Below are 57,537 nucleotides of genomic sequence, written 5' to 3'. Positions count from 1 at the left end.
TGTACTCAATACCGATCTCTTTATTGACGCTGGTCTCCGCTTTCAGGTCGCTATTTCCCATCAGATAGCAGGCGGAACTACTGGCGTAACAGCCTTGACCATTGCTGTAGAGAATATAGTTCGGGTTCAACTGGTAGAGGTTAGGCGCCTTGTAAGCGCGGGCAATGCCCAGCTTAAGCGTCCAGTCATCCGTCAGTTCCTGGGACAGATTCAGCGACGGGCTCCAGTTATTACCGACGATGCTGTGGTGATCGAAGCGCAGAGCGGGTGTCAGCATGGTACTGTCCGTTAGCGCCATATTATCTTCGGTAAACAGCGAGAAAATCTCAGCGCTGGAGTACGGGCTACGATCGGTAGCCGATACACCGTCGATCGCCCCGTAAGAGAGCGCCTGGGCTGTCGACACGCCGTCTTTCATCCGCTGCTGGTTCCATTCGGTGCCCAGCGTCAGATTCTGATCGACCCCCAGCGTAAACGGAATATTCACTTCGCTATGTAGCAGAACATCGGCCAGATCGATATCTGAAAACTCGCTACTGGAGAAGATCCCTTCCGTACCGCCCGCCAGCCCTTCATTCATTCGCGAGTTGCGGGTGTGTTCGTACTGGGCATAGCTGTTGCTGGTCACGCCATTATCCCAGCCGCCGGTCCATGTTACGCCGTAAGTTTGCCGGTAGAGACGGTTAGTCTCTTTCCCGTACATACTCTTCACCAGCGTACTGGTATTGGTGTTTTGTGTGTCGCCGGCATAGAGGTTGCCCTGGCGGCTGTAGCCGGCCTCAAACTCCAGGGCCTGCATCGGGGCGAATTCCCAGCGCAGCTTACTGTGAATATCTTTGTTCACTACCCCTTCACGTCCGGCTGGATAAGAGCCCGCGTAGGAACCGGTACGCTCAGCTTCATGCCCGGCGTTAATGTCCTGAGCATCGGCCTGGGTTTTACTCAGATTACCCCAGAGATTGAAGCTAACACTGTCTGACAGCGGACCATTGAGGCTAAAGTTGGTACGTTTCGTCGACCCTTCTTTACGGTGCTGCGGAGCATTCACATAGGTATTCCACGCCCCATGCCATTCAGGCGTGGTCGGTTTGGTTACGATGTTGACGACCCCGCCCATCGCGCCATTACCATAGCGCGCCGCCGCCGGGCCGCGGATCACATCGATATGATCGATCATCTCTGCCGGCACCCAGTTGGTATCGCCACGGGAATCACGATCGCCGCGCCAGCCATATCGTACCGAGTTACGGCTGGTGACCGGTTTTCCATCGACCAGCACCAGCGTATTCTCTGGCCCCATGCCACGGATATCAATTTGCCGGTTGTTGCCGCGCTGACCGCTAGTGGAGTTACCGGTCAGGTTGACCCCGGGTTGCGTGCGAATTAACTCCGACACATCGCGGGCGGGGGGATGTTTGCGAATCTCCTCTGCGGTAATGGTCGACACGCCCGGCGCCTGCAGGTTCTGCCTGGCAGCGGTCACCACCATCGTTTCCTCCTGGTTTTCGGCCGTTGGGGTGCTCTCGTCACGAGTCGATTGTTCAGTAATATTCTCTGCCGCCTGCAGCTGCACGCTACAGGCGAGCAAAGGAATGACGATCCCCAGCGGGAAGTGAGACGTGTATTTCATAGAATATGCCCTGTTTTCTGTTGCTGTCGGGCATAACGCATTCCCCAATTGAAAAAACAAGGGGATAAAATACTCGCCTCAGCGCCTCGCCAGATTTTGGCGTAGGTCAGCCCCTTCCCGATAGTCATGGGAATAAGAAAACAGCATGAGGCATAATAAAATTAAGTGCCCTGTTTCATCATTAGAGAAAAAGCGCTTCGCGCTATTCTTTGATAGCGTAATCCAGACAGCGAATAATAAGAGTAATGTGCTGTGCTACGGTAATAAAAATGAGATTCATTATCAAGGTGATAATAATCAATATCGGATAAAAATAAAATAAATACTAATAATCAAAAGGTTAATACAAAACAGATGAGGAAGCATAAAATAAAAATATTATCATTACTTTCTATTTATCATTAAAAAAACACATTTCCGCCATATTATCTCCATAGTTAAAGTAAAGATAAAAGCACATTAATAGTAAGCGATAAAATGGGAGAAAATGATTTGTCAGCATCGTTATGTTTTTTACGCCCTTGGCGTGCCCGGCTAACGGCGGCCGTTCTGCTAAAATAAACACATCCCCCTGCGGAGTGTTCCTCCATGAACGCCAACTTGCTATCACGCCTGTTTATCGCCTGGCTCACCTGCCTCGCGACGCTGTTATTCGCCCCTATCCTGCTTGCGGCGGAGGCGGAAAAAGCGCCGCCGGTGGCAACCGAAGACAACACGCTGTCGATCCATATCGACGACATGCTGCAGCCGTGGAAAGGCGATCTGCCTGGCATGCTTGATCGGCGCACCATCCGGGTATTAACCACCTACAGCAAGACCTTCTTTTTTATTGATAAGGGAACCCAACGCGGAGCGACGCACGACATTTTCATGGCGCTGGAAAACGATCTGAATAAACAGCTGGCGAAAGATAAAAAGCTGAAACAGCGCCACCTGAAGCTGCATATCGTTTTCGTGCCGGTCAGCCGGGATAATCTCTTCACCGCGCTCAACGAAGGTAAAGGGGATATCGTCGCCGCCAACCTGACCATCACTTCGTCGCGGGAAGCCCAGGCCGCTTTCGCTCAGCCGCTCTACAGCGGCGTCAAAGAGTTGCTGATCTCCGGCCCGGCGTCGCCAAAGGTCGATAGCCTGGAGCAGCTTTCCGGTCAAACGGTCTTTGTTCGCCGCTCCTCCAGCTATTACGACAGTCTGCAAGCGCTGAACGCCCGATTTGCCAGTGAGTCAAGACCGCCGGTTACCCTGGAAGCGGCGCCGGAAGCGCTGGAGGATGAAGATCTGCTGGAAATGCTCAACGCCGGGCTGGTACCGTTGATCGTCGTCGATCAGCATAAAGCTGTTTTCTGGAAACAGGTGTTTCCGAAAATCCAGGTCCATGACAACGTGGTGCTGCGCGACGGCGGCAACATTGCGTGGGCGGTACGCCAGGACAGTCCGCAGCTGCTGGCGCTGCTGAACAACTTCGTGAAAAAGAATCGTCAGGGCACCACGCTGGGCAATACTCTCCTGCTGCGTTACCTGAAAAACGCTAAATATGTCAAAAATGCCGCAGCGAGTCAGGAACGGCGCAAGTTCCTCGCCATGGTGGACGTCTTCCGTAAATATGGCGATCGCTACGATGTCGACTGGCTGCTGATGGCGGCCCAGGGATACCAGGAGTCGCGGCTGAACCAGTCGGTTCGAAGCCACGTCGGCGCCGTCGGGGTGATGCAGGTGATGCCCAGCACCGGAAGAGAGCTGAAGGTGGGCGATATTAAACAGCTGGATCCCAACATTCATGCTGGCGTGAAATATATGCGCTGGATGATAGATCGATACTATGCTGATGAGCCCATGACCCGGCTGGATAAAGCGCTATTTACCTTTGCTTCCTACAACGCCGGTCCAGCGCGTATCGCCCGCCTGCGCACCATGACCAAACAGCGCGGGTTTGATCCAAACGTCTGGTTCGGTAATGTCGAAAATCTGGCGGCAGAAAAAATCGGAGCGGAAACGGTGACCTACGTCAGCAATATCTATAAGTATTACATCGCCTATCGGCTGATCGTCGATGATATGGCCCGCAAACAGAAAGCGACGGCCGCGCCGCGGCAGAGGCCAGCGACACAGCCCGCCGCACCGCAGCCAGGCGTGGCGACGCCCGCAACCGCTCAGGTGCCCGCAGCCTGAAGCGCTCGCGATCCGCGATCAGTGGTCAAAACGACTCCTGAGGCGGCGGTGGAATAATCATAAAAAAAGCCCCGTCGAAACCGGGGCTTTCTGTTTTAACTACGCGGATATTGCGTCTAAGGCAAGCCTTAGAACGGGATATCGTCGTCGAAGTCCATCGGCGGTTCGTTGGAAGGCGCTGCCGGAGCCTGCTGCTGCGGACGGGACTGCGCGCCGCCGCTGAACTGGTTGCCGCCCTGCGGCTGCTGAGGCTGACCCCAACCGCCCTGCTGCTGGCCGCCGCCTGCCGGTGCGCCGCCGCCCTGACGGCCGCCCAGCATCTGCATGGTGCCGCCAACGTTCACCACCACTTCAGTGGTGTATTTGTCCTGACCGGATTGATCGGTCCACTTGCGGGTACGCAGCTGGCCTTCAATGTACACCTGAGAGCCTTTACGCAGGTACTCACCAGCGACTTCCGCCAGTTTGCCGAACAGCACAACGCGGTGCCATTCAGTCTGCTCTTTCATTTCGCCGGTCTGCTTGTCACGCCAGGATTCGGAAGTTGCCAGCGTGAAGTTGGCGACTGCGCCGCCACTTGGCATGTAGCGTACTTCCGGGTCCTGCCCCAGATTACCGACGAGAATCACCTTGTTTACGCCTCTGCTGGCCATGATCGAATCTCCTGAATAATACGTTTTGTATAAGTGTAAACCGGGAATTCTAACACCACAAAGGGACAATTTGATAGCTGCTAAGCCAATTCCAGAAAACATGCCGCCGCTATGCAAATTTTCACACGCTTCCCGCAGCGCCATTCCAATACTGTATATCCAGACAGGTTAAATTGTGTCATAATTAGCCGTTTCTGCCGTTTGTCCTTCAAGCAAACCAGGCAATCCGTGTATCTACCTACCGGGAAAGGTGAATGGATAAGATCGAAGTTCGGGGCGCCCGCACCCATAATCTCAAAAACATCAACCTCGTTATCCCGCGCGACAAACTCATTGTCGTCACCGGGCTTTCCGGGTCTGGCAAATCTTCACTGGCTTTCGACACCCTGTATGCCGAAGGCCAGCGTCGCTACGTCGAATCGCTCTCCGCCTATGCGCGACAGTTCCTGTCGCTGATGGAGAAGCCGGACGTCGACCATATCGAAGGGCTGTCGCCGGCGATTTCCATCGAACAGAAATCAACCTCTCACAACCCCCGCTCGACGGTGGGTACTATTACCGAAATTCACGACTACCTGCGTCTGCTGTACGCCCGCGTCGGCGAGCCGCGCTGTCCGGACCACGACGTGCCGCTGGCGGCGCAGACCGTCAGCCAGATGGTCGATAACGTCCTCGCCCAGCCGGAAGGCCTGCGTCTGATGCTGCTGGCGCCCATTATTAAAGAGCGTAAGGGCGAGCACACCAAAACCCTGGAAAACCTCGCCAGCCAGGGCTATATCCGCGCACGGATCGACGGCGAAGTCTGCGATCTCTCGGATCCGCCGAAGCTGGAGCTGCAGAAGAAACACACCATCGAGGTGGTGATCGACCGCTTCAAGGTCCGCGACGATCTGGCGCAACGTCTGGCCGAGTCGTTTGAAACCGCGCTGGAGCTCTCCGGCGGTACCGCCATCGTGGCCAATATGGATGATGAGAAAGCGGAAGAACTGCTTTTTTCCGCCAACTTCGCCTGCCCGATCTGCGGCTACAGCATGCGCGAGCTGGAGCCGCGCCTGTTCTCCTTCAACAACCCGGCGGGCGCCTGCCCGACCTGCGACGGCCTCGGCGTGCAGCAATATTTCGACCCCGATCGCGTGGTGCAAAATCCGGAGCTGTCGCTGGCGGGCGGCGCCATCCGCGGCTGGGATCGGCGTAACTTCTACTACTTCCAGATGCTGAAGTCGCTGGCGGAGCACTACAAGTTCGACGTCGAAGCGCCGTGGGGCACTCTCAGCGCCAGCGTGCAGAAAGTGGTCCTGTACGGTTCCGGTAAAGAGAATATTGAATTCAAATACATGAACGACCGCGGCGACACCTCGGTACGCCGCCATCCGTTCGAAGGCGTGCTGCATAACATGGAGCGCCGCTACAAAGAGACGGAATCCAGCGCGGTGCGCGAAGAGCTGGCGAAGTTCATCAGCAATCGCCCGTGCGCCAGCTGCGACGGTACGCGTCTGCGCCGCGAGGCGCGCCACGTGTTTGTGGAAAACACCCCGCTGCCGACCATTTCCGATATGAGCATCGGTCACGCGATGGACTTCTTCAACAATCTGAAACTCTCCGGCCAGCGGGCGAAAATCGCCGAAAAAGTGCTGAAAGAGATTGGCGATCGCCTGAAGTTCCTCGTCAACGTCGGCCTCAACTACCTGACGCTCTCCCGTTCGGCGGAAACGCTCTCCGGCGGCGAGGCCCAGCGTATCCGTCTGGCGAGCCAGATTGGCGCCGGACTGGTTGGCGTGATGTACGTCCTGGATGAGCCCTCCATCGGCCTGCACCAGCGCGATAACGAGCGACTGCTCGGGACCCTGATTCACCTGCGTAATTTGGGCAACACGGTGATCGTCGTTGAGCATGACGAAGACGCCATTCGCGCCGCCGACCATGTGATCGATATCGGCCCTGGGGCCGGGGTCCACGGCGGCCAGGTGGTGGCGGAAGGGCCGCTGGAGGCCATTATGGCCGTCCCGGAATCCCTGACCGGCCAGTTCATGAGCGGCAAGCGCAAAATTGAAGTGCCGAAGCAGCGCGTGCCCGCCGATCCGGAGAAAGTCCTCAAACTGACCGGCGCGCGCGGCAACAACCTGAAAGACGTGACGCTGACTCTGCCGGTGGGCCTGTTTACCTGCATTACCGGCGTCTCCGGCTCGGGTAAATCAACGCTGATCAACGATACCCTGTTCCCGATTGCCCAGCGTCAGCTTAACGGGGCGACCATCGCCGAACCGGCGCCGTATCGCGATATTCAGGGGCTGGAGCACTTCGATAAAGTCATCGATATCGACCAGAGCCCGATCGGCCGTACGCCGCGCTCCAACCCCGCGACCTATACCGGGGTGTTTACGCCGGTGCGCGAGCTCTTCGCCGGGGTGCCGGAATCACGTTCCCGCGGCTATACGCCGGGTCGTTTCAGTTTTAACGTCCGTGGCGGTCGCTGCGAAGCCTGCCAGGGCGACGGAGTGATCAAGGTCGAAATGCACTTCCTGCCGGATATCTACGTACCGTGCGACCAGTGCAAAGGTAAGCGTTATAACCGCGAAACGCTGGAGATTAAGTACAAAGGCAAAACCATCCACGAAGTGCTGGATATGACCATTGAAGAAGCGCGCGAGTTCTTTGATGCCGTACCGGCGCTGGCGCGTAAGCTGCAAACCCTGATGGATGTCGGCCTGACCTATATCCGTCTCGGCCAGTCGGCGACAACGCTGTCCGGCGGCGAGGCGCAGCGCGTGAAGCTGGCGCGCGAGCTGTCCAAGCGCGGTACCGGCCAGACGCTGTATATCCTCGATGAGCCGACCACCGGTCTGCACTTCGCCGATATCCAGCAGCTGCTGGAAGTGTTGCACCAGCTGCGCGATCAGGGCAATACCATCGTGGTGATTGAGCACAACCTCGACGTGATAAAAACTGCCGACTGGATTGTCGATCTCGGCCCGGAAGGCGGCAGCGGCGGCGGCGAAATTCTGGTTTCCGGTACGCCGGAAACCGTCGCTGAGTGCGAAGCCTCGCACACCGCGCGCTTCCTGAAGCCGATGCTGAAATAATTAGCGGGAAAGCTGCTGCCGGACCGGCTCCGGCAGCATTTTCACCGCCTGCTGGTAAGACGCATCGACCAGGTAGTAGATTTGCGAATCCGGCAGCGAGCCATCCAGAAAGACGGTGCTCCAGTGCGCTTTATTGAGATGCTTGCTGGGCCGGACGTCGCGATGCTGCTGCCGCAGGAGCTCCGCCAGCTCCGGACTCGCCTTCAACGCAACCGCCGGCCGCTGGTCTTCGACCTCCTTCACCATGGCAAACAGCACGTCCGAGACCTTAATTTGCGTGGCTTTCCAGTCGCTGTGGACGCTCTGCTCTGCTCCCGGCTTCGCCATGCAGTACTGCAATAACTCCGAAATTGTCATCTTTTATTCCCCCATGAGCGTCGCAACGATGTGCCGCGAACCGCCGTGTATCCGATGCTCCCCCAGCCAGATGCCCTGCCAGGTCCCCAGCCTGACGCGTCCGTCCTCGACCGGCAGCATCAGCGACACGCCAAGCATCGATGATTTGATGTGCGACGGCATATCGTCAGGGCCTTCATAATCATGTTCGTACGGCGCATTGTCCGGCACGGCGTTAAGAAAATACTGCTCCATGTCATACCGGACGGTGGGATCGCAGTTTTCGTTGAGCGTCAGGGAAGCGGAAGTATGCTGGAGCAGGAGGTGTAGCAGGCCGACCTTCACCCCGGACAGCCCGCGGATCTGGCCGAGGATTTCGTCGGTGACCAGATGAAAACCACGGGATTTAGGCCCAAGCGTCAGGGTTTGCTGATACCACATCATCGACTCCTTTTTGCGAATGAATCCCTCTAAGTGTGCAGCAATACGTGAAAAGGTAAAACCTTCCACCCCGGATTTTGCATAAAAAAACGGCAGCGTCACCGCTGCCGTTTATCCCGTTCAGGCGCCCATCAGTATTCGGAATTGACGATCACTTCTTCGCCCAGCGCGCCGGCCATCGGCAGCGGCTTGTAGGAGGAGTTGGCGGCGCGCAGCACGCGGATCCCGCGGGCGCCCGCCTCGCGGGCAGCGGTAATGTCGTTATCCGAGTCGCCATAGAAAACCTTTATCTGCTTCGCCTGCAGCCACTGGGTCTTGGTGTTCTGACCCGGCTTATCGCCAGCGAAAATTACCGGGTTCATATTGGCGGCCGGGATGAGGAAATCATCCTGCAGGGTTTTAGAAACGGTTTCTGTTTTGGTCTGGCTGCGGCCGGTGACGAACCAGATGCTGTCGCCACGCTTCACATGCATGGCAATCAGCTGGCGCGCCACCTCTTTTGGCATGCTGAATTCGTCCCAGCCGTTGTTCATTTTTTCCCAGAACTGCGGGTTTTTCAGGTAATCCTCACTGCCGGGGGAGAAGGTTTTTTGCCCGCGCCAGAAACCGGGACTGGAGAAGAGGACGGTATCATCGATATCAAAACCGACGGCCATCGGCGGGCGCCCCAGCAGGCTGTTCTCAATTTGCGCCACCGAAACCCAGTGGATCGGCGCCTGCTCGGCCAGCTGGGCCACGTTGGTACCGACCCACAGCGGCTGCGGCGTGGAGGCGCGCGCCACGACGGCGCTGTTCAGCGTGAACAGGAGAGAGGCCGCCGCAAGGGCGAGAGTAAGTTTGCGCATATTTATCCCTAAATCTATCAATCATTATTGTTTTCAATAATGTGCATGCTTAGTAACGTCCCGACCTTACCCGCAGGCGACAGGGATGAAAAGCCTTTTTCGCGCTGATGTCATAGAAAAAGAGGATGATCACAATCAGAGGGGGTTGCCTCTGCCCGTTGACCGGCAGAGACAACCTGCTGGAGAGCGGCTTACATTACCGCGGCAAAGGCTTTCGCTACCTGCTGAACATTACGTGAGTTTAACCCCGCCACGCACATACGTCCGCTGGCAATCAGGTAGACGCCAAACTCGTCGCGCAGGCGATCCACCTGCGCCGCGCTGAAGCCGGTGTAGCTGAACATCCCGCGCTGCTTGAGCAGATAATCCACTTTGCTGCCCGGAGCAACCTGCTGCAGCGCGTCGACCAGCGCCTGACGCATGGTCAGGATATGCGCGCGCATGGCGTCCACTTCCGCCTGCCAGGTGGCTTTCAGCCCGGCATCGTTCAGCACCGTCGCCACCACCTGCGCGCCAAAGCTCGGCGGGCTGGAGTAGTTGCGGCGCACGGTGGCCTTCAGCTGGCCCAGCACGCGGCCTGCGGTTTCACTGTCTTCACAGACCACCGACAGGCCGCCGACGCGCTCCCCGTACAGGGAGAAAATTTTGGAGAAAGAGTTGCTGACCAGCATCGGCATCCCGGCGCTGGCGATGGCGCGAATGGCGTAGGCATCCTCTTCCAGCCCTGCGCCAAAGCCCTGGTAGGCAATGTCGAGGAACGGGATCAGCTGACGCGCTTTCAGGATCTCCACCACACGATCCCACTGTTCCGGCGTCAGGTCGGCGCCGGTCGGGTTGTGGCAGCAGGGGTGCAGCAGCACAATGTCGCGCGCCGGCAGCGTTTGCAGCGTCGCCAGCAGCGCTTCAAAGCGCACGCCGTTGGTGGCTTTATCAAACCAGGGGTAAGTACTTACTTCGAAGCCAGCCCCTTCAAATATGGCGATGTGGTTTTCCCAGGTCGGGTCACTGACCCAGACATGAGACTCAGGAAAGTAGCGTTTGAGGAAGTCGGCCCCGACCTTCAGCGCGCCCGAACCGCCGACCGTCTGAATGGAGGCGATGCGGTTTTGCTTAAGCGCGCTATGCTCTGCGCCAAACAGCAGCGGGGCAATCACCTGGCGGTAGCCGCTCAGCCCTTCCATCGGCAGATACAGCGAGGCGCCGTGCGGCTCGGCGTTCAGGCGCGCTTCCGCTTCCGCCACCGCCTGCAGCTGCGGGATAATGCCGTCATCGTTGTAATACAGCCCGATACTCAGGTTGACTTTGTCGCTTCGCGGGTCTTCTTTGAAGCGTTCCATCAGAGAAAGAATTGGGTCGCCGGCGTAGGCGTCAACTTTTTGAAACACGCGATGTATCTCCAGGTTTACATAGGGCAGGTTCTTACACAATAAACCGGATATGACGGCAGGTCGAGAGGATGTTGAGGGGAAAGTGACTGCGCAGCGGTATAAACCGCTTTTTTGTCTGCGGCTATACCGATTGCGTACCGGACCAGCGTCTGAGCTATCCGGTACGAACGAGGCTTAGTCGAGGTATTTCATGGCGACGCGGGAGGTCAGTCGCGTAATAAGTTCGTAAGCGCTCACTTTAGTTATCTCGGCGATACGCTCTACCGGGAGTCCCTCTCCCCACAGCACCACCGCGTCGCCGGCTTTATCCTCGGCCTGCGGGCCGAGGTCAACACAGATCATATCCATCGCCACCCGGCCGACAATCGGCACTTCGCGGCCATTGACCAGCACTGGGGTGCCCGACGGCGCGGCGCGCGGATAACCGTCGCCATAGCCCATCGCGACCACGCCGAGCCGAGTGTCGCGTTCGCTGACCCAGGTGCCGCCGTAGCCGACGGGCTCCCCTGCTTTATGCTCGCGCACGGCAATCAGGCTGGACGTCAGGGTCATCACCGGCTGACAGTCAAAATCTTTCCCGGTGGAGCGATCGTCCAGCGGCGACACGCCATACAGGATAATGCCCGGACGCACCCAGTCATAATGCGACTGCGGCCACAGCAGGATGCCACCCGAGGCGGCAATAGAGCGCCATCCCGGCTTGCCTTCGGTAAAGGTGGTGAAGATATCCAGCTGCCGTTCGGTGGCGCCGCAGGTCGGCTCATCGGCGCGGGCGAAGTGGCTCACCACGTTGACCGGCTGGCGGACGTTTTTGCACTGGCTCAGACGCTGATAAAACGCCTCAGCTTCCTCCGGGCGCACCCCTAAGCGATGCATACCGGTATCCAGTTTCATCCACACGGTCACCGGCTCGGGGAGGTCGGCTTGCTCCAGCGCCGCCAGCTGTTCGGGGCTATGCACCGCCGTATGCAGACGCTGAGCGGCGATCACCGCCAGGTCTTCCGCCGCAAAAAAGCCTTCCAGCAGGAGGATCGGCTGGGCGATCCCCCCCGCTCGCAGGCGCAGCGCCTCTTCCAGGCGGGCGACGCCAAAAGCGTCGGCGTCGGTCAGCGTTCGCGCGGTCTCAACAAGACCGTGTCCGTAGGCGTTCGCTTTCACCACCGCAACCAGTTTGCTGGCAGGCGCCAGTTCACGCAGACGTTGCAGGTTGTGTCGCAGAGCGCGGCGGTTGATAACTACAGTTGCCGCTTGCATTTGAATTCCTTAATTAAAGAAGGAGGAAGGATTATTCATCATCATACTGAGGGCCAGCATAATTATCGAAACGCGACCACTGGCCGTTGAAGGTCAGTCGCACGGTGCCGATCGGGCCGTTACGTTGTTTACCAATGATAATTTCCGCGATGCCCTTCAGATCGCTGTTCTCGTGATAGACCTCATCACGGTAAATGAACATGATTAAGTCGGCATCCTGTTCGATAGAACCGGACTCACGCAGGTCAGAGTTGACCGGGCGTTTATCGGCACGTTGCTCCAGCGAGCGGTTCAGCTGCGACAGCGCCACCACCGGCACCTGCAGCTCTTTGGCCAGCGCCTTCAGCGAGCGGGAGATTTCGGCGATCTCGAGGGTACGGTTGTCGGAGAGCGACGGCACGCGCATCAGCTGCAGGTAGTCGATCATAATCAGCCCGATGCCGCCGTGCTCGCGAGCGATACGCCGCGCGCGGGAACGCACTTCCGTCGGCGTCAGGCCGGAGGAGTCATCGATATAGATGTTACGTTTTTCCAGCAGAATGCCCATGGTGCCGGAGATCCGCGCCCAGTCCTCATCGTCCAGCTGACCGGTACGAATGCGGGTCTGATCGACGCGCGACAGCGAGGCCAGAGAACGCATCATAATCTGTTCCGAGGGCATCTCGAGACTGAAGATGAGTACCGGCTTGTCCTGCAGCATCGCTGCGTTTTCCACGAGGTTCATGGCGAAGGTCGTTTTACCCATCGACGGACGGGCGGCGACGATAATCAGATCCGACGGCTGCAGGCCGGCGGTCTTTTTGTTGAGGTCGTCGTAGCCGGTGTTGACCCCGGTAACGCCGTCGTGGGGCTGCTGGAACAGCTGTTCGATACGGGCGACGGTGGCGTCGAGGACATCGGCGATGTTTTTCGGCCCTTCGTCTTTATTGGCCCGGCTTTCAGCGATTTTAAAGACGCGGGACTCGGCGAGGTCGAGCAGATCTTCGCTGGTTCGCCCCTGCGGGTCGAAGCCGGCCTCGGCGATTTCATTGGCCACCGAGATCATCTCGCGCACGACCGCGCGTTCGCGCACGATGTCGGCATAGGCGCTGATGTTTGCCGCGCTGGGGGTATTTTTGGACAGTTCAGCCAGATAGGCGAAGCCGCCCACGCTGTCCAGCTGTCCCTGACGCTCCAGCGACTCCGCGAGGGTGATCAGGTCAATCGGGCTGCCCGACTCCTGCAGGCGCGCCATCTCGGTAAAGATATGACGATGCGGACGGGTATAAAAGTCGTCGGCAACGACGCGTTCGGCGACGTCGTCCCAGCGCTCGTTATCCAGCATTAAACCGCCCAACACCGACTGCTCCGCTTCAATCGAGTGCGGCGGGACTTTCAGCCCGGCGAGCTGCGGATCGCGTTCGCGGGTTTCTGTCTGTGGTTTGTTGAAGGGTTTATTTCCTGCCATAGCCTAACGTTTCACCGATACGGAAAAGAGCGTGACAGTATAGCGAGAAAGCCATTGCCGCTAAAGAACCCATTCAGCGTGACTGGCCTGAGGCGGGTAAGAAAATCCGTCGCCGCCGCCGCAGGCTGTTAAGCTTACTGGATAATCTCAGAACAACACAGGAGCGAACATGGCAACACGCATCGAATTTTCAAAACACGGGGGGCCGGAGGTGCTTCAGGCGGTTGAATTCACGCCCCGCGATCCCGCTGAGCATGAAATTCAGGTCGAAAACAAAGCCATCGGTATCAATTATATCGACACCTATGTTCGTGGCGGCCTCTATCCGCCGCCCTCGCTGCCGAGCGGCCTCGGCACCGAAGCGGCCGGCGTCGTCAGTAAAGTTGGCCATGGGGTATCGCACATTAAGGTAGGCGATCGGGTGGTGTACGCCCAGTCGGCGCTCGGCGCCTACAGCACGGTGCACAATGTGCTGGCCGACAAAGCGGCGGTCCTCCCGGACGCCATCTCTTTCGAACAGGCCGCCGCGTCGTTCCTCAAGGGATTAACGGTCTGGTATCTGCTGCGTAAAACCTATGAAATTAAGCCTGATGAGATGTTCCTGTTTCACGCGGCCGCCGGCGGCGTGGGGCTGATAGCCTGTCAGTGGGCGAAAGCGCTGGGGGCGAAACTTATCGGCACCGTCGGCAGCGCGCAGAAGGCGCAGCGCGCCAAAGCGGCGGGCGCCTGGCAGGTGATTAACTATCGCGAAGAACCTATCGCGGAGCGGCTCAAAGCGCTCACCGACGGTAAGAAAGTCGCCGTGGTCTATGACTCGGTAGGGAAAGATACCTGGGAAGCCTCTCTGGACTGTCTGCAACGCCGCGGCCTGATGGTCAGCTTTGGCAACTCCTCCGGCCCGGTAACCGGCGTTAATCTGGGGATCCTGAACCAGAAAGGTTCTCTGTACGTCACCCGCCCATCGCTGCAGGGCTATATCACCAACCGGGAAGAGCTGGCGGAAGCCTGCAGTGAGCTGTTTTCGCTGATCGCCAGCGGCGTGATTAAAGTGGACGTGCCCGAGAGTCAGACCTATCCGCTGACCGAAGCGCGACGGGCGCATGAAGTTCTGGAGAGCCGGGTGACACAGGGGTCGAGTCTGCTGCTGCCGTAAGCGGACAAAGGGACAAAAGTTTAGGGCTTCCACCTGGGAAGCCCTTACTTTTTTTTAGTTCGGCTGTATGTAGGGTACAGCGCGATGAATTCGTTAACGCGCTAATAGTGACAGATTTGCGCAGTAATGCCTACGCGGTTCTGTGCAAAATTGTTCAGGTTGTGACATACCCCTCAATACCTTAGTAACGCCAACGGTTATTGTCGCGAAAAGCGTTTCCGTCCGGGGTTTTCAGTGCCCGAATAACCCACACCACCACCACCGCCAACAGCAGCCACGGCAGCAATTTAATCATTAAAGCAAACAAACCGCCGACGAACATCAGCGCCGTAGCCACCACGATGGCGGCGATAATCCCCAACAGCGATACGCCGGTGACCAGCAGCATGACAAAAAATCCGATGACAAATAACAGTTCCAGCATGGCTCTCTCCCCACAGTCATTAATATGTCGCTCTGCAGGTATTACAAAAAACATGCCAACAATAAATAATTGAATTTAAAAGAAAACGCCCCGCAATGGTGTGCGGGGCGTGGTCAATTTCACCAGGTTTTGGTGAGAAACTAACGCTTATCGGCCACCAGCTTCAGGGCCTGCTCCAGCACCGCAATGTCGGCGCCGGCTTTATGCGCATTCTCGCTCAGGTAGCGACGCCACTGGCGGGCGCCCGGGATACCTTGAAACAGTCCCAGCATATGACGGGTGATATGGCCCAGATAAGTACCCTTGCTGAGCTCGCGCTCAATATACGGGTACATGGCCCGCACGACGGCCACGGGATCGGCATCCGCGCCGGCGACGCCGAAAATCTCCCGGTCGACCGAAGCCAGAATGCCCGGATTCTGATAGGCCTCACGCCCGACCATCACCCCATCCATATGCTCAAGCTGTGCTCTGACTTCATCCAGCGATTTGATGCCGCCGTTAATCGCCATCGTCAGATGGGGGAAGTCGCGCTTCAGCTGCCAGACGCGGGGGTAATCCAGCGGCGGGATCTCGCGGTTCTCTTTCGGGCTCAGACCGGAGAGCCAGGCTTTGCGGGCGTGAATAATAAACATCTCACATTCGCCCTTGCCGGAGACCGTCTCAATGAAATCGCAAAGGAATTCATAGCTATCCTGGTCGTCGATGCCGATACGGGTCTTCACCGTGACCGGGATCGACACCACATCGCGCATCGCTTTGATACAGTCGGCCACCAGCTGGGCATTCCCCATCAGACAGGCGCCAAACATCCCGTTCTGCACCCGATCGGAGGGGCAGCCGACGTTGAGATTGATCTCATCATAGCCGCGCGCCTCGGCCAGCTTCGCGCACTGCGCCAGGGCCTGCGGATCGCTGCCGCCGAGCTGCAGAGCAACCGGGTGTTCTTCTTCGCTATAGGCCAGATAGTCCCCTTTGCCGTGAATAATCGCCCCGGTGGTCACCATTTCGGTATACAGCAGCGTATGCCGCGACAGCAGCCGCAGGAAGTAGCGGCAATGCCGGTCAGTCCAGTCGAGCATCGGCGCGATGGAGAAGCGGTGAGCAGGAAAAACAGGTGACGTTGATTCAGGCATCATGGCGAATAAATAAGCATCCGGGTAAAAAGGGGCGCTACTATAGCATAAAGATAAACCACAGGCGCGTAGTGCGCCGCGCTTCGCCCCTTCCCGGTGTCGATTACTTTATCCGCGGTTTGCCGTCATGTGGGCCAAAGAACTGCGGCGGATGATCAACCCAGCGATCCTGGCGCGTCGCGGCATAGCCGGGATTGAGCGGGTAGTAAATTCGGTTGTACTTTTTGTTGGCCTCACCCACCACCAACAGACGAACCTCCTGCTCGGTGTTATTGAGAAAGGTGTGGCAAACACCGGTGCCGGCGGGGAAACCCACGCTATCGCCCGGCTCCAGCTTCCAGAGATAGCCATTTATCCACACTTCCGGATAGCCCTCCAGCACATAGATGAACTCTTCCTCATCGCTCTCCGCGTGCGGGTAAGAGGTGCGCCGCCCGGGCGGCAGTCTCTCGTGGTGGATCCCCAGCCGGTTGAGGCGTAAACCGCGCCCCAGCGGCGCGCCAATGGAAAAACGCTCCGGGCTGTCGGGATAAGTGGCATCGTCGGGCCCTTCCAGTTCGCGCCAGTGGCGAATGCAATCAGGTCGTTTCATCGTTTTCTCCCGAAAATGAGACACTTCAGATATAGCATACCCTGGGTCAGGCGTGTTGCGATTAAATCGGGCATACGGTTTTAACGACCGGCTAAGGCGCAGCCTCCACGAGCGTCAGCGGCCAGCGCCAGGGAGTGGACTGGCGCCGACAATCTGAAGTATGACCCGCATCACCCGTCGGGTCTCGGCGTTTTCCGCGGAACGTGATAAAGTAACAGATTCAATTTCACGCAACCTGAGGATGCTCATGGATAAGTCCCCTTCGCAAGAGATGTTAGTGCATGCTGAAAAGCTGTGTGCGCAACGCGGCGTACGCCTGACCCCACAGCGTCTGGAAGTGTTGCGCCTGATGAGCCTGCAGCAAGGGGCAATCAGCGCCTACGACCTGCTGGATCTGCTGCGTGAGAAAGAGCCGCAGGCAAAGCCGCCGACGGTCTACCGCGCGCTGGAGTTTTTACTCGAGCAAGGTTTTGTCCACAAGGTGGAATCGACCAACAGCTATGTGCTGTGTCATCTCTTTGACCAGCCAACCCACAGCTCGGCCATGTTTATCTGCGACCGCTGCGGCGTGGTGAAGGAAGAGGCGGCTGAAGGGGTGGAAGATATCATGCACACGCTGGCGGCCAGAATGGGCTTCGCCCTGCGCCACAACGTGATTGAAGCTCATGGCCTTTGCGCGAGCTGCGTGGAAGTGGAAGCCTGCAGCACGCCGGGACACTGCCAGCACGATCATACGATTCAGCTCAAAAAGAAAGCCCGCTGAGCGGCAGCCGCAGCGGGAAAAAGGGTTAACGGCGCGTCCCTGCGCCATTTAGACAGGCACTAACACAAATGCTTCATTCTTCGGATCACGGAACGCTACCAGCGATAGTCGTTCTTATGCTCCCAGTCTGAGACTTCTTTCTCAGCCTGATCTTTCTCATAGCCGTAACGCTCCTGAATTTTGCCGACCAGCTGGTCGCGCTTCCCTTCGATTACGGTCATATCGTCATCGGTAAGTTTGCCCCACTGTTCCTTGGCTTTACCTTTCAACTGTTTCCAGTTACCGCCGATTTCGTCTTTATTCATGATAACGTCCTCATCATTCGGTGGGTTTACAGCCCGTTTTGTGCCGGACATGGTATTAACTATAGATGAGAATGCTGGCGCCGATTCGTTATTCGGAATTTTTAACCATAGCCTTCATTGGAAACGCTGAAGGTGGTTTTCCCGGCACGCGCTACGCTCGCCGGGCTACTGAGTCGCTCCGGCAAACCTGGCGCGACCGGAGGACGTTCACCGATAATGGCGAGCTAGAGAAAGGGCTAACTAAACCAGGTGCCGCGTCGCCAGTGGCGGCGCCAGATCAGCGCCAGCGACAGGCCTCGCAGCGCGAGAAACACCGCCAGCGCCAGCCACAGGCCGTGATTGCCGAGCGCCGGGACCGTAAGCAGCGTCACGGCGAAGCCGGCCGCGGCGACCGCCATACTGTTCCGCATCTCCGCGCCGCGCGTCGCGCCGATAAACATGCCGTCCAGCAGATAGCACCAGACCCCGACCACCGGCAGGATGGTCTGCCAGATCAGATAGCGATCGGCCAGCTGCTGCAGAGAAGGCAGTGAGGTTAACAGCGCGATGATGTACTCCCCCGCCAGGCTGTAAACCAGGGCAAACGCCAGCGCCACCATACCGGACTGCCGGCAGGCCGCCCGCCACACCTCCAGCAGCTGGCTGCCGTCGCGCGCGCCGTAGGCCTGGCCGGAGTGGGCCTCCACGGCATAGGCAAAGCCATCCAGCGCGTAGGCGGTAAAGGTCAGCATGGTCATTAGTACGGCGTTGACCGCCACGATATCGCTGCCCAGACGGGCGCCGTAGACGGTCAGCGCGCCAAAGCACAGCTGCAGCAGCAGGGAGCGCAGCATGATGTCGCGATTCAACGCCAGCAGACGGCGCATGTCGCCGCGCCAGGCGTTTTTCAGCATCGCCAGCGACACGCCGCGCAGCGTTAGCACCCGCTTCGCCATCATCAGGCCGATAATGAGAGTGGCGTACTCCGCGGTGACCGTGGCCAGCGCCGCCCCCTGGACGTTCATCCGCAGGCCCATCACCAGCCACAGGTCGAGCACAATATTCAACAGATTACCGACCACCAGCAAAATCACCGGCGCCCGGGCATACTGGACCCCCAGCAGCCAGCCGAGCAGCACAAGGTTGGCCAGCGACGCGGGAGCGCTGAGCCAGCGGATATCGAGAAACCGTCTCGCCTGCTCGAGAACCGCCTCGCTGCCGCCGACGATATGCAGGGCGAGGTTAATCAACGGCAGGCGAAACAGGATAATCAACACCCCGGCGCCCAGCGCCAGAGCCAGCGGCTGCACCAGCGCCCGTGCCAGTCGCAGCGGATCTTTGGCCCCCCAGGCCTGAGCGGTCAACCCGGTGGTACTCATGCGAAGAAACAGCAGCAGCATAAACAGGAAACTGGTGGCCGTCGCTCCGACCGCGACGCCGCCGAGGTATACCGGGCTGTCAAGGTGGCCGATCACCGCGGTATCCACCAGCCCCAGCAGCGGGACGGTGATATTGGAGAAAATCATGGGGAGTGCAAGGCGCCACAGCGCTTTATCGGCAGCGTTGAGCAGCATGTTCGGAGACCTGATTGAGGACAAACGTCGCAGCGTCATGCATCAGATGACGCTGCGCGGGGGCAGGCGTTACAGCCATTCTCCATTACGGATCACGCCAACGGCCAGACCCTCAATGGTAAAACTCTGCTGACGCAGATCGACAACGATAGGGGTAAATTCGCTGTTTTCTGGCAACAGTTCGACGACGTTGCCCTGCTTTTTCAGGCGCTTCACCGTCACTTCATCGTCAATGCGCGCTACCACCACCTGGCCGTTACGCACATCCTGGGTTTTGTGGACCGCCAGCAGATCGCCATCCAGAATACCGATGTCTTTCATCGACATCCCGCTGACGCGCAGCAGAAAATCGGCGTTGGGCTTGAACATCGACGGGTCGACCTGATAGTGGCCTTCAATATGCTGCTGCGCCAGCAGCGGCTCACCGGCGGCGACGCGGCCGATCAGCGGCAGGCCGTGCTCTTCTTCCGTCAGCAGGCGGATACCGCGCGAGGCGCCGGAGACGATCTCGATTGCGCCTTTACGCGCCAGCGCTTTCAGGTGTTCTTCCGCCGCGTTTGGGGAACGGAACCCCAAGCGCTGAGCAATCTCCGCACGCGTCGGCGGCATGCCCGTCTGGCTGATATGATCCCGAATGAGATCAAACACCTCTTGCTGCCTGGTCGTTAACGCTTTCATTCCGCCCCCTGGGTGTATATACAGTTATGCTGTGAGTATATACAGCTAACGGTGATTTTGGAACCACATGGCACACAAAAATCGGCAGATTGTTTATATTTTGCGAGGGTTAGCGAAGAACGTTAGTGATAATGGCTCCACAGCAGCGTTCCCCAGGTGATCAGCGCGATGATTATCGCCAGCAGGACCGCCGCCGACCCCATGTCTTTGGCGCGCCCTGAAAGCTCGTGATAATCCGAGCCAATACGGTCCACGACCGCCTCAATCGCGCTGTTGAGAATTTCGACTATCATCACTAGCAGGACCGAGCCAATCAGCAATACGCGGGTGATGGCGTCGACGTCCAGCCAGCAGGCTATCGCGACGGCCACGATGGCGGCGACACCTTCCTGACGAAACGCGGCCTCGTTGATCCACGCCGCGCGAAATCCTTTCCAGGAGTAACCTGCCGCCTTAATGATTCGGGTTAACCCGGTGGTATTATTGGCCATCACAAAACCTTTTTATGTAAATGACGTCGATGAGTGTACGCGTTTGCCGCGCGGTAACGGAAATTTTGCCCGCTTTCTGTTATTCTTGCCGCGCATTTGCATGATTAACCAGAGGCTTCACATCGTTTATGTCCGGCTGGCAACGAATTTACTATAAATTACTGAATTTACCATTACGGGTGCTGGTAAAAAGCAAGTCTATTCCGGCAGAGCCTGCTCAGGAATTAGGACTCGATACCTCGCGTCCGGTCATGTACGTCCTGCCCTATAACTCCAAGGCGGACCTGCTGACGCTGCGCGCCCAATGTCTGGCGCATGATTTACCTGACCCGCTTGAACCGCTGGAAATCGACGGCGCCCTGCTGCCGCGCTACGTATTCATCCACGGCGGGCCGCGCGTATTCACCTACTACACGCCAAAAGAAGAGTCCATCAAGCTGTTCCACGACTACCTCGATCTGCACCGCAACCATCCGGATCTCGATGTGCAAATGGTACCGGTGTCGGTGATGTTCGGCCGCTCGCCGGGTCGTGAGAAAGGGGAAGTTAATCCGCCGCTGCGGATGCTTAACGGCATTCAGAAATTTTTCGCCGTCTCCTGGCTCGGCCGCGACAGCTTCGTGCGCTTCTCGCCTTCCGTATCGCTGCGCCGCATGGCGGATGAGCACGGTACCGATAAGATCATCGCCCAGAAACTGGCTCGCGTCGCGCGGATGCATTTTGCCCGCCAGCGCCTGGCCGCCGTCGGCCCGCGTCTGCCGGCCCGCCAGGATCTGTTTAACAAGCTGCTGGCGTCGAAGGCCATTGCCCGGGCGGTGGAAGACGAAGCGCGCAGCAAGAAAATTTCCCACGAGAAGGCCCAGCAGAACGCGATTGCGCTGATGGAAGAGATTGCCGCGAACTTCTCTTACGAGATGATCCGCCTGACCGACCGCATTCTCGGCTTCACCTGGAACCGCCTGTACCAGGGCATCAACGTGCATAACGCCGAGCGCGTACGCCAGCTGGCGCACGACGGCCATGAGATTGTCTATGTCCCCTGCCACCGCAGCCACATGGACTATCTGCTGCTCTCTTACGTCCTGTACCACCAGGGGCTGGTGCCTCCGCATATCGCGGCGGGTATCAACCTTAACTTCTGGCCAGCCGGGCCAATCTTCCGCCGCCTCGGCGCGTTCTTTATTCGCCGCACCTTTAAGGGCAATAAGCTCTACTCCACGGTGTTCCGCGAGTACCTTGGCGAACTGTTCAGCCGCGGCTATTCCGTAGAGTATTTCGTCGAAGGCGGCCGCTCCCGTACCGGCCGTCTGCTCGATCCGAAGACCGGTACGCTGTCGATGACCATCCAGGCGATGCTGCGCGGCGGCACCCGGCCGATCACCCTGGTGCCAATTTACATCGGCTACGAGCACGTGATGGAGGTAGGGACCTATGCCAAAGAGCTGCGCGGCGCCACCAAAGAGAAAGAGAGTCTGCCGCAGATGGTGCGCGGCTTAAGCAAGCTGCGCAATCTTGGCCAGGGCTACGTTAACTTCGGCGAACCGCTGCCGCTGATGACCTATCTGAACCACCATGTGCCGGAGTGGCGGGAAGCGATTGACCCGATCGAAGCGGTCCGCCCTTCCTGGCTGACGCCGACGGTGAATAACATCGCCGCTGACCTGATGGTACGCATCAACAACGCCGGCGCGGCCAACGCCATGAACCTCTGCTGTACGGCGCTGCTGGCCTCCCGCCAGCGTTCGCTGACCCGTGAGCAGCTCACCCAGCAGCTGGAGTGTTACCTCGCGCTGCTGCGCAATGTGCCCTATTCGCCGGATGCCACCGCGCCGTCCGCTTCGGCCAGCGAGCTTATCGACCACGCGCTGCAGATGAACAAGTTCGAAGTCGAGAAAGACACCATTGGCGACATCATCATTCTGCCGCGCGAGCAGGCGGTGCTGATGACCTACTATCGCAACAACATCGCCCATATGCTGGTGATGCCGTCGCTGTTAGCCGCCCTGGTGACTCAGCATCGTCATCTCAGCCGCGCCGAAGTGCTGCGCCATGTGGAAACGCTCTATCCGTTCCTCAAAGCCGAGCTGTTCCTGCGCTGGGAGAAAGCGGAGCTGGCCGGAGTGATGGATGCGCTGATTGCCGAGATGCTGCGTCAGGAGCTGATCGTCATCGATGGCGATGTGATGAGCCTCAACCCGTCGCACTCTCGCTCTCTGCAGCTGTTGGCCGCAGGCGCCCGCGAGACGCTGCAGCGCTACGCCATTACCTTCTGGCTGCTGAGCGCTAACCCGTCTATCAACCGCAGCTCGCTGGAGAAAGAGAGCCGTACCGTGGCTCAGCGCCTGTCGGTGCTGCATGGCATCAACGCGCCGGAGTTCTTCGATAAAGCGGTGTTCAGTACCCTGGTGCTGACCCTGCGCGATGAAGGCTATATCAGCGATACGGGCGATGCCGAGCCGGAAGAGACCCTGAAGGTCTATCGGATGCTGGCGGATTTGATTACGTCGGATGTACGTCTGACGATCGAAAGCGTCACGCAGGACGACGCGTAACGCGGCGTTTGCTGTCCTCCTCGCCCCCCGGCAAACCGGGGGGATGGGGACAGGGATTTTACAGGTAGCTCATCGCCAGGCCGAGGAACAGCACCAGCCCGACGTAGTTATTGTTCATAAACGCTTTAAAGCAGTTATCGCGGTCGCGATTGAAGATAAGCTTCTGCTGCCAGCCAAACAGACCCGCCGCCACGAACAGCGACCAGTAGTATTCCCAGCCCAACCCGTTCAGCCAGCCTACCGCGCCCATCAGCGCCAGCACGGCCACCTGCAGGATACCGATAATCAGACGATCGTTTTCGCCGAACAGGATCGCCGTCGATTTAATGCCGATCTTGACGTCGTCATCGCGATCCACCATCGCATACTGGGTATCGTAGGCCACCGCCCACAGAATGTTGGCGAGGAACATCAGCCAGCAGCTCAGCGGCAGCGATTCGCTGACGGCCGAGAAGGCCATCGGGATCGACCAGCCAAAGGCCGCCCCCAGCACCACCTGCGGCAGATGGGTGTAGCGCTTCATAAACGGATAGACCCACGCCAGCGCCAGCGCCGCCACCGACAGCAAAATCGTCATGGTGTTGAGGGTGAGCACCAGCAGGAAGGAGAGCAGCACCAGAACGATAAACAGCGTTCGCGCCTCTTTCTCGGTGACGTCGCCGCTCGGCAGCGGACGGCGGGCGGTACGCTTTACGTGACCATCAAATTTTCGATCGGCATAGTCATTCACCACGCAGCCGGCGGCGCGCATCAGCCAGACGCCGGCGACGAATACCGCCAGGATCCACAGCGGCGGGACGCCCGGCGAGGCCACCCACAGCGCCCACAGCGTCGGCCACAGCAGCAGCAAGGCGCCGATCGGTTTGTCAGTGCGCATCAGGCGATGAAACGCCAACAGCTTATTCTGCGACAGACTCCACTCCATTTTTTCTTCCTCTTAGTACAACGGCGACGCAGGCAAAAACAGCTCGGTCAGCAGCAGGGGTTTGCCACTCAGCCGCAGACGGGAACGACGCCCCCACAGCGCTGCATCGCGACCAATTTCAATAAAATCGCGGGTTAACGTCGACGACGTGAACAGGTATCGGCCCAGCGGGGTCTGCCCGAGCTGCTGTAGCGCCAGCTCCGGCCCACACAGCGTCGACTCCGGCACCACCGTGCGTCCGGCCAGCCAGGGCTCGCCATCGGCATTGAGTATAATCTCCCGCAGCCAGTAGCGCGGCTCGTCGGGCAACAGCGCCGCTTCGTCAGCCAGCGCCTCACGCCCGATATACCCTTCGTTAACCAGGGTGACGGTGACCTGCTTTCCTTGTTGCTCAAAACGCTGGGTCATTGAGTCCTCCAGCAGCAGCCAGTCACTCAGGGGCGGCGCCAGGGGCGGCATAACGGCAAAATAGCGCAGCGCACGCAGTCGCGTAAGCGCAGGATGGGACATGCCTGATTCTCCGGTACATAACGTGAGAGCATTGTATCGCAGAATAGGCGGTTGGTGGCGGGCAAACGTCAATATACGATCATTCACGCAACAGCCATGCAACAGACCGCCGCGCGTGCAAAAAAAGGTGCATCCCGGAGGATGCACCTAAAGGCTGTGCCTAAACATCAGCATTGTGGGGAGACGATTACCCCTTGCCTTTTACACTGCTGATAAAGGTGGAACGAGCGGATTTGGAGCCGAGGCGCTCAGCTTCGTTCATCAATTTCAGGGCTTTGTCGATGTCACCTTGTTTCACCGCCTGCTTAATACCGTTGTTGAAGTAGGTCTCGGTATCGCTGAGCATCGGTTCGCTTTTGGCGGCCGGCGCCGCAGCGGCTGCGGCGGCTGGCGCAGCTACCGGCGCCGCGGTGTTACCGACGGTGACCGGGCCCGGGCCGGAGGAGCCGAACAGCGGCCCCACCAGCACGCTGGAGGTGCTGTTGGTTTTCACTTTCAGCTTCAGCACGCCATCGGTGGTATGTTTGGCGATCGGATCCGGGATGTCCGGCGCCGCATTGCCTGCGCCTTTGGCATAGGCCTTCGCCGGATCCAGCAGGGTGGTGGTCTGCTGGAGATCTTTCTCAGTGGTAAACACCAGCACATAGAGCTTCTGCTGGCCCAGCGCCGGGGTCAGGCGCATCACACCGCCCAGGCGATCGGCAGTCATCACGCCCGGCTGCTGATAGGTAAAGTAGTTGCTGGGAAAGAACGCCGCTGGCGTCATGTTCTGGTCGAGAATCAGCACGTTCGGCGCAAAAATCTGCTTATGTTTGTTCAGTTCGCTGTCGAGGGTCAGGGTCAGCTCACCGATATTGGCCGGCACGCTCCAGGCGGCGACCGGTCCGACGATCCCTGGAACATCCAGGCGTTGACCGCCGGTGGTTAAATCTACGCTCTGCGTCTTCGATTGATCGGCAGGCGTCCAGATCAGCTGCTGCAGCGCGCTGGCTGGAATAGACGGCGCGGCGCTGGTGTTCTGCGGTACAAAGTTAACATCGGCAAGGCTCATCCCCGGCACGCATGCCAACATCCCTGCGGATAAACACAGAGCGACGAGAGTTTTCTTCATTTTCATTCTTCTCACCTTGGATAGCATCGGTTTAGCGGTAGCCAGGCAATAGCGCGCTAACCCTGAATAGTCAGGAGGGGCCGATGCCCCTCCCAGGTTACACCCGTCCTGCGGACGGTATTACCACCACACTTCCATCTGGGCACCGAAGGTAACTTCGCTGTCGTCACCGCGGCTGGAGGTGAAAGCGCCGCTTCCGCTGCTGTCTTTCGTCTGCAGACCAGAGGTGTTGCTGTAGCCCCAGTTTTCATCCCACTTCGCGTAGGTTGCGAAGATACGGATAGCCGGACGAGACCAGACGCTGTTGCCTGCCTGCCACTGTTGAGCCAGAGTAATTTTGTACTGGTTGTTGTTTTCGCTGGTACGCTGAGATTTCACGTTGTCGTAACCGATTTCCAGCTGGGTGCTCATGATCGGCGTCCATTTGTACATCGGACGAACACCCACGGTGTACCAGGTGGAGCCGTTTTTGCTGTCCAGATCCACGTCCTGGTACATCGCAACGTACATCAGGCCCCAGTCATCGTTGAAGTCCATCGCGCCGTGATCCAGAACGCGGATCATGCTGCCGTTGTTATCGATGCTGGTTCCCTGAGAGTGGCCGCTGTTCCAGGAGGTCATTGCGTCAGTGGCGTACTGAACCACAAACTTGTTGAAGCCGCCCCAGATGGACTGAGTATGTTCACCGGTCCACATCCAGCCGTCTTTCGACGCGCCGTCTTCCAGGCGATAGTCATCTTGCGGGTTCGCACGGCCGTAATCGACGCCTAACTCCAGCACGCCGCCCGGGTTGGTTTCCAGGCCCGCCAGACGGATGTCAAAGACGTCGTTGGCAGTTTTCGCAGCATATTTCTTGGTGTCATCGCTGGAGAAAGTATAAGAGCCGCCGCTTTCTGAGTTACGGGTAGCGGCCAGAGAGAGCTTACCGAAGCCAAGGTCAACGTTTTCCAGACCTGCACCCGGGCCGGAGATATCCCAGTAGTAGAAGTCGATCATGTGAACGTCATGACGCTGATAGAAGCGTTTACCCGCCCACAGCGTGGAGCCCGGCAGCCAGTCGATCAGGTTTTTACCCTGGATGTTGGCTTCACGGAACGCCGGAGAGGTGCTTTCCCAGTCATCTTCCTGATTCACGGAATAGGCAACGTTAGTATCGAAATAAAAACTCTTATCTCCTTCCTTCCACAGCTCCTGGCCCAGCTTCAGTTCCGCATAGGTTTCACATTCGTTACCAAGACGGTATTTACTTTGAGCGCCGGTCGCTTTGAAGCACTGTTGCTCGCCGCCGCTGCCGGTCCAGCCAATGCCGGAACGCGCGTAGCCATGGAAATCGACAGCCAGCGCCTGAGCAGACATAACGCCTGCCGCGACGGCGACCGCCAGTGGAAGTTTGCGCAGAGTAATCATCATTCTATCTCCTGAGATCATTGCTTTTCTTTGCACGCTTCGCCGGTGTACCGCCAGCCGGGTTCGCGCCTTTTTTTAATGGGAAGCCTTACACGCCCGGCTCTTTATGCAGCCGACGACAAGCGGTGCCATCCTCACGGAATAAATGGCAACGTTCTGGCGGCAAACCGATAGCGAATGTGGCTCCCTCTTCTACCAACACCACGTCGTTCTGGCGGTAGACCAGGTTTTGACGGATGGCGGGGATCTGGATATGAATTTGCGTTTCGTGACCTAACTGCTCGACAACCTGAACCTCGCCTTCGAGGGTCACATCGGCGATATCGCTGGGCAGTAAATGCTCCGGGCGGATACCTAAGGACATGTTGGCGCCCGCCTGAACGTTGGCGCTGTCCACCGGTAGCCAGATTTGCTGACGGTTGGGCAGTTCAACCTGCACCTGATCGATAGCCGTCGCGGTGACTTTGACCGGCAGGAAGTTCATCTTCGGTGAACCGATAAAGCCGGCGACGAAGCGGTCAGCCGGATAGTGATAGAGTTCCAGCGGTTTCCCGACCTGCGCCACACGGCCGGCGTCGAGGACCACGATCTTGTCCGCGAGGGTCATCGCTTCCACTTGATCGTGGGTCACATAGATCATGGTGCGGCCCAGTCGCTTATGCAGACGGGAGATTTCGATACGCATCTGAACACGCAGGGCGGCATCGAGGTTGGAGAGCGGCTCATCCAGCAGGAAGACGCTCGGCTCAGCCACCAGCGTACGGCCAATCGCCACACGCTGGCGCTGACCGCCGGAGAGGGCTTTCGGTTTACGCTCCAGCAGATGGGCCAGCTGCAGCACTTCCGCCACCTGGGTCACCCGCTGGTTAATCAGATCTTTTTTCGCGCCGGCCAGCTTCAGGCCAAACGACATATTTTCCGCAACGGAAAGGTGGGGATAGAGCGCATAAGACTGGAATACCATCCCAACGCCGCGTTCTGCCGGTGGGATCTCGTTCATGCGGGTGTCACCGATAAACAGGTCCCCGCTGGTAATAGTTTCTAACCCGGCAATCATACGCAGCAGGGTAGATTTGCCGCAGCCCGATGGCCCGACAAACACGACGAATTCCCCTTCGTGGATATCGAGATTGATATCTTTCGATACCACCACGTCACCCCAGGCTTTCGTTACATTTCGCAGCTGTACGCTCGCCATGCCCTTCTCCCTTCGTTACAACCTGTCACTAACAGTCACATTCAAGATGGGTCGACTATGCGGCATTCATTAGCCGGGCAAATCCTCCACCCCCCGGCTTTTTTATGGGGGAGGAGATGGGAGGATGAGAGATTGGCTCTCGCCGCGGGGGATGGCGGGCAGCGGGTGATTTCGTGATGGAGGCGACAAAATTAGGCGCTTTTTTCTGTGCTCCAGGACGCAATACGGCCGTTTTTGCAATGGAGATCACACAACCAGCGGGTGGGGCGTAGACCTGGGGAGGATGGAAAGGGGTTGTTAAAAAAGGAAACTCATCATCGTTAAGCCACCGAAGTGTATCCACGAGTACAACACCAAAAAGGACGGGTATATGAAAATCAAAACTGGCGCTCGCATCCTCGCGCTGTCGGCACTGACCACGATGATGTTTTCCGCCTCTGCCCTCGCGAAAATTGAAGAAGGTAAGCTGGTTATCTGGATTAACGGCGACAAAGGCTACAACGGCCTCGCTGAAGTGGGTAAAAAGTTTGAAAAAGACACCGGCATTAAAGTTTCTGTAGAACACCCGGACAAGCTGGAAGAGAAATTCCCGCAGGTTGCGGCGACCGGCGACGGCCCGGACATCATCTTCTGGGCGCATGACCGTTTCGGCGGCTACGCGCAGTCCGGCCTGCTGGCGGAAATCACCCCGGACAAAGCGTTCCAGGACAAACTCTATCCGTTCACCTGGGATGCCGTTCGCTATAACGGCAAACTGATCGCCTACCCGATCGCGGTGGAAGCGCTGTCCCTGATTTACAACAAAGACCTGGTGCCGAACCCGCCGAAGACCTGGGAAGAGATCCCGGCGCTGGATAAAGAACTGAAAGCGAAAGGTAAGAGCGCGCTGATGTTCAACCTGCAGGAACCGTACTTCACCTGGCCGCTGATCGCTGCCGACGGCGGATACGCGTTCAAGTTTGAAAACGGCAAGTACGATGTGAAAGACGTCGGCGTGGACAGCGCAGGCGCGAAAGCGGGCCTGACCTTCCTGGTTGACCTGATCAAGAACAAGCACATGAATGCCGATACCGATTACTCCATCGCGGAAGCGGCCTTCAACAAAGGTGAAACCGCGATGACCATCAACGGTCCGTGGGCGTGGTCTAACATCGATAAGAGCAAGGTTAACTACGGCGTGACCCTGCTGCCGACTTTTAAAGGCAAACCATCGAAACCGTTCGTTGGCGTGCTGAGCGCGGGGATCAACGCCGCCAGCCCGAACAAAGAGCTGGCGAAAGAGTTCCTCGAAAACTACCTGATGACCGATCAGGGTCTGGAATCCGTTAACAACGACAAACCGCTGGGTGCGGTGGCGCTGAAATCCTTCCAGGAAAAACTGGAAAAAGATCCGCGCATCGCTGCCACCATGGCGAACGCCCAGAAAGGCGAAATTATGCCTAACATCCCGCAGATGTCTGCCTTCTGGTATGCCGTTCGTACCGCGGTTATCAACGCCGCCAGCGGTCGTCAGACTGTCGATGCTGCGCTGAAGGATGCCCAGAGCCGTATCACTAAGTAATGCTGTAGCGTACGTGCCGGATGGCGGCATGAATGCCTTATCCGGCCTACACAATCCGTAGGCCGGATAAGCGCAGCGCCATCAGGCACTGACGCCGACAGATGTTTAACGCTGTAGAGGATGATCCCCATGGATGCCGTTAAAAAGAGACACTGGTGGCAAAGTCCGCAACTCACATGGTCTGTGATTGGCTTACTGTGCCTGCTGGTGGGTTACCTTGTTGTTTTGATGTACGCCCAGGGGGAGTACCTGTTCGCCATCATGACGCTGATTTTAAGCTCAGTTGGCCTGTATATTTTCGCTAATCGCAAGGCCTATGCCTGGCGCTATGTCTATCCCGGCCTCGCCGGCATGGGCCTGTTTGTCCTGTTTCCGCTGATCTGTACTATCGCTATCGCGTTCACCAACTACAGCAGCACCAACCAGCTGACCTTTGAGCGCGCGCAGCAGGTGCTGATGGATCGCTCCTTCCAGGCCGGCAAAGCCTATAACTTCACGCTGATCCCGGCAGGCGACGAGTGGAAGCTGGCCTTGACCGATGGCGAGAGCGGTAAAAACTACCTTTCCGATGCCTTTAAATTCGGCGGCGAGCAGAAGCTGGCGTTAAAAGAAACTGACGCCCTGCCGGAAGGCGAGCGCGCCAACCTGCGCGTCATTACCCAGAACCGCACCGCGCTGAACCAGCTGACCGCCGTACTGCCTGATGACAGCAAAGTGATCATGAGCTCGCTGCGCCAGTTCTCCGGCACCCAACCGCTGTATACGCTTGGCGAAAACGGCGAGCTGACCAACAATCAAACCCACGTCAAATACCGCCCGAACAACGACGTTGGTTTCTACCAGGCAATCAACGCCGATGGTAGCTGGGGCACAGAAAAGCTGAGCCCGGGCTACACCGTGACTATTGGCTGGGATAACTTTACCCGCGTCTTCCACGATGAAGGCATCCAGAAACCGTTCTTCGCGATCTTCGTCTGGACGGTGGTGTTCTCGGTTCTGACCGTGGTGCTGACCGTCGCGGTGGGGATGATCCTCGCCTGCCTGGTGCAGTGGGAAGCGTTGAAAGGCAAAGCGATTTACCGTGTCCTGCTGATTCTGCCGTATGCCGTACCGTCATTTATTTCGATTCTGATTTTCAAAGGCCTGTTCAACCAGAGCTTTGGTGAAATCAACATGATGCTCAGCGCGCTGTTCGGCATTAAACCGGCGTGGTTTAGCGACCCGACCACCGCGCGCACCATGATCATCATCGTCAACACCTGGCTGGGCTACCCGTACATGATGATCCTGTGCATGGGGCTGCTGAAGGCGATTCCGGATGATCTGTACGAAGCGTCGGCAATGGATGGCGCCGGCCCGTTCCAGAACTTCTTTAAAATTACCTTCCCGCTGCTGATTAAGCCGCTGACGCCGCTGATGATCGCCAGCTTCGCCTTTAACTTTAACAACTTCGTCCTGATTCAACTGTTGACCAACGGCGGTCCGGACCGTCTCGGCACCACCACCCCGGCCGGTTATACCGACCTGCTGGTGAGCTACACCTACCGTATCGCCTTTGAAGGCGGCGGCGGTCAGGACTTCGGCCTGGCGGCGGCTATCGCAACGCTTATCTTCCTGCTGGTTGGCGCGTTAGCGATTGTGAACCTGAAAGCCACACGCATGAAGTTTGATTAAGGGAGATAACGATAATGGCTATGGTCCAACCCAAATCGCAGAAGCTACGTTTATTTACCACGCATCTCCTGCTACTGATTTTTATCGCCGCGATTATGTTTCCGCTGCTGATGGTTATCGCTATCTCGCTGCGCGAAGGCAACTTCGCCACCGGCAGCCTGATCCCGGATACCATCTCCTGGGAACACTGGCGTCTGGCGTTAGGCTTCAGCGTCGAACACGCGGATGGCCGCGTCACGCCGCCGCCGTTCCCGGTCCTGCTGTGGCTGTGGAACTCGATTAAGGTCGCCGGGATTACCGCGATCGGTATCGTCGCCCTCTCCACCACCTGTGCCTACGCTTTTGCCCGTATGCGCTTCCCGGGGAAAGCGACCCTGCTGAAAGGGATGTTGATTTTCCAGATGTTCCCGGCGGTGCTGTCGCTGGTTGCCCTGTACGCGTTGTTTGACCGCCTGGGCCAGTACATCCCGTTCGTCGGCCTCAACACCCACGGCGGCGTGATCTTTGCCTACATGGGCGGTATCGCCCTGCACGTCTGGACGATTAAAGGCTACTTCGAAACCATCGATGGCTCGCTGGAAGAAGCGGCGGCGCTGGATGGCGCGACCCCATGGCAGGCGTTCCGCCTCGTGCTGCTGCCGCTGTCGGTGCCGATTCTGGCGGTGGTCTTTATTCTGTCGTTCATCGCCGCCATCACCGAAGTGCCGGTCGCCTCGCTGCTGCTGCGCGATGTGAACAGCTATACCCTGGCGGTAGGCATGCAACAGTATCTCAACCCGCAGAACTATCTGTGGGGCGATTTTGCCGCCGCGGCGGTACTCTCCGCCATCCCAATCACGGTAGTGTTCCTGCTGGCGCAGCGCTGGCTGGTGAACGGCCTGACGGCGGGTGGGGTGAAAGGTTAAGTTTTTTTTGTAACACCGGCCCCAAATTTCAGATGGGGGCCGACGGTCTAGCCGCAATACACGACCCCAACCGGGTATTGTCGCCGTCGCCCTCAGCTGAAAAAGTAAGGCCAATGCCACTGCTATCCTCAACTGGACCCTACATAAATTCTATTTGTGACTGTTGGTCAGCGGCCCTGGAGGCCGCTTTTTTTTTATTCGCGTTTCAGGCGATTGGAGTTACACAGCCAGAGCGTAATCACCAGGATCAGGATCGCGGCGGAGTATATGAGCACCGCCATCGGCGATTCATGATCGATGATGATCAAACGCACAATCGCGGTGATGCCGATATAGACGAAATAGCGCAGCGGGAAGTGGAACCCCGACTGAAAATACTTGACGATCAGCGCGATAAATTCGAAGTAGAGAAAGTAGACCACCAGTCCTTCCACCAGCCGGTACTTACTGGTCGGCTCCGGGGTAAAGAGGACATCGGCCAGATGCAGCGTCTCTTTACCGAGGAAGACAATCAGGATAATCCCCAGGCACAGCAGCCCCAGATTCAAAACCGTTTGCATCGCAGTGGCGATGAAATTCACCAGTGGGCGATAAACCGACGACATATTCACACCTCATAATCAGTCCTTGTTGCGTCCGGTATAGCGCAAAAGTGTGATCCAGATCTACAGTTACCCCTCACCGCGTGGGCTTTCCACGTTTGCGCCCTCAGGACAGGATTTCGGCAAAAGAGAAAAATGCTCTCCTTAACGGCGTGTGATCGACATAACTGAATCCCCTTTTTTGTATAAAACTATCCCTGCACAGTCATTGTTAATCAATAACTTAATTTACATACAGACCTGCATGTTTAGATAAGGCTAAAAATAAAATTTTTCTCCAGACATTAATAAATAAAGGGTTATTTGAGAAAGTTTTTTTCTGCCGATTCCCTTAGCATATTTCCTCATCATCTTACGTCCAGGAATCATAATAATGTCTGACCAAGCATCCTCACTTTTTATTCGCTGGCTACAGCGAGAAGTCGCACCAGCATTAGGTTGTACGGAACCTGTTGCTATTTCATTTACCACCGCTTACGCCGCGAAACATTTAGCGACACCCTGCGAAAAAATTAGCGGTTTTATTTCTGCCAATCTGTACAAAAACGCCACGGGCGTCACGATTCCCGGCACGACAGTTAATGGCGTCGCGCTGGCCGCCGCCATCGGCGCCTTTGGTGGCGATGCCGATAAGGGATTACAGACCCTGGCAGGCATTACTTCACAGCATGTGGAACAGGCACAAGCGCTGGTGGATGCCGGCCACGTTACTATTGACGTCCAGGATACGCCTGACTTTATTCATCTCGATCTCACCCTCAGCGCCGGTGACCAGACCTGTCGCGTCGTGGTAAAAGGCACGCATACCAATGTGGTCGAGTTATATATTAATGGCGAACAGCAGCCATTACACGCCGGGGAAAATAGCGCCACAGCGCAGACTGAACTGCCAACTTTCTCTCTCCAGGAAGCGTATGACTTTATTATCTCCACCCCGGTTGAGAATATTACGTTTATTCTGGAAGCCGCCCGCCTCAATAGCGCACTGGCTGCAGAAGGCAAATCGAAAAAGTATGGGTTGAATATTAACGGAACATTCTCTGAAGCCGTTAAAAATGGTTTGTTAAGTAATGACTTAATGAGCGAGGTCATTATCAACACCGTCGCAGCTTCCGATGCGCGTATGGGCGGAGCCCCGGTGGTCGCCATGTCGAACTTCGGCTCTGGCAACCAGGGGATCGCAGCGACCATGCCGGTAGTTACCGTCGCCGAGCATCTGAATGCCGATCAAGAGACGCTCGCTCGCGCGCTGGCGCTCTCGCATCTGACGGCCATTTCCATCCATTCGCGCTATACCCGCCTGTCCGCACTGTGCGCGGCCTCCACCGCCGCCATGGGCGCCGCCGCCGGTATGGCATGGCTGTTTACCCGCAATATCGAAACCATCAACACCGCCATCATCAATATGATTAGCGATGTTACCGGCATGATTTGCGATGGCGCTTCCAACAGCTGCGCGATGAAGGTCTCCTCGGTGGTTTCCAGCGCCTTTAAATCTGTGTTGATGGCGATGCAAAACCGCTGCGCCAGCGCCAACGACGGCATTGTCTGCGCCGACGTCGAACAGTCGATTAATAACCTGTGCCGCCTCGTGATTAAGCCTATGGCGCAAACCGATAAAGAGATCATTCGCATTATGGTCAGCAAATAAGACCAGCCCTTTTGTACCCTACGCAATAATGATTTATTGCCTGCACCAACAGGTATTTTACGATGAATAAAAAAGTCATATTACGCGGCGCCAGCGCCATTATGCCCCTGTGCATCGGGGACTTTCCTTTCTCGTTCATTGTTGGCGCATTAAGCGTCAGCGCCGGCATGAGCGTCTGGCAAAGTACCGCGTGGTCGGCGATTGTGATTGCCGGTTCGGCGCAAATGCTGGCACTGAATATGTTAAAAACCGGGGCCACGCTCGGCGTGATTATTTTCACCACATTAATTATTAATCTTCGCCATGTGCTGTATAGCGCCTCTATTTCCGGCACCGTGCGCGAAGCCTCATTCTTTAAAAAATGCTTTATGTCCTATGCGCTCACCGACGAGGTGTATGCCACTACCGTCAAAGAGATGGAAGGAAATAAAAAGGAAAAATATCTGTTTTATGGTTCGGCGATGGTCACCTTCTGGGCGATTTGGGTGCTGGCCGATTTTCTTGGCGCGCTGGTCGGCGCCTCGTTTCCCCACATTGAGAAATACGGTCTCGATTTCGCCATGGTCGCCGCCTTTATCGCCATCGTGGTGCCGCAAATTAAAAGCCAGGCCTGCACCGTCGCCGCGGTAGTGGCCGCCGTTTCCGGCGTGCTGTTAGTGGTCCTGCCCTACTCGCTGGGTATCGTCGTCGCCTCCGTGCTCGGCGTCCTTGCCGGCCTGTGCGTCGACCTGGCGGAAGAGCGCAAGCAGATGGCAACAACCGAATCCGACATGCCGTTAGTGGAGGCGCTGGAAAATGAGTAATAGCTATTTTATCGCCCTGACGCTGGGCATGGCCGCGGTCACTTTTCTTATTCGTTTCTCGTTTATCGGCCTGGCCGGCAAGATCCAGATGTCTGAGCGGGTGACCAAAACATTGCGCTTCGTGCCGGTCACCGTCCTGCCGGCCATCATCACCATTCAGATCCTGAGCGTGAATTCCAGCATGGAGTTCGACTTAAAAAATCCGAAGGTGATCGCCGCCATTATCTGTACGCTCGCCAGCTTCCGTTTAGGTCTGGTGTGGGTGGTGGTGAGCGGCGTCGGCTCGCTGGTGCTGTTGAATTATTTTCTGTAACTGTTTGAAGGGGTAACCACATGATTATTACTACCGCTGACGCGCCCGCCGCGATTGGTCCGTACGTTCAGGGCGTCAATCTCGGCGCGATGACCCTCACCTCCGGCCAGCTGCCCATTAATCCGCAGGACGGCACCATGCCCGACGACATTGCCGAACAGACGCGCCAGTCGCTGGAGAACGTGAAAGCCATCGTCGAAGCCGCCAGCCTCACCGTTGGTCAGATCGTCAAAACCACGGTGTTTGTGAAAGACCTGGCGGATTTTGCCGCCATTAATGCCGCCTACGAGGCCTTCTTTACCGAACATCAGGCGGCCTTTCCGGCGCGCTCCTGCGTGGAAGTGGCCAGGTTACCGAAAGACGCTGGCGTCGAAATCGAAGCGATCGCTTTCGCCCGTTAATCCCTCCGGCTGGAGGAAGAACCTCCAGCCCCTTCCCCACCGATTTTTGTCGTTCCACGTTGTTCATATTACAGGCACTATAGCCACTGAACGACCCGAGGAACGCAGCATGTTAACTATCCGAAAGGCATTGCCCGAGGACGCGCCACAACTGAGCGCGATGGGTTATGCCAGTTACCAGCACCACTTCGCCCATCTCTGGCGCAATGCCGATGAACTGGCGTTATTTCTTAAGCAAGAATATGCCGAAGATGCGCTACGTCGGAGTCTTACCGATGCCAACCATCATTGGCTCATCGCCGAAGCCGCTTCCCCCGTTGGTTTCGCTAAATATAGCTTTCAGCAGCGAATGGCTGAAGATGGCACGATGGGTACGCTGCTGCATAAGCTCTACCTGATGCCGGGGGAGACTGGCCACCGCTACGGCGAGCAGATTTTTCACGCCGTCGAGACGCGAGCAAAAACGGCCGGCGAACGCTGGCTGTGGCTGGAAGTACTCGCCGCGAATCCCGCCGCGCGCCGTTTTTACGAACGCCAGGGGATGCAGCACATCAGAGACACGACTTTCCATTCCGCCAGCCAGCAAAGCACCTTGCATATTCTGGCCAAACCGCTGTGAGAGGAACTATGCCTGAGCTTCGTGATACCGGCGTACGTAACGTCGTCTGTGGGAAAAATGTCGTTATTTACCAGCCCGCCAACCTGTACGACTGCACGCTGGGTGATAACGTCTTCGTTGGACCGTTCGTTGAGATCCAGGGGAATACCCGCATCGGCGCGGAGAGTAAAATCCAGTCGCATACCTTTATCTGCGAGTACGTCACCATTGGCCGGCGCTGTTTTATCGGTCACGGGGTGATGTTCGCCAACGACCTGTTTCGCGACGGCAAACCAAACGCCGACCGCGCCAGCTGGGGGCGGATTGAGATTGGCGATGACGTGTCGATCGGTAGCGGCGCCACGATTCTGGCCGTCAACATCTGCGACGGCGTGGTGATTGGCGCGGGCAGCGTGGTGACGAAGTCCATCACCGAGAAAGGCGTGTGGGCGGGGAATCCAGCCCGCCTGCTGCGGCGGCTGTAAAAAAAATGCCGACCATAAGGTCGGCATTTCGTCTTAACGGCGCAAGCGTTATGCGCGCCAGGCTTTATAACGGTTAATCAGACCGTTAGTGGAGCTGTCGTGGCTGCTGACTTCGCTGCCGTCTTTCAGCTCCGGCAGGATGCGGTTAGCCAGCTGTTTGCCCAGCTCAACGCCCCACTGGTCGAAAGTGAAGATGTTAAGGATCGCGCCCTGGGTGAAGATTTTGTGCTCGTACAGAGCAATCAGCGCCCCGAGGCTGAACGGGGTGATCTCACGCAGCAGGATAGAGTTAGTCGGGCGGTTGCCTTCGAACACTTTGAACGGCACCACGTGCTCCAGGGTCGCCGGATCTTTACCCTGATCGCGATATTCCTGCTCCACCACTTCACGGGATTTACCGAAGGCCAGGGCCTCGGTCTGGGCGAAGAAGTTGGACAGCAGCTTCGGATGATGATCGGAGAGCGGGTTGTGGGTGATAGCCGGGGCGATGAAATCGCACGGTACCATTTTGGTGCCCTGATGGATCAGCTGGTAGAACGCGTGCTGACCGTTGGTGCCCGGCTCGCCCCAGATGATCGGGCCAGTCTGGTAGTCCACGGCGTGGCCGTTACGGTCGACATACTTACCATTGGACTCCATGTTGCCCTGCTGGAAGTAGGCGGCAAAACGGTGCATGTACTGGTCGTAAGGCAGAATCGCTTCGGTTTCCGCACCGAAGAAGTTGTTGTACCAGATACCGATCAGCGCCAGCAGCACCGGCAGATTTTTCTCCGCCGGGGTGGTGGAGAAGTGCTTATCCATCGCATGCGCGCCAGACAGCAGCTCAACGAAGTTGTCGAAGCCCACGGAGAGAATGATGGACAGGCCAATCGCCGACCACAGGGAGTAACGGCCGCCAACCCAGTCCCAGAATTCGAACATGTTGGCGGTGTCGATGCCGAACTCGCCAACCGCTTTCGCGTTGGTGGAGAGCGCCGCGAAGTGTTTAGCCACATGCTTGTCGTCGCCCGCGGTCGCCAGGAACCAGTCGCGCGCGCTGTGGGCGTTGGTCATGGTCTCCTGAGTGGTGAAGGTTTTGGACGCGACCAGGAACAGGGTGGTTTCCGGGTTGACGTTCTTCAGCACTTCGGCGATGTGGGTGCCATCGACGTTGGAGACAAAGTGCATGTTGAGGTGATTTTTATACGGACGCAGCGCTTCGGTGACCATGAACGGACCGAGGTCGGAGCCACCGATACCAATGTTGACCACGTCGGTGATCGGTTTGCCGGTGTAGCCTTTCCAGCTGCCGGAGATAATCGCTTCAGAGAAGGCTTTCATCTTCTCCAGCACAGCGTTCACTTCCGGCATCACATCTTTGCCATCAACCACAATCGGCGTATTGCTGCGGTTGCGCAGCGCGACGTGGAGTACCGCACGATCTTCGGTGCGGTTGATCTTTTCACCGGAGAACATCGACTTGATGGCGCCTGCGAGATCGGTCTCTTTCGCCAGATCCTGCAGTTTAGCCAGCGTCTCTTCGGTGATGCGGTTTTTGGAGAAGTCCACCAGCATCAGATCGTCGAACGTCGCGGAAAACTTAGAAAAACGGTCGCTATCTTTGGCGAACAGCTCGCTGATAGTGACATCTTTCATTTCGTCGAAGTGTTTCTGTAATGCCTGCCAGGCAGAGGTCTGCGTTGGGTTGATGTTTTTCATTAGCAATACTCTTCTGATTTGAGATTGTGACTTCGGTCGATTGTAGCGCCGGTGACGGAAAATTGTGATGATTTTTGTGACTTGTCCCTGACGCCGGTCAGGAATCAGGTCAAAACGGAGTAAAAAGCCCCATTAGTATAGCTATCATAAGGCTTTTTTCTGTTAGCCGCAGGGGCATGAAAAATCCGCATAACCGCAGCGTTGACATAGCTGGCGTTAAGCCTTTATATATCCGCAGTGCTTACGTATTGTAAGTATCTATTGCTCGCGCATTTCACGCTACAGCGAAAGGGTATTCGCGGGGGATATAATGTCCTTATTCCCCCGGCCAGGTGAAAGACGTCGGTAATTGCCAGAAGAGGTGCGTTGCCCAGGTAACCGTATTGGAGGAACCAGTCCGGCGAAAATACGTGAGGGGGAGCAACGCCGAGGTGAAAGAGCGTCTGGTTACGCTCCTCACCGGCCACAGGGGCTGAATCCCCTGGGTTGTCACCAGAAACGTTCGCAGTCGGGCGTTTCATACCCGAACACTTCAGCGCCCAGAGCGGTGAGTCGGGTCTACAAGGTGGAGCACTTCTGGGTGACATCGTAGTTGTTTATCATTCTGCGCCACCCTGTTTATCGCTCTTCCCTTGTGCCATGGCTGAATAATTTGGCCTGGCTTATTAAGACATTTTGTTGCGATCCGGCGGCATCCAGCCCCTGTCAGGATCGGTGTTCAGGAATCGTTTTAATAAGTCAGGCCCCCTGACACGAGGTTGTTATGACAGATTTAGTCGTCGCCAAATTTGGCGGCACCAGCGTTGCTGATTTTGACGCGATGAACCGCAGCATTGATGTGGCGCTGCTCGATGCCAATACCCGTATTGTTGTGCTCTCCGCCTCTGCCGGCGTGACCAACATTCTGGTGGCCTTAGCGGAAGGGCTGGAACCCACCGAACGTTTTTCCCAGCTGGACGCTCTGCGCCAGATCCAGTTCAATATTCTGGAGCGTTTGCGCTATCCCAACGTGATCCGCGAAGAGATTGAGCGCCTGCTGGAAAATATCACCACGCTGGCGGAAGCCGCCGCGCTCGCCTCCTCTAGCGCGCTGACTGACGAACTGGTCAGCCATGGCGAACTGATGTCCACCCTGCTGTTTGTAGAGATTCTGCGTGAGCGCGGAATTCAGGCGCAGTGGTTTGACGCCCGTAAAGTGCTGCGCACTAACGATCGCTTTGGTCGCGCCGAACCGGATATCGCCGCCGTCGCCGAACTGACTCAGCAGCAGCTGACGCCGCGTCTGGCGGAAGGCCTGGTGGTGACGCAGGGCTTTATCGGCAGCGAAGCGAAAGGCCGCACCACCACCCTCGGCCGCGGCGGCAGCGACTATACCGCCGCTCTGCTCGGCGAAGCGCTGAATGCCACCCGCGTCGATATCTGGACCGATGTGCCCGGGATCTATACGACCGACCCACGCGTCGCGCCTGCGGCGAAACGCATCGACGTCATCGCCTTTGAAGAGGCGGCGGAAATGGCCACCTTTGGCGCCAAAGTGCTGCACCCGGCGACCCTGCTGCCTGCCGTGCGCAGCGATATCCCGGTATTTGTCGGCTCCAGTAAAGAACCTAAAGCGGGCGGTACGCTGGTGTGTAAAACCACCGAGAACCCGCCGCTGTTCCGCGCGCTGGCGCTGCGTCGCCGCCAGACGCTGCTGACGCTGCACAGCCTGAATATGCTGCACTCCCGCGGCTTCCTCGCCGAAGTGTTCGGTATTCTGGCGCGCCATAACATCTCCGTCGATTTGATCACCACCTCCGAAGTGAGCGTGGCCCTGACCATGGACACCACTGGCTCAACCTCTGCGGGCGATACCCTGCTGACCCAGGCGCTGCTGACCGAGCTCTCCTCGCTGTGCCGCGTGGAAGTGGAAGAAGACCTGGCGCTGGTTGCCCTGATCGGCAACGAGCTGTCGAAAGCCTGCGGCGTCGGCAAAGAGGTGTTTGGCGTCCTTGATCCGTTTAACATCCGCATGATCTGCTATGGCGCGTCCAGCCACAACCTCTGCTTCCTTGTGCCTGGCGCCGATGCGGAGAAGGTGGTGCAGACGTTGCATCATAATTTGTTTGAATAAAATTCCTTAGCACGATAAACAATACCTATAGCCGGGCTCGAACCCGGCTTTTTTATAACAACATCAACACAACCAGCTGACCTGCTCGCCGCCCTACCGGGACGGCGCGGCCGGTTTGCGTATCGCAAGGAACACAACATGCTCGCAACTCTGACGCGGCTGTTCCCGTTATGGGCACTGCTGCTCTCCGTTCTGGCCTATTACACCCCCACCACCTTCACCCCGATCGGCCCGTGGGTTACCACCCTGCTGATGCTGATTATGTTCGGTATGGGGGTACATCTGAAGCTGGCGGATTTCAAACGCGTCCTGTCGCGTCCGGCGCCGGTCGCCGCAGGGATATTTCTGCACTATCTGGTGATGCCGCTCGCCGCCTGGCTGCTGGCGCTGCTGTTTCATATGCCGCCGGAGCTCTCCGCCGGGATGGTGCTGGTGGGCAGCGTCGCCAGCGGGACGGCCTCCAACGTGATGATCTTTCTGGCCAAAGGGGATGTGGCCCTGTCGGTGACCATCTCCTCGGTCTCCACCCTGGTCGGCGTCATCGCGACGCCGCTGCTGACCCGTCTGTACGTCGACGCGCACATTCAGGTCGACGTCATGGGGATGTTGCTGAGCATTCTGCAGATTGTGGTCATTCCCATCGCCCTGGGGCTGATTGTCCATCATCTGCTGCCGAAGGTGGTGAAAGCGGTGGAGCCGTTCCTGCCCGCTTTCTCGATGGTGTGCATTTTGGCGATCATCAGCGCGGTGGTGGCGGGTTCCGCGGCCCATATCGCGTCCGTCGGCCTGGTGGTGATTATCGCAGTGATCCTGCATAACACCATCGGCCTGCTCGGCGGCTACTGGGGCGGACGTCTGTTTGGTTTTGATGAATCCACCTGCCGTACGCTGGCGATCGAGGTGGGGATGCAGAACTCCGGCCTGGCGGCCGCGCTGGGTAAAATTTACTTCGGCCCGCTGGCGGCGCTGCCGGGAGCCCTGTTCTCCGTCTGGCATAACCTGTCCGGTTCGCTGCTGGCCGGATACTGGTCAGGGAAGCCCATCGCCAAAAAAACCAGCAAGCGCTGAGCGTGACACGTCCGGGCGCCGGCCCGGACGTGTGCCTGCTTTAGTTGCCATACAGGCTATCAGTAAAATATTCATTGCCGTACACTGGGTGCTCTGGTCTGACTGAGGGCACCACCATGGCACTCCCCCGTATTACACAAAAAGAGATGACCGAGCGCGAACAGCGCGAATTGAAAACGCTGCTTGACCGCGCGCGCATTGCGCACGGCCGCCCGCTGAGCAATGCGGAAACGAACAGCGTAAAAAAGGAATATATCGATAAGCTGATGGCCCAGCGTGAAGCGGAAGCGAAGAAAGCCCGCCAGGTGAAAAAACAGCAGGCTTATAAGACAGATAAGGAAGCGACCTTTTCCTGGTCGGCGAATACGCCGACCCGCGGCAGGCGTTAACGCCCTTTCTTTTTACGTCCCGGCTGGGTGAAACGTTTGCCGTTGCCAGTCGGGCGGCCCTTATCGTTGCTATTTTCCATCTTCACCACCGGGCGCTTGATGCCGGGGGTCGCCGCTTTGGCCTTCGGCTTAGCTTTCGGCTTCGCTTCGGAAGAAGAGTTTTCAATCAGCTTGAACAGATCGATCAGCTCGTCATCGGTCAGATCGCGCCACTCACCCAGCGGGATCCCCGTCAGGCTGACGTTCATAATCCGCGTACGCTCAAGCTTCGTCACTTCATAGCCAAAGTGCTCGCACATGCGACGGATCTGGCGATTCAGCCCCTGCACCAGAGTGATGCGGAAAACGAACGGCGCTTCTTTCTTTACCTTACATTTTTTGGTCACGGTCCCGAGAATCGGTACCCCCGCGCCCATGCCGCGAATGAACTCATCGGTCACCGGCTTATCGACCGTAACCAGATACTCTTTTTCATGGTCGTTGCCGGCGCGCAGGATCTTATTCACCAGGTCGCCGTGATTGGTGAGGAAGATCAGCCCCTGGGAGTCTTTATCCAGACGGCCGATAGGGAAGATACGCTTGCTGTGGTTGACGAAATCGACAATGTTGTCGCGCTCGCCGTCTTCCGTGGTGCTCACAATGCCGACCGGCTTATTCAGCGCAATCAGCACCAGATCATCCGCTTCGCGCGGCTCAATCAACCGTCCGTTAACTTTGACCAGGTCGCCAGGCTTCACCTGATCGCCAATTGTGGCGCGCTTGCCATTGATAAAGACGTTGCCTTGTTCAATAAAGCGGTCCGCTTCGCGACGCGAGCAGATGCCGCTTTCACTGATGTATTTGTTTAATCGGGTTGATGAGTCGGGCAGCATAGATTCTCCTGTAAAAGCGAAATATACCCTACCTTGCGGGCGAGAAAAAACCTGGATTGCGTTATTCATTATTCAACGGCTTCGTCGGGCTCATGAACAGCATTCCGCTTACCCACATCATGCGCCATGTCAGCGCGCCGGTATCAGGGCGATGCTAGAATTTCTGCTTCAATAATAGGTTTAAAACAGGAAGAAAAGATGGAACTGCTGCTACTCAGTAACTCCACGCTGCCGGGGAAAGCCTGGCTGGAACACGCCCTGCCGCTGATTGCCGGTCAGGTCAAAGGCCGCCGGACGGCGGTATTCATCCCCTTCGCTGGCGTGACGCAAACCTGGGATGATTACACGGCCAAAGTGGCTGCGGTTATGGCGCCGATGGCGGTCAGCGTAACCGGTATCCACCGCGTCGCCGACCCTATCGCCGCCATTGAAAGCGCCGAGATGGTGATCGTCGGCGGCGGGAACACCTTCCAGCTGTTGAAAGAGTGCCGCAGCCGCGGGCTGCTGGCGCCGATTGTCGATGTCGTCAAACGCGGGGCGTTGTATATCGGCTGGAGCGCAGGTTCAAACCTCGCCTGCCCGACCATTCGCACCACCAACGATATGCCGATTGTCGATCCCCAGGGATTTGATGCGCTGGGGCTGTTCCCGCTCCAGATTAACCCACACTTCACCAACGCGTTGCCGACCGGGCATCAGGGCGAAACCCGCGAACAGCGTATCCGCGAACTGCTGGTCGTGGCGCCGGAATTAACGGTGATTGGTTTACCGGAAGGAAACTGGATCCAGGTCACCGATGGTCACGCGACCCTTGGCGGCCCGAACCCGACGCTGTTGTTCAAAGCGGGGGAAGCAGCGGTAACCCTGCCTGCAGGTCACCGCTTCTGAGCTGGTATGGCTAACGTTTCCCGGATAGCGGCGCGTTGCGCCTTATCCGGGCTGCCTCAACGGAACGTCCAAACGCATAACCCCGGTTAGCGCAGCGCCGCCGGGGAAGGTCTCAATAGTCATCCCGTTCGTCGTCTTCATCCGGCTGCTCCATCACGCTGTAAGCCACCGAGCAGAACAGGCTGTTCAGACGCTTCATATCCCCCAGCAGCGCCAGGTGCAACGTACTGGTTTCGATACTCTGCACGTTCTGCTGATGCAGACGGTCAACGTGCGCATGCGAGTAGCGGCGGTTAAGAATGCGGAACCGGTGTTTACTGCGCCGCAGGCGACGGGCGCTGGGCACATCGCTGGAGAAGAAGACCGACATCGCCAGCTGCAGGTTGCTGAGCAACAGATCGTACAGGGCGTCCAGCTCCTTTAACCCTTCCACCGAGAAGGCGCGCCGCGCCGCCAGCGATTTATCAGCGATCTCGCTGCCCATCCGCTCGACGATATCGGAGGCCTGCTCGAGGTTTAACGACATCTCAATAATTTCCGCCCAGCGCCGGGATTCCTCTTCCGCCAGCTCATCCTTTGGCATTCGCGCCAGATAGAGCTTAATGGCGGTGTAGAGTACGTTGATATCGTCCGCCATGCGGCGTAGCTCTTTCTCCTGACGCGGTTCGCCATGCATCACCTTATGCAGGCTCTCCAGCATTTGCTCCATCGCGTCACCAATGCGCAGCGTCTCGCGCGCGGCATTGGCCAGCGCCAGCGCCGGGGTGTCCAGCGCCGACGGGTCGAGATGCTTGGGTTTGAGATGGTTATCCAGCTCGGGTTCATCGCGGATCATGCGCTGGCACAGCTTCGCCATCGGTCCGGCAAAAGGCACCATCGCGATGCAGCGCAGCAGGTTGTAAAAAACGTGGAAGTAGATAACCAGCTCGGACTCGGCCAACGGCAGCTTATGCATCGCCGCGGCCAGCGGATGGACGAACGGCAGAATGATCAGGCTCCCCACCAGCTTAAACAGCAGGCTGCCCAGCGCCACCCGGCGCGCCGCCGCGTTCGCCGCGCTGTTGTTGAGCATCGCCAACAGCCCCGATCCCAGGTTGGCGCCAATCACCAGGCACAGCGCCACCGGGAAAGAGATCGCTCCTGCCGCGGTCAGCGTCGCGGTCAGCAGCACCGCCGCCAGGCTGGAGTAGCTGATGATCGCGAATACGGCGCCAATCAAGGCATCCAGCATAATATCCCCGGTCAGCGAGGCAAAAATCACCTGCACGCCGTTGGCCTGGGTAATGGGGTGGACGGCCTGCACAATCAGCTCCAGGGCCAACAGGATCAGCCCAAGGCCAATCCCCACTCGCCCCAGCTGCCCGGCGCGGGTCTGCTTACGGCCGAGGAAGAAAATCACCCCGATAAATATCAACAACGGCGACAGCCACGACAGGTCGAAGGTCAGCACCCTCGCCATCAGCGCCGTCCCGACGTCGGCCCCCAGCACCATCACCAGCGCCGGCGTGAGGCCCACTAAATCCTGGGCGACAAACGAAGTCACCAGCATGGTGGTGGCATTGCTGCTTTGCACCAGCGCAGTCACGCCAAGACCCGCGCAGAAGGCGAGCGGCTTTTTCTCTACGCTGCTACTGAGAACGGTACGCAGGCGAGCGCCATAGACGCGCATCACCCCGGTACGCACGATATGCGTGCCCCACACCAGCAGAGCGACCGCGGACAACAGGTGTAGCAGAGTTAACACGGAATCAGCTTCTCCTTATCGTTATAGGTGTTCCGACGTTCTGGAACCTATCTCAGTATAAGGGGTTAACCTCAATAAAGAGACAAGGCGCTCACAGAGCGCCTTGTTTGTTGTAAGGAAAGATGACGACTAGTCCGCATCATAGCCCAGATTAGGGGCTAACCAGCGCTCGACTTCCGCCGGGGTCATCCCTTTACGCAGCGCGTAGTCTTCGACCTGGTCGCGCTGGATCTGCGCCACGGCGAAGTATTTGCTGTCAGGATGGCTGAAGTACCAGCCGGAAACCGATGCCCCCGGCCACATGGCGAACGATTCGGTGAGCTTCATGCCGGTATGGGCTTCGACGTCCAGCAGCTGCCAGATGGTGCCTTTTTCGGTGTGCTCCGGACAGGCCGGATACCCCGGCGCCGGACGGATCCCCTGGTAATTCTCGCGAATAAGCTCCTCATTGCTGAGGTTCTCATTGGCCGCATACCCCCAGTAGACCTTGCGCACTTTCTCGTGCAGATACTCGGCGAAGGCTTCCGCCAGACGATCGGCGATGGCCTTGATCATGATCTTGTTATAGTCATCATGCTGCGCTTCATAGGCTTCCGCCAGCGCGTCCTCTTCCAGGCCGCCGGTGACGGCGAAGGCGCCGATATAGTCCGCTTTGCCGCTCAGCTTCGGCGCCACAAAGTCGGCGAGGCAGTAGTTGGCGAAGCCGACCTTCTCCGTCTGCTGGCGCAGGTGATGGCTCACCGTCAGCACGTGGGTGCGGGTTTCATCGCGATAGATTTCAATATCGTCGCCCACGCGGTTGGCCGGGAACAGGCCCACCACGCCGCGCGGGTTGAGGGTTTTCTCTGCGCTCAGCTTATCCAGCAGCTCGTTAGCGTCTTTGAACAGGCGCTGCGCCTCTTCCCCAACCACTTCATCTTCCAGAATGCGCGGATATTTGCCCGCCAGCGACCAGGTCATAAAGAACGGCGTCCAGTCGATGTAGTTGCGTAGCGTCTCGATACTGGCTTCCACCTCCTGAATCCCCAGGCGATGGGCCACCGGCGGAGTGTAGCTCTCCCAGTCAAAGGCCAGATCGTTTTCCCGTGCGGCGGCCAGGGTCACCGGCGGGGTGCGCGGTTTTTTACGCCCATGCTGGATACGCACGGTTTCATACTCTTTGCGCGTACGGGCGACAAACTCATCGCGCTGCGTGTCCGAGAGCAGCGCAGCCACCACCCCGACGGTGCGCGAAGCGTTCTGTACGTAAACGGTCGGGCCGCTGTAGTTCTGCTCGATTTTCACCGCCGTATGCGCTTTAGAGGTGGTCGCGCCGCCGATCAGCAGCGGGATGGTAAAGCCCTGGCGCTCCATCTCTTTCGCCACGTTAACCATTTCGTCGAGCGACGGGGTAATCAACCCGGAAAGGCCGATGAGATCCGCGTTCACCTCTTTGGCGGTTTTGAGAATTTTATCCGCCGGGACCATCACGCCAAGATCGATTATTTCGTAGTTATTGCACTGCAGCACCACGCCGACGATGTTTTTGCCGATGTCATGAACGTCGCCTTTTACCGTGGCAATCACCATTTTGCCGTTACTGGAGCCCTGCTCTTTACTGGCTTCAATAAACGGCTCCAGGTAGGCCACCGCCTGTTTCATGACGCGGGCGGATTTCACCACCTGCGGCAGGAACATTTTGCCTTCGCCGAACAGATCGCCGACCACGTTCATGCCGTCCATCAGCGGCCCTTCGATCACCTCAATCGGGCGAGCGGCCTGCTGACGCGCTTCTTCGGTGTCCTGTTCAATAAATTCGGTAATGCCCTTCACCAGCGAATATTCGAGGCGTTTTTTCACCTCCCAGCTGCGCCATTCCGCCTGCTGGGCATTGGCGCCGTCGTCAACTTTACTGCCGCGATATTTTTCCGCCAGCTCGAGCAATCTTTCGGTGCTGTCATCGCGGCGGTTGAGGATCACATCTTCAACCGCGTCACGCAACTCGGCGGGAAGGTCGTCGTAAATCGCCAGCTGGCCGGCGTTGACGATGCCCATATCCATGCCGTTACGGATCGCGTAGTAGAGGAATACCGCGTGGATCGCCTCACGTACCGGGTCATTGCCGCGGAAAGAGAAGGAGACGTTGGAGACGCCGCCGGAGATCAGCGCGTGCGGCAGCTCGCGTTTGATGTCTTCGCAGGCGCCGATAAAGTCCTGGGCATAGTTATTGTGTTCTTCGATACCGGTCGCCACCGCGAAGATATTCGGGTCAAAGATAATATCTTCTGGCGGGAAGCCGACCTCTTCGGTGAGGATTTTGTAGGCGCGACGGCAAATCTCAATTTTACGTTCGCGGGTATCGGCCTGGCCCACTTCGTCAAAGGCCATCACCACCACCGCGGCGCCGTAGCGGCGAACCAGTTTCGCATGGTGGATAAAGGGTTCGACGCCCTCTTTCATCGAAATAGAGTTAACGATGCCTTTGCCCTGAATGCATTTCAGGCCCTTTTCAATGACCTCCCACTTGGAGGAGTCGATCATGATCGGCACGCGGGCAATGTCCGGCTCGCCGGCAATCAGGTTGAGGAAGCGCACCATCGCCGCTTCGGCGTCGAGCATCCCCTCGTCCATGTTGATATCGATGATCTGCGCGCCGCTTTCCACCTGCTGACGCGCCACGTCCAGCGCTTCGCTGTACTTCTCTTCTTTGATTAAGCGTTTAAATTTCGCCGAGCCGGTAACGTTGGTACGTTCGCCGACGTTCACAAACAGGCTGTCATCGCCGATATTCAGCGGCTCCAGGCCGGAAAGACGGCAGGCGACGGGGATCTCCGGCAGCTGGCGCGGCGGCAGGCCGGCCACCGCGCGGCTCATGGCGGCGATATGTTCCGGCGTAGTGCCGCAGCAGCCGCCGACGATATTGAGGAAACCGGCTTCCGCCCATTCGCGGATCTGCGCCGCCATGGTATCGGCATCCAGATCGTATTCGCCGAAGGCATTGGGCAGGCCAGCGTTCGGGTGCGCAGTAACGTAGCACTCAGCGATACGCGACAGCTCCTGGACGTACTGGCGCAGTTCGTCCGGCCCGAGGGCGCAGTTCAGACCAAACGATAAGGCTTCGGCGTGACGCAGCGAGTTATAGAAAGCTTCGGTGGTCTGCCCGGACAGCGTGCGGCCGGAGGCATCGGTAATGGTCCCGGAGATCATCAGCGGCAGGTCAACGCCCAGCGCCTCCAGCTCCTCTTTCACCGCATAGATGGCCGCTTTGGCGTTCAGGGTGTCAAATACCGTTTCAATCAGGATCAGATCCACGCCGCCTTCCACCAGCGCTCGGGTGGATTCGCGATAGGCAGCCACCAGCTGGTCAAAGGTAATATTGCGGAACGCCGGATCGTTCACATCAGGCGAAATAGAGGCGGTGCGGTTGGTTGGGCCAAGCACGCCCGCGACGTAGCGCGGTTTTTCCGGCGTGCGGGCCGTCCAGGCGTCGGCGCTGGCGCGGGCCAGCTTCGCCGCCGCAAAGTTGATCTCTGCCGACAGGGATTCCATCTGGTAATCCGCCATCGCAATGGTCGTCGAGTTAAAGGTGTTGGTCTCAATGATATCCGCGCCGGCCTCGAAGTAGGCGTCGTGGATCTCGCGGATTACCTCGGGCTTGCTGAGCACCAGCAGGTCGTTGTTGCCTTTCAGGTCGCACGGCCAGTCAGCAAAGCGCTCACCGCGAAAGTCCTGCTCACTCAGACGGTAGCCCTGGATCATGGTGCCCATGCCCCCATCCAGAACCAGAATACGTTCTTTTAACTGCTGATGCAGTTGCTCAACTTTGCTGCTCACACTTGCTCCCGACAACGCTCAACACAGGCCAAATAGCCAACAAACCATACTGGCATAAACCACCGGAGCGGAAAAGACAACAACGGGCAATATGAGACATGTTCAGCTTCACTCCTCCGATGAGTCCGGTTGTGATTGCATTATCGCCAAATAAAACGAAAATCATTTCCACGATACAGAAAAAGGAGTCCGCGATGGCCACTACCCCCGTTCCCGCGAAACGCGGCAGAAAACCCGCGGCTGCCACCGCCCAGCAGGCTGGCGGTCAGGTTCAGTCGCTGACCCGCGGCCTGAAATTGCTCGAATGGATTGCCGAGTCCCACAGCAGCGTCGCGCTGACCGAGCTGGCGCAGCAGGCGGGTCTGCCCAACTCAACCACTCACCGCCTGCTGACCACCATGCAGCAGCTGGGTTTCGTTCGCCAGGTCGGCGAGCTGGGCCACTGGGCCGTCGGCGCGCATGCCTTCGTGGTCGGCAGCAGCTTTCTGCAAAGCCGCAATCTGCTGGCGATTGTCCACCCGATCCTGCGCCAGCTGATGGAGGATTCCGGTGAAACGGTGAATCTGGCGGTGCTTGACCAGAGCGACCACCAGGCGATCATTATCGACCAGGTGCAGTGCACCCAGCTGATGCGTATGTCGGCGCCAATCGGCGGAAAACTGCCGATGCACGCCTCCGGCGCCGGGAAGGCGTTCCTCTCGCAGCTAAGCGAAGAGCAGGTGACCAGCCTGCTGCACCGTAAAGGGCTGCATGCCTATACGCATGCCACGCTGGTCTCGCCGCTGCATCTGAAGGAAGATTTAGCGCAGACCCGCAAGCGGGGCTACTCGTTCGATGACGAGGAGCACGCGCTCGGCCTGCGCTGCGTCGCCGCCTGCATTTATGATGAACACCGCGAACCGTTCGCGGCAATCTCCATCTCCGGTCCCATCTCACGCATGACCGATGATCGGGTGACCGAGCTGGGCGCGCTGGTGATCAAAGCGGCGAAGGAAGTGACGCTGGCATACGGCGGGGTTAAATAAAAAAATGCCCCGCAGGGGCATTTTAAGTAAGCCTGATAAGCGTAGCGCCATCAGGCAGATCGGCGCACCTTGCCGGATGGCGGCGTAAACGCCTTATCCGGCCTACTGTCGGCGCCATAGCGCACGCTAAAACGCTGCTTACGCCGGTAAGCATAGACATCTTCCACATGACCGTTTTTAATCCGTGTCTGCAGTTCGCGCCAGTAGTCGGCGCGCAGCAGGTCGGCATGCATCTCCTCAAACAGCGGCCCAATGCGCGGGTCGGCGCACAGCCAGTGGCGGAACTCCTCCGGAAACACATCCCCCGGCGAGACGCTGTACCACGGCTCGCTGGCCAGCTCATCCTCGGGATAGCGCGGCGGCGGGATCTGGCGGAAATTCACCTCCGTCATATAGCAGATTTCATCATAGTCGTAGAACACCACCCGCCCGTGGCGGGTGACGCCGAAGTTTTTAAACAGCATATCGCCGGGAAAGATGTTGGCGGCGGCCAGTTGGCGGATAGCATTCCCATACTCTTCTACCGCATCGCGCAGCGCCTGGCCGTTAACCTGCTCCAGCCACAGGTTGAGCGGCACCATTCGCCGTTCAATATACAGATGACTGATGACAATCCGGTCGCCGAGGTCGGTCAGTTTGTTCCCCGCTTCCGCCTGCAGCAGCGCCAGCAGCGCTGGCGCGATTTGTCGTTTCTCCAGCACGAAATTTTCAAACTCCTGCGTGTCCGCCATCCGCCCGACGCGGTCATGCTCCTTTACCAGCTGATAGCAGGCGCGTACGTGGGCGGCGGTCATCTCCTTCTGCGGCGCGAAGCGATCTTTGATCACCTTGAACACCCGGTCAAACCCCGGCAGGGTAAACACCAGCATCACCATCCCGCGAATGCCCGGCGCCTCGATAAACTGCTCATCGCAGCGAGCGATGTAGTGCAGATATTCGCGATAGCTTTCAGTTTTGGCGTGCTTCTGGCAGCCAATCGCCATATACAGCTCGGCCGTGGTTTTACCCGGCAGGATCTCGCGCAGCCATTCCACCAGAGCGCCGGGCAGGGGCGCATAAACCATAAAATAGGAACGCGCGAAGCCAAAAACGATGCTCGCTTCGGCATGGGTGGTCAGGCAGGTATCGACAAACAGCTCGCCCTCGTCGCTGCGATGGATCGGCAGCAAGAAGGGCAGCGTGGTCATCGGCATCACCAGTTTGCCCACCAGCCAGGCGGCTTTGTTGCGATAGAACAGCTCATTGGCGACCTGTAGATGACAGGTGGCGAGCGGTTCCTCCCCCAGCGCCTCCTGCAGACTGGCAATGATATAGCCGATATCCCGCGCTTTATTTTGCCACGGCAGCCGCAGCGGCAGATCGGACAGCACTTTACCCAGCAGGTGCGACCAGCCGCGCTCTGGATAGAAATCTTTCGCCAGCGGGCGCGGAAGGGTGCGAAAGGGACGCTCGGGCTGCGAGCTGAAAATAAAGAGCCGCTCGGGGGTCAGCGAGCGGTGGTCAAACAGGCGGCAGTAGACCGAATTGAAAAAGCTCTCGGCAATTTCAAAACGAGGGTAATCCGGCAGCAAACGGGTGTAGTGGGCTTTCACCCGCAGCAAAAAGTCGGCATCCGTGCTTTTTCCCTCCGTGATGCAGCGCAGCTGCTCCACCACCAGACCCACATGGTGGTCATAGAGATGGATCCGCTGTTTCATCGCCTGCTGCACCGCATGCCAGTCGGCCTGTTCAAAGCGCTGCTGCGCGCCGGAAGTCACTTCGAGAAAACGCCCATACTGAGCGTCAAATCCCTGCAATATCGTTTGGGCAATCAGTAATTCCAGACCACGCGTCATCGAACTCCCCCATCCGGTACCACGTCAGGCCGGATGGCGCGCTCGCTTATCCGGTCTGGATCCCTTCACAGGCCCGGTGAGCGTCGTGCCACCGGGCATGGCTCAAAACTGATCTTCTTCGGTCGAGCCGGTCAGCGCCGTCACCGACGAGGCGCCGCCCTGGATAATGGTAGTGACCTTGTCGAAGTAGCCGGTGCCCACCTCCTGCTGATGCGAGACGAAGGTATAGCCTTCCGGCCCGGCGGCGAATTCCGGCTGCTGCACTTTTTCAACATAGTGGCGCATCCCCTCACCCTGAGCGTAGGCATGGGCGAGGTCGAACATGTTGAACCACATGCTGTGGATCCCGGCGAGAGTAATAAACTGGTATTTGTACCCCATGTCCGACAGCTGCTGCTGGAAGCTGGCGATGGTTTTATCATCGAGATTTTTCTTCCAGTTAAACGACGGCGAGCAGTTATAGGCCAGCAGTTTGCCCGGGAAACGCGCATGAATGGCTTCGGCAAAGCGACGCGCCTGCTCGAGATCCGGTTTCGACGTTTCACACCACACCAGGTCCGCATACGGCGCGTAAGCCAGCCCGCGGCTGATCGCCTGCTCGATCCCGGCATGGGTGCGGAAGAACCCTTCGCTGGTGCGATCTCCGGTAATAAACTCACGATCGTACGGATCGCAGTCTGAGGTAATTAAATCGGCAGCGTCAGCATCGGTACGGGCGATCACCAGCGTCGGGACCCCCATCACGTCGGCAGCCAGACGCGCCGCCACCAGTTTCTGTATCGCCTCCTGGGTTGGAACCAGCACTTTACCGCCCATATGACCGCACTTCTTCACCGACGCCAGCTGATCTTCGAAGTGAACAGCCGCTGCACCGGCTTCAATCATCGATTTCATCAGCTCAAAGGCGTTCAGGACGCCGCCGAAACCGGCCTCCGCATCCGCCACGATCGGCAGGAAGTAGTCGATAAAGCGCGGATCGTTCGGCTCAATCCCGGCTGACCACTGGATCTGATCGGCGCGGCGGAAGGTATTGTTGATCCGATCCACCACCGCCGGTACCGAGTTGGCCGGGTACAGCGACTGATCCGGGTACATGCTGGACGCCAGGTTAGCATCCGCCGCCACCTGCCAGCCGGAGAGATAAATGGCTTCGATGCCGGCCTTCGCCTGCTGCAAGGCCTGGCCGCCGGTCAGCGCGCCAAGGCTGTTGATGTACCCTTTCTTCGCCTCACCGTGCAGCAGACGCCACATTTTCGCTGCGCCAAGCTGCGCCAGCGTGCACTCCGGGTTCACCGAGCCGCGTAATTTCACCACCTCTTCCGCGCTGTACGGGCGGGTAATCCCTTCCCAGCGCGGGTTCGTCCACTCTTTGTTTAATTCTTCGATTTGTTGGGTACGGGTTTTCATGTGCAGATGCTCCATATTATTTCCTGGCTCCCCAGGCGTCATTGGTGAAGGACTAAATGGCGAACAACACCATCTGGCGATTAGGCCAGCAGGCGGTAGCCCGGTAATGTCAGAAAATCAATCAGTTCGTCGGAGGTGGTGATCTGCTCCATCAGCCGCGCCGCATCGTCAAAGCGGCCATGGCTGAAGCGGTGCTCTCCCAGCTCCTCCTGAATCACCATCAGCTCTTCCGCCAGCCACTGGCGGAACAGCGCTTTCGTGACCGGCGTGCCGTCGTTCAGGGTTTTCTGATGATGGATCCACTGCCAGATAGAGGTGCGCGAGATCTCGGCCGTCGCGGCGTCTTCCATCAGGCCATAAATCGGTACACAGCCGTTGCCGGAGATCCAGGCTTCGATGTACTGCACCGCCACGCGGATGTTGGCGCGCATCCCGGCTTCCGTGCGCTCGCCCTCGCAGGGGGCCAGCAGCTGTTCGGCGGTAATTGGCGCGTCCTCGCTACGGGTCACCGAGAGCTGATTCGGCTTGTCGCCGAGCACGCGGTTAAACACCGCCATGGCGGTATCCGCCAGTCCAGGATGGGCGATCCAGGTGCCATCGTGACCGTTGTTCGCCTCCAGCTCTTTGTCGGCGGTGACTTTATTCAGCACCTGACGGTTACGCTCGGCCTCTTTACTCGGGATAAAGGCCGCCATTCCACCCATCGCAAACGCCCCGCGTTTGTGGCAGGTCTTAATCAACAGCCGTGAGTAGGCGCTGAGGAAGGGTTTATCCATCGTCACCACCTGGCGGTCCGGCAGTACGCGGTCAGGATGGTTTTTCAGCGTCTTGATATAGCTGAAGATATAGTCCCAGCGGCCGCAGTTCAGGCCGACAATATGGTCGCGCAGCGCATGCAGGATCTCATCCATCTGGAACACCGCCGGCAGTGTTTCAATCAACAGCGTGGCCTTGATGGTGCCGCGCGGCAGGTCAAAGCGATCTTCAGTAAAGCTGAAGACATCGTTCCACCATGCCGCCTCCTGCCAGGCCTGGGTTTTTGGCAGATAGAAGTAGGGACCACTTCCTTTCGCCAGCAGCGCCTGGTAGTTATGAAAGAAATAGAGCGCAAAATCGAAAAGACTGCCGGGAATGGCCTCATTACGCCAGGTCACATGCTTTTCCGGCAGGTGCAGGCCGCGCACACGGCATACCAGCACAGCGGGATTGGGCTGCAGTTGGTAGATTTTGCCAGCCTCATTGGTGTAGCTGATGGTCCCGTTCACGGCATCACGTAGGTTGATTTGGCCATCAATGACTTTACGCCAGTCCGGCGCCAGCGAATCCTCAAAGTCCGCCATAAAGACTTTTACGTTAGCATTCAGCGCGTTAATGACCATCTTGCGCTCGACGGGGCCGGTAATTTCAACGCGGCGATCCTGCAAATCCGCCGGGATACCGCGAATGGTCCAGTCGCCATTTCTAATGGAAGCAGTTTCCGAAATAAAATCCGGCAGTTGCCCATCGTCAATGGCCTGCTGCTGCTGCAGACGCGCGGCCAGCAGTTTATTGCGCGCCGGCGTAAAGCGGCTCACCAGTTCCGTCAGGAATTCTACCGCCTCAGGCGTCAAGATCTGCTTCTCCTGCTCGCCATAGGGCTGACTAAAGGCCAGTTCATCGGTGATTGTCGCCTGCTGCGTCATTGTGCTGCTCCTCTTGGTTGATCCGCTGGAAGCGAGCGAAAGATCGTTGTGCAGTTTTCGCTCAGCACAATTAAGACTACTCAATTAATTTTCAAAATCAAAAACAATTTCCATTTTAATTTTAAAATGAGATTAACATATTGATAACAATGAAATTAAAGTTATCATCAGCCATGAGGTGAATTTCGGAAATAAAAAAGGCACCCGAAGGTGCCAGAGGCAAAGTGCTGAAACGCTTTAGGATCGTTTCGTGCGGAGTATTACTCCAGCGTTGGATTCATATGACGCAGATCGTATGGTGTAATCTGGTAGACGTAATAGTTCAGCCAGTTAGCGAACAGCAGATTACCGTGGCTCCGCCAGGTGGCGCGCGGTTTGTTCTGCGGGTCGTTTTGCGGAAAATAGTTGTGGGGAACCTCAGGGTTCAAACCGGCTTCCACATCGCGGAAATATTCACTTGCCAGGGTATTGGCATCGTACTCGGGGTGGCCGGTGACAAAGGCTATACGCTTATCTTTACTGGCGAACAGATACGCATCGCCCTCTTCCGTCTCCGCGAGGATCTCGAGATCGGTATAATCCCGGATAAGCCCTGCAGGAAAGTCAGCATAGCGTGAGTGTGGGGCCAGGAAAGAGTCGTCGAAACCGCGGGTCAGTAAAGCGTGTGGATGAAGAATATGGTGTTCATAAACGCCAGAAATCTTTTCGGCGCGGGTCTGCTTGGGAATGCCGTACAGAATATTCAGCGCGGCCTGAACCGCCCAACAGATGAACAGCGTCGAAGTGACGTGATCCTTGGCCCACTCCAGCACCTGTTTGATCTGCGGCCAGTAAGCGACATCATTAAATTCAACCAGGCCTAAGGGAGCGCCGGTGACGATCAGGCCGTCGAAGTTCTGATCGCAGATCTCATCGAAATTGCAGTAAAAGTTATTCAGATGCTCCGCCGGCGTATTACGTGACTCACGCGCATCGATACGTAATAACTGGATGTCCACCTGCAGCGGAGAGTTCGACAGCAGACGCAGGAACTGATTCTCCGTCTCGATTTTCTTCGGCATCAGGTTGAGGATTAACACCTTCAGGGGGCGGATTTCCTGAGTTGTTGCACGCGTTGTCGTCATCACAAAGACGTTTTCATTGCGCAAGAAATTGACGGCTGGTAGCTCGTCCTGCACCCGAATTGGCATAACTCTATTACCTCATAGCATACGTATAAACGTTTAGACATCCAGATAGCTGAAGATAACCAGGAATCGGGTGAATGTCGAGTCTGCATGTTCACGGTGAGAAAATTTCACGGCGCGCATTGAGTTAGAATATAAGAATGAAGAAAAGGAGAAAATATGGTTATTAGCATCCGCCGTTCCCGGCCTGATGAAGGGGATAAACTGATTGCGATCTGGTGTCGGTCAGTCGACGCCACGCACGATTTTCTGTCAAAAGCGTATCGGAGAGAGCTGGAGGAGCTGGTACGTGCCTTTATACCGGAGGCTCCGCTGTGGGTGGCAGTTAACACGGAGGACCAGCCGATCGCCTTTATGCTGCTGACCGGAGATCATATGGATGCGCTGTTCGTCGATCCGGATGTCCGCGGCTGCGGTGTGGGGAGATTGCTGATCGCGCATGCGCTGTCGTTAACGCCAACACTGACGACCAACGTAAATGAGCAGAATGAACAAGCGGTCGGGTTTTATCGGAGAATGGGTTTCAAAGTGACAGGTCGCTCTGAAACGGACGATCTGGGTCAACCATATCCGTTATTGAATTTGATACATGAGCAGCAGGCTGAAGCAGACTACGATTGACGTCGGTAACTTTGCGGCATTGATGTCCCCTCGGCCAGCAGGTGGCCGAGGATCCGTAGCCCCGGTAAGCGCAGCGCCACCGGGGAAATATACCCCACACAGCAAAAAACCCCGTACCTTTCGGGACGGGGTTCTTTTTAAACGCAAAAACAAAAAGCCCG

The 57,537-nt window shown here is 57.6% G+C and carries 49 protein-coding genes and 1 riboswitch (1 of these 50 only partly in view); of the genes, 20 read left to right on the top strand and 29 right to left on the bottom strand.

What is annotated here, in order from left to right:
- A protein-coding gene (locus ACOI6Z_RS20070; RefSeq protein WP_065813074.1) for a TonB-dependent siderophore receptor crosses the window boundary here: on the bottom strand, positions 1-1,630 show its 5' portion. Its footprint begins 629 nt before the window's first position; 1,630 of the gene's 2,259 nt are visible here — the first part of the coding sequence; its start codon is at positions 1,628-1,630; its stop codon lies off the left edge, out of view.
- 588 nt (positions 1,631-2,218) lie between these two features.
- Here ACOI6Z_RS20070 and ACOI6Z_RS20065 point away from each other — a divergent pair.
- Positions 2,219-3,799, top strand: coding sequence for a lytic transglycosylase F (locus ACOI6Z_RS20065; RefSeq protein ID WP_065813172.1), 1,581 nt, complete (start codon positions 2,219-2,221; stop codon positions 3,797-3,799).
- Between the two features lie 128 nt (positions 3,800-3,927).
- Here the strand turns inward: ACOI6Z_RS20065 and ssb1 are convergent, their stop codons facing one another.
- Entirely contained in the window at positions 3,928-4,452 is a 525-nt protein-coding gene (gene ssb1 / locus ACOI6Z_RS20060; protein ID WP_004151744.1) for a single-stranded DNA-binding protein SSB1, read from the bottom strand.
- 254 nt (positions 4,453-4,706) lie between these two features.
- Between ssb1 and uvrA the strand changes: the two genes are divergently transcribed.
- The gene (gene uvrA / locus ACOI6Z_RS20055) at positions 4,707-7,532 is read left to right on the top strand and encodes an excinuclease ABC subunit UvrA (RefSeq protein ID WP_023291635.1); all 2,826 of its coding nucleotides are present in this window, start codon (positions 4,707-4,709) and stop codon (positions 7,530-7,532) included.
- Here uvrA and ACOI6Z_RS20050 read toward each other — a convergent pair whose 3' ends face one another.
- The 6 genes from ACOI6Z_RS20050 to dnaB all read right to left on the bottom strand — a co-directional run bounded on the left by ACOI6Z_RS20050 (position 7,533) and on the right by dnaB (position 13,243).
- Complete coding sequence (locus ACOI6Z_RS20050) at positions 7,533-7,889, bottom strand: MmcQ/YjbR family DNA-binding protein (protein WP_023291634.1); 357 nt, start codon at positions 7,887-7,889, stop codon at positions 7,533-7,535.
- 3 nt (positions 7,890-7,892) lie between these two features.
- On the bottom strand, positions 7,893-8,309 hold the full coding sequence (locus ACOI6Z_RS20045) for a secondary thiamine-phosphate synthase enzyme YjbQ (protein ID WP_004206303.1): 417 nt from the start codon (positions 8,307-8,309) through the stop codon (positions 7,893-7,895).
- Between the two features lie 131 nt (positions 8,310-8,440).
- Positions 8,441-9,154, bottom strand: coding sequence for an acid phosphatase AphA (aphA, locus tag ACOI6Z_RS20040; RefSeq protein ID WP_004151745.1), 714 nt, complete (start codon positions 9,152-9,154; stop codon positions 8,441-8,443).
- A 191-nt stretch (positions 9,155-9,345) separates the two neighbouring features.
- The gene (tyrB, locus tag ACOI6Z_RS20035; RefSeq protein WP_047718372.1) at positions 9,346-10,539 is read right to left on the bottom strand and encodes an aromatic amino acid transaminase; all 1,194 of its coding nucleotides are present in this window, start codon (positions 10,537-10,539) and stop codon (positions 9,346-9,348) included.
- Positions 10,540-10,716: 177 nt separating this feature from the next.
- Positions 10,717-11,796 (bottom strand): alanine racemase, encoded by a 1,080-nt coding sequence (alr, locus tag ACOI6Z_RS20030; RefSeq protein ID WP_065813171.1) that lies wholly within the window; start codon positions 11,794-11,796, stop codon positions 10,717-10,719.
- Between the two features lie 31 nt (positions 11,797-11,827).
- The gene (dnaB, locus tag ACOI6Z_RS20025; RefSeq protein ID WP_002884942.1) at positions 11,828-13,243 is read right to left on the bottom strand and encodes a replicative DNA helicase; all 1,416 of its coding nucleotides are present in this window, start codon (positions 13,241-13,243) and stop codon (positions 11,828-11,830) included.
- 169 nt (positions 13,244-13,412) lie between these two features.
- Between dnaB and ACOI6Z_RS20020 the strand changes: the two genes are divergently transcribed.
- Complete coding sequence (locus tag ACOI6Z_RS20020; RefSeq protein WP_023291630.1) at positions 13,413-14,396, top strand: quinone oxidoreductase; 984 nt, start codon at positions 13,413-13,415, stop codon at positions 14,394-14,396.
- Positions 14,397-14,577: 181 nt separating this feature from the next.
- Here ACOI6Z_RS20020 and pspG read toward each other — a convergent pair whose 3' ends face one another.
- From pspG to ACOI6Z_RS20005, 3 genes are all read right to left on the bottom strand, one after another.
- Positions 14,578-14,820: an envelope stress response protein PspG gene (pspG, locus tag ACOI6Z_RS20015; RefSeq protein WP_004206297.1), complete on the bottom strand. Its 243-nt coding sequence runs from the start codon at positions 14,818-14,820 to the stop codon at positions 14,578-14,580.
- A 140-nt stretch (positions 14,821-14,960) separates the two neighbouring features.
- Positions 14,961-15,959 carry a tRNA dihydrouridine(20/20a) synthase DusA gene (gene dusA, locus ACOI6Z_RS20010; protein WP_072199093.1) on the bottom strand — a complete coding sequence of 333 codons (999 nt, stop codon included), beginning with the start codon at positions 15,957-15,959 and terminating at the stop codon, positions 14,961-14,963.
- Between the two features lie 100 nt (positions 15,960-16,059).
- Entirely contained in the window at positions 16,060-16,548 is a 489-nt protein-coding gene (locus ACOI6Z_RS20005) for a cupin domain-containing protein (RefSeq protein ID WP_023291628.1), read from the bottom strand.
- A gap of 247 nt (positions 16,549-16,795) precedes the next feature.
- On the opposite strand from ACOI6Z_RS20005, the gene zur reads away from it, so the two are divergent.
- On the top strand, positions 16,796-17,311 hold the full coding sequence (gene zur, locus ACOI6Z_RS20000) for a zinc uptake transcriptional repressor Zur (RefSeq protein WP_065813170.1): 516 nt from the start codon (positions 16,796-16,798) through the stop codon (positions 17,309-17,311).
- 95 nt (positions 17,312-17,406) lie between these two features.
- Here zur and ACOI6Z_RS19995 read toward each other — a convergent pair whose 3' ends face one another.
- The 4 genes from ACOI6Z_RS19995 to ACOI6Z_RS19980 form a co-directional block, all read right to left on the bottom strand.
- On the bottom strand, positions 17,407-17,616 hold the full coding sequence (locus ACOI6Z_RS19995; RefSeq protein ID WP_023291626.1) for a CsbD family protein: 210 nt from the start codon (positions 17,614-17,616) through the stop codon (positions 17,407-17,409).
- A 236-nt stretch (positions 17,617-17,852) separates the two neighbouring features.
- Positions 17,853-19,169 (bottom strand): MATE family efflux transporter DinF, encoded by a 1,317-nt coding sequence (gene dinF, locus ACOI6Z_RS19990; RefSeq protein WP_044525128.1) that lies wholly within the window; start codon positions 19,167-19,169, stop codon positions 17,853-17,855.
- Positions 19,170-19,238: 69 nt separating this feature from the next.
- Positions 19,239-19,847, bottom strand: coding sequence for a transcriptional repressor LexA (gene lexA, locus ACOI6Z_RS19985; protein ID WP_004206291.1), 609 nt, complete (start codon positions 19,845-19,847; stop codon positions 19,239-19,241).
- A 122-nt stretch (positions 19,848-19,969) separates the two neighbouring features.
- Positions 19,970-20,338 (bottom strand): diacylglycerol kinase, encoded by a 369-nt coding sequence (locus tag ACOI6Z_RS19980; protein WP_004206290.1) that lies wholly within the window; start codon positions 20,336-20,338, stop codon positions 19,970-19,972.
- Between the two features lie 128 nt (positions 20,339-20,466).
- Between ACOI6Z_RS19980 and plsB the strand changes: the two genes are divergently transcribed.
- A complete protein-coding gene (plsB, locus tag ACOI6Z_RS19975) occupies positions 20,467-22,890 on the top strand; it encodes a glycerol-3-phosphate 1-O-acyltransferase PlsB (protein WP_017900122.1) in 2,424 nt (807 codons plus the stop codon).
- Between the two features lie 58 nt (positions 22,891-22,948).
- Here plsB and ubiA read toward each other — a convergent pair whose 3' ends face one another.
- The 5 genes from ubiA to malK all read right to left on the bottom strand — a co-directional run bounded on the left by ubiA (position 22,949) and on the right by malK (position 28,041).
- Entirely contained in the window at positions 22,949-23,815 is an 867-nt protein-coding gene (ubiA, locus tag ACOI6Z_RS19970) for a 4-hydroxybenzoate octaprenyltransferase (RefSeq protein WP_002884808.1), read from the bottom strand.
- 12 nt (positions 23,816-23,827) lie between these two features.
- Positions 23,828-24,325, bottom strand: a complete 498-nt coding sequence (gene ubiC, locus ACOI6Z_RS19965) for a chorismate lyase (RefSeq protein ID WP_017900123.1) — start codon at positions 24,323-24,325, stop codon at positions 23,828-23,830.
- Between the two features lie 187 nt (positions 24,326-24,512).
- Positions 24,513-25,442 carry a maltose operon protein MalM gene (gene malM, locus ACOI6Z_RS19960; RefSeq protein ID WP_008807310.1) on the bottom strand — a complete coding sequence of 310 codons (930 nt, stop codon included), beginning with the start codon at positions 25,440-25,442 and terminating at the stop codon, positions 24,513-24,515.
- Between the two features lie 114 nt (positions 25,443-25,556).
- The gene (locus tag ACOI6Z_RS19955) at positions 25,557-26,846 is read right to left on the bottom strand and encodes a maltoporin (RefSeq protein ID WP_002884747.1); all 1,290 of its coding nucleotides are present in this window, start codon (positions 26,844-26,846) and stop codon (positions 25,557-25,559) included.
- Positions 26,847-26,931: 85 nt separating this feature from the next.
- The gene (gene malK, locus ACOI6Z_RS19950) at positions 26,932-28,041 is read right to left on the bottom strand and encodes a maltose/maltodextrin ABC transporter ATP-binding protein MalK (protein WP_002884743.1); all 1,110 of its coding nucleotides are present in this window, start codon (positions 28,039-28,041) and stop codon (positions 26,932-26,934) included.
- Positions 28,042-28,411: 370 nt separating this feature from the next.
- Here malK and malE point away from each other — a divergent pair, with 370 nt between their 5' ends.
- The 3 genes from malE (at position 28,412) to malG (ending at position 32,181) form a co-directional block, all read left to right on the top strand.
- Positions 28,412-29,602, top strand: a complete 1,191-nt coding sequence (gene malE, locus ACOI6Z_RS19945; RefSeq protein ID WP_004206285.1) for a maltose/maltodextrin ABC transporter substrate-binding protein MalE — start codon at positions 28,412-28,414, stop codon at positions 29,600-29,602.
- Between the two features lie 129 nt (positions 29,603-29,731).
- Positions 29,732-31,276 (top strand): maltose ABC transporter permease MalF, encoded by a 1,545-nt coding sequence (malF, locus tag ACOI6Z_RS19940; RefSeq protein WP_023291623.1) that lies wholly within the window; start codon positions 29,732-29,734, stop codon positions 31,274-31,276.
- A 14-nt stretch (positions 31,277-31,290) separates the two neighbouring features.
- Positions 31,291-32,181, top strand: coding sequence for a maltose ABC transporter permease MalG (malG, locus tag ACOI6Z_RS19935; RefSeq protein WP_002884725.1), 891 nt, complete (start codon positions 31,291-31,293; stop codon positions 32,179-32,181).
- Between the two features lie 194 nt (positions 32,182-32,375).
- On the opposite strand, the gene psiE is transcribed toward malG, so the two are convergent.
- Positions 32,376-32,786, bottom strand: a complete 411-nt coding sequence (psiE, locus tag ACOI6Z_RS19930) for a phosphate-starvation-inducible protein PsiE (RefSeq protein ID WP_004206282.1) — start codon at positions 32,784-32,786, stop codon at positions 32,376-32,378.
- 370 nt (positions 32,787-33,156) lie between these two features.
- Between psiE and ACOI6Z_RS19925 the strand changes: the two genes are divergently transcribed.
- The 6 genes from ACOI6Z_RS19925 to ACOI6Z_RS19900 all read left to right on the top strand — a co-directional run bounded on the left by ACOI6Z_RS19925 (position 33,157) and on the right by ACOI6Z_RS19900 (position 37,034).
- Positions 33,157-34,434: a serine dehydratase subunit alpha family protein gene (locus tag ACOI6Z_RS19925; protein WP_049013097.1), complete on the top strand. Its 1,278-nt coding sequence runs from the start codon at positions 33,157-33,159 to the stop codon at positions 34,432-34,434.
- Positions 34,435-34,496: 62 nt separating this feature from the next.
- Positions 34,497-35,237, top strand: coding sequence for an AzlC family ABC transporter permease (locus ACOI6Z_RS19920; RefSeq protein WP_023291621.1), 741 nt, complete (start codon positions 34,497-34,499; stop codon positions 35,235-35,237).
- Complete coding sequence (locus ACOI6Z_RS19915; protein ID WP_004206276.1) at positions 35,230-35,550, top strand: AzlD domain-containing protein; 321 nt, start codon at positions 35,230-35,232, stop codon at positions 35,548-35,550. The genes ACOI6Z_RS19920 and ACOI6Z_RS19915 overlap by 8 nt, the downstream gene beginning before the upstream one ends.
- A gap of 20 nt (positions 35,551-35,570) precedes the next feature.
- Positions 35,571-35,951 carry a Rid family detoxifying hydrolase gene (locus ACOI6Z_RS19910; protein ID WP_065813168.1) on the top strand — a complete coding sequence of 127 codons (381 nt, stop codon included), beginning with the start codon at positions 35,571-35,573 and terminating at the stop codon, positions 35,949-35,951.
- 109 nt (positions 35,952-36,060) lie between these two features.
- Positions 36,061-36,570 carry a GNAT family N-acetyltransferase gene (locus ACOI6Z_RS19905; protein ID WP_032454554.1) on the top strand — a complete coding sequence of 170 codons (510 nt, stop codon included), beginning with the start codon at positions 36,061-36,063 and terminating at the stop codon, positions 36,568-36,570.
- An 8-nt stretch (positions 36,571-36,578) separates the two neighbouring features.
- Entirely contained in the window at positions 36,579-37,034 is a 456-nt protein-coding gene (locus tag ACOI6Z_RS19900) for an acyltransferase (protein ID WP_023291618.1), read from the top strand.
- Positions 37,035-37,082: 48 nt separating this feature from the next.
- On the opposite strand, the gene pgi is transcribed toward ACOI6Z_RS19900, so the two are convergent.
- On the bottom strand, positions 37,083-38,732 hold the full coding sequence (gene pgi / locus ACOI6Z_RS19895; protein WP_023291617.1) for a glucose-6-phosphate isomerase: 1,650 nt from the start codon (positions 38,730-38,732) through the stop codon (positions 37,083-37,085).
- 348 nt (positions 38,733-39,080) lie between these two features.
- Positions 39,081-39,316, top strand: a riboswitch (Lysine riboswitch).
- A 179-nt stretch (positions 39,317-39,495) separates the two neighbouring features.
- Here pgi and lysC point away from each other — a divergent pair.
- From lysC to ACOI6Z_RS19880, 3 genes are all read left to right on the top strand, one after another.
- The gene (gene lysC, locus ACOI6Z_RS19890) at positions 39,496-40,845 is read left to right on the top strand and encodes a lysine-sensitive aspartokinase 3 (RefSeq protein WP_017900129.1); all 1,350 of its coding nucleotides are present in this window, start codon (positions 39,496-39,498) and stop codon (positions 40,843-40,845) included.
- Positions 40,846-40,983: 138 nt separating this feature from the next.
- Complete coding sequence (gene panS / locus ACOI6Z_RS19885; protein ID WP_023291615.1) at positions 40,984-41,913, top strand: ketopantoate/pantoate/pantothenate transporter PanS; 930 nt, start codon at positions 40,984-40,986, stop codon at positions 41,911-41,913.
- A 116-nt stretch (positions 41,914-42,029) separates the two neighbouring features.
- Positions 42,030-42,302, top strand: coding sequence for a DUF3811 domain-containing protein (locus tag ACOI6Z_RS19880; protein WP_004177859.1), 273 nt, complete (start codon positions 42,030-42,032; stop codon positions 42,300-42,302).
- On the opposite strand, the gene rluF is transcribed toward ACOI6Z_RS19880, so the two are convergent.
- A complete protein-coding gene (rluF, locus tag ACOI6Z_RS19875; RefSeq protein ID WP_044525123.1) occupies positions 42,299-43,174 on the bottom strand; it encodes a 23S rRNA pseudouridine(2604) synthase RluF in 876 nt (291 codons plus the stop codon). The two genes, ACOI6Z_RS19880 and rluF, sit on opposite strands and share 4 nt — an antisense overlap.
- Before the next feature lie 198 nt (positions 43,175-43,372).
- On the opposite strand from rluF, the gene pepE reads away from it, so the two are divergent.
- Entirely contained in the window at positions 43,373-44,062 is a 690-nt protein-coding gene (gene pepE / locus ACOI6Z_RS19870) for a dipeptidase PepE (RefSeq protein WP_032454551.1), read from the top strand.
- Between the two features lie 112 nt (positions 44,063-44,174).
- Here pepE and ACOI6Z_RS19865 read toward each other — a convergent pair whose 3' ends face one another.
- Both ACOI6Z_RS19865 and metH read right to left on the bottom strand, forming a co-directional pair.
- Positions 44,175-45,806 carry a Na/Pi cotransporter family protein gene (locus ACOI6Z_RS19865; RefSeq protein WP_004206824.1) on the bottom strand — a complete coding sequence of 544 codons (1,632 nt, stop codon included), beginning with the start codon at positions 45,804-45,806 and terminating at the stop codon, positions 44,175-44,177.
- A 129-nt stretch (positions 45,807-45,935) separates the two neighbouring features.
- Positions 45,936-49,619, bottom strand: a complete 3,684-nt coding sequence (metH, locus tag ACOI6Z_RS19860; RefSeq protein ID WP_049013086.1) for a methionine synthase — start codon at positions 49,617-49,619, stop codon at positions 45,936-45,938.
- Between the two features lie 194 nt (positions 49,620-49,813).
- Here metH and iclR point away from each other — a divergent pair, with 194 nt between their 5' ends.
- Entirely contained in the window at positions 49,814-50,644 is an 831-nt protein-coding gene (gene iclR / locus ACOI6Z_RS19855; protein WP_004206826.1) for a glyoxylate bypass operon transcriptional repressor IclR, read from the top strand.
- Positions 50,645-50,694: 50 nt separating this feature from the next.
- Here iclR and aceK read toward each other — a convergent pair whose 3' ends face one another.
- The 4 genes from aceK to metA all read right to left on the bottom strand — a co-directional run bounded on the left by aceK (position 50,695) and on the right by metA (position 56,758).
- Positions 50,695-52,479 (bottom strand): bifunctional isocitrate dehydrogenase kinase/phosphatase, encoded by a 1,785-nt coding sequence (gene aceK / locus ACOI6Z_RS19850; protein WP_023291610.1) that lies wholly within the window; start codon positions 52,477-52,479, stop codon positions 50,695-50,697.
- Positions 52,480-52,581: 102 nt separating this feature from the next.
- Entirely contained in the window at positions 52,582-53,886 is a 1,305-nt protein-coding gene (gene aceA / locus ACOI6Z_RS19845; RefSeq protein WP_004206828.1) for an isocitrate lyase, read from the bottom strand.
- 80 nt (positions 53,887-53,966) lie between these two features.
- Positions 53,967-55,568, bottom strand: a complete 1,602-nt coding sequence (gene aceB / locus ACOI6Z_RS19840; protein ID WP_023291609.1) for a malate synthase A — start codon at positions 55,566-55,568, stop codon at positions 53,967-53,969.
- Between the two features lie 260 nt (positions 55,569-55,828).
- The gene (metA, locus tag ACOI6Z_RS19835; RefSeq protein WP_065813167.1) at positions 55,829-56,758 is read right to left on the bottom strand and encodes a homoserine O-acetyltransferase MetA; all 930 of its coding nucleotides are present in this window, start codon (positions 56,756-56,758) and stop codon (positions 55,829-55,831) included.
- 156 nt (positions 56,759-56,914) lie between these two features.
- Between metA and ACOI6Z_RS19830 the strand changes: the two genes are divergently transcribed.
- Positions 56,915-57,376 carry an acetyltransferase gene (locus ACOI6Z_RS19830; protein ID WP_032454547.1) on the top strand — a complete coding sequence of 154 codons (462 nt, stop codon included), beginning with the start codon at positions 56,915-56,917 and terminating at the stop codon, positions 57,374-57,376.
- Positions 57,377-57,537 lie beyond the last annotated feature (161 nt).

Source organism: Klebsiella sp. C239, assembly GCF_048822715.1.
Classification (GTDB): Bacteria; Pseudomonadota; Gammaproteobacteria; order Enterobacterales; family Enterobacteriaceae; genus Klebsiella; species Klebsiella quasipneumoniae.
This window is presented reverse-complemented; position numbering and strand designations above follow the sequence as displayed.

What these genes read in the sequence shown, in the direction of transcription:
- ACOI6Z_RS20065 (WP_065813172.1), top strand. Translation starts at nt 2,219, where the DNA reads ATGAACGCCAACTTGCTATCACGCCTGTTTATCGCCTGGCTCACCTGC.
- ssb1 (WP_004151744.1), bottom strand. Translation starts at nt 4,452, where the DNA reads ATGGCCAGCAGAGGCGTAAACAAGGTGATTCTCGTCGGTAATCTGGGG.
- uvrA (WP_023291635.1), top strand. Translation starts at nt 4,707, where the DNA reads ATGGATAAGATCGAAGTTCGGGGCGCCCGCACCCATAATCTCAAAAAC.
- ACOI6Z_RS20050 (WP_023291634.1), bottom strand. Translation starts at nt 7,889, where the DNA reads ATGACAATTTCGGAGTTATTGCAGTACTGCATGGCGAAGCCGGGAGCA.
- ACOI6Z_RS20045 (WP_004206303.1), bottom strand. Translation starts at nt 8,309, where the DNA reads ATGTGGTATCAGCAAACCCTGACGCTTGGGCCTAAATCCCGTGGTTTT.
- aphA (WP_004151745.1), bottom strand. Translation starts at nt 9,154, where the DNA reads ATGCGCAAACTTACTCTCGCCCTTGCGGCGGCCTCTCTCCTGTTCACG.
- alr (WP_065813171.1), bottom strand. Translation starts at nt 11,796, where the DNA reads ATGCAAGCGGCAACTGTAGTTATCAACCGCCGCGCTCTGCGACACAAC.
- dnaB (WP_002884942.1), bottom strand. Translation starts at nt 13,243, where the DNA reads ATGGCAGGAAATAAACCCTTCAACAAACCACAGACAGAAACCCGCGAA.
- ACOI6Z_RS20020 (WP_023291630.1), top strand. Translation starts at nt 13,413, where the DNA reads ATGGCAACACGCATCGAATTTTCAAAACACGGGGGGCCGGAGGTGCTT.
- pspG (WP_004206297.1), bottom strand. Translation starts at nt 14,820, where the DNA reads ATGCTGGAACTGTTATTTGTCATCGGATTTTTTGTCATGCTGCTGGTC.
- dusA (WP_072199093.1), bottom strand. Translation starts at nt 15,959, where the DNA reads ATGATGCCTGAATCAACGTCACCTGTTTTTCCTGCTCACCGCTTCTCC.
- ACOI6Z_RS20005 (WP_023291628.1), bottom strand. Translation starts at nt 16,548, where the DNA reads ATGAAACGACCTGATTGCATTCGCCACTGGCGCGAACTGGAAGGGCCC.
- zur (WP_065813170.1), top strand. Translation starts at nt 16,796, where the DNA reads ATGGATAAGTCCCCTTCGCAAGAGATGTTAGTGCATGCTGAAAAGCTG.
- ACOI6Z_RS19995 (WP_023291626.1), bottom strand. Translation starts at nt 17,616, where the DNA reads ATGAATAAAGACGAAATCGGCGGTAACTGGAAACAGTTGAAAGGTAAA.
- dinF (WP_044525128.1), bottom strand. Translation starts at nt 19,169, where the DNA reads ATGCTGCTCAACGCTGCCGATAAAGCGCTGTGGCGCCTTGCACTCCCC.
- lexA (WP_004206291.1), bottom strand. Translation starts at nt 19,847, where the DNA reads ATGAAAGCGTTAACGACCAGGCAGCAAGAGGTGTTTGATCTCATTCGG.
- ACOI6Z_RS19980 (WP_004206290.1), bottom strand. Translation starts at nt 20,338, where the DNA reads ATGGCCAATAATACCACCGGGTTAACCCGAATCATTAAGGCGGCAGGT.
- plsB (WP_017900122.1), top strand. Translation starts at nt 20,467, where the DNA reads ATGTCCGGCTGGCAACGAATTTACTATAAATTACTGAATTTACCATTA.
- ubiA (WP_002884808.1), bottom strand. Translation starts at nt 23,815, where the DNA reads ATGGAGTGGAGTCTGTCGCAGAATAAGCTGTTGGCGTTTCATCGCCTG.
- ubiC (WP_017900123.1), bottom strand. Translation starts at nt 24,325, where the DNA reads ATGTCCCATCCTGCGCTTACGCGACTGCGTGCGCTGCGCTATTTTGCC.
- malM (WP_008807310.1), bottom strand. Translation starts at nt 25,442, where the DNA reads ATGAAAATGAAGAAAACTCTCGTCGCTCTGTGTTTATCCGCAGGGATG.
- ACOI6Z_RS19955 (WP_002884747.1), bottom strand. Translation starts at nt 26,846, where the DNA reads ATGATGATTACTCTGCGCAAACTTCCACTGGCGGTCGCCGTCGCGGCA.
- malK (WP_002884743.1), bottom strand. Translation starts at nt 28,041, where the DNA reads ATGGCGAGCGTACAGCTGCGAAATGTAACGAAAGCCTGGGGTGACGTG.
- malE (WP_004206285.1), top strand. Translation starts at nt 28,412, where the DNA reads ATGAAAATCAAAACTGGCGCTCGCATCCTCGCGCTGTCGGCACTGACC.
- malF (WP_023291623.1), top strand. Translation starts at nt 29,732, where the DNA reads ATGGATGCCGTTAAAAAGAGACACTGGTGGCAAAGTCCGCAACTCACA.
- malG (WP_002884725.1), top strand. Translation starts at nt 31,291, where the DNA reads ATGGCTATGGTCCAACCCAAATCGCAGAAGCTACGTTTATTTACCACG.
- psiE (WP_004206282.1), bottom strand. Translation starts at nt 32,786, where the DNA reads ATGTCGTCGGTTTATCGCCCACTGGTGAATTTCATCGCCACTGCGATG.
- ACOI6Z_RS19925 (WP_049013097.1), top strand. Translation starts at nt 33,157, where the DNA reads ATGTCTGACCAAGCATCCTCACTTTTTATTCGCTGGCTACAGCGAGAA.
- ACOI6Z_RS19920 (WP_023291621.1), top strand. Translation starts at nt 34,497, where the DNA reads ATGAATAAAAAAGTCATATTACGCGGCGCCAGCGCCATTATGCCCCTG.
- ACOI6Z_RS19915 (WP_004206276.1), top strand. Translation starts at nt 35,230, where the DNA reads ATGAGTAATAGCTATTTTATCGCCCTGACGCTGGGCATGGCCGCGGTC.
- ACOI6Z_RS19910 (WP_065813168.1), top strand. Translation starts at nt 35,571, where the DNA reads ATGATTATTACTACCGCTGACGCGCCCGCCGCGATTGGTCCGTACGTT.
- ACOI6Z_RS19905 (WP_032454554.1), top strand. Translation starts at nt 36,061, where the DNA reads ATGTTAACTATCCGAAAGGCATTGCCCGAGGACGCGCCACAACTGAGC.
- ACOI6Z_RS19900 (WP_023291618.1), top strand. Translation starts at nt 36,579, where the DNA reads ATGCCTGAGCTTCGTGATACCGGCGTACGTAACGTCGTCTGTGGGAAA.
- pgi (WP_023291617.1), bottom strand. Translation starts at nt 38,732, where the DNA reads ATGAAAAACATCAACCCAACGCAGACCTCTGCCTGGCAGGCATTACAG.
- lysC (WP_017900129.1), top strand. Translation starts at nt 39,496, where the DNA reads ATGACAGATTTAGTCGTCGCCAAATTTGGCGGCACCAGCGTTGCTGAT.
- panS (WP_023291615.1), top strand. Translation starts at nt 40,984, where the DNA reads ATGCTCGCAACTCTGACGCGGCTGTTCCCGTTATGGGCACTGCTGCTC.
- ACOI6Z_RS19880 (WP_004177859.1), top strand. Translation starts at nt 42,030, where the DNA reads ATGGCACTCCCCCGTATTACACAAAAAGAGATGACCGAGCGCGAACAG.
- rluF (WP_044525123.1), bottom strand. Translation starts at nt 43,174, where the DNA reads ATGCTGCCCGACTCATCAACCCGATTAAACAAATACATCAGTGAAAGC.
- pepE (WP_032454551.1), top strand. Translation starts at nt 43,373, where the DNA reads ATGGAACTGCTGCTACTCAGTAACTCCACGCTGCCGGGGAAAGCCTGG.
- iclR (WP_004206826.1), top strand. Translation starts at nt 49,814, where the DNA reads ATGGCCACTACCCCCGTTCCCGCGAAACGCGGCAGAAAACCCGCGGCT.
- aceK (WP_023291610.1), bottom strand. Translation starts at nt 52,479, where the DNA reads ATGACGCGTGGTCTGGAATTACTGATTGCCCAAACGATATTGCAGGGA.
- aceA (WP_004206828.1), bottom strand. Translation starts at nt 53,886, where the DNA reads ATGAAAACCCGTACCCAACAAATCGAAGAATTAAACAAAGAGTGGACG.
- aceB (WP_023291609.1), bottom strand. Translation starts at nt 55,568, where the DNA reads ATGACGCAGCAGGCGACAATCACCGATGAACTGGCCTTTAGTCAGCCC.
- metA (WP_065813167.1), bottom strand. Translation starts at nt 56,758, where the DNA reads ATGCCAATTCGGGTGCAGGACGAGCTACCAGCCGTCAATTTCTTGCGC.
- ACOI6Z_RS19830 (WP_032454547.1), top strand. Translation starts at nt 56,915, where the DNA reads ATGGTTATTAGCATCCGCCGTTCCCGGCCTGATGAAGGGGATAAACTG.